Origin of the sequence: Bradyrhizobium tropiciagri (genome assembly GCF_001189845.1) — a bacterium.
GTDB lineage: Bacteria > Pseudomonadota > Alphaproteobacteria > Rhizobiales > Xanthobacteraceae > Bradyrhizobium > Bradyrhizobium tropiciagri.
The window spans coordinates 56,620-113,765 of the sequence record NZ_LFLZ01000020.1; the positions used below are offsets into that span (position 1 = coordinate 56,620).

Annotated in this window: 48 protein-coding genes and 6 pseudogenes (2 of these 54 only partly in view); 26 read left to right on the top strand and 28 right to left on the bottom strand. The window is 65.1% G+C overall.

The window, feature by feature from the left end; translation table 11 throughout:
• A protein-coding gene (locus tag AKN84_RS48380) for a molecular chaperone DnaJ (RefSeq protein WP_193399663.1) crosses the window boundary here: on the top strand, positions 1-747 show its 3' portion. 612 nt of this gene lie to the left of the window's left edge; only the last 747 of its 1,359 coding nucleotides appear in the window; its start codon lies beyond the left edge, outside the window; the stop codon is at positions 745-747.
• A gap of 15 nt (positions 748-762) precedes the next feature.
• On the opposite strand, the gene AKN84_RS17790 is transcribed toward AKN84_RS48380, so the two are convergent.
• The 5 genes from AKN84_RS17790 to AKN84_RS17810 all read right to left on the bottom strand — a co-directional run bounded on the left by AKN84_RS17790 (position 763) and on the right by AKN84_RS17810 (position 3,963).
• A complete protein-coding gene (locus tag AKN84_RS17790; RefSeq protein ID WP_050421971.1) occupies positions 763-1,494 on the bottom strand; it encodes an HAD family hydrolase in 732 nt (243 codons plus the stop codon).
• A complete protein-coding gene (gene hemF / locus AKN84_RS17795) occupies positions 1,485-2,381 on the bottom strand; it encodes an oxygen-dependent coproporphyrinogen oxidase (RefSeq protein WP_193399664.1) in 897 nt (298 codons plus the stop codon). The genes AKN84_RS17790 and hemF overlap by 10 nt, the downstream gene beginning before the upstream one ends.
• A 2-nt stretch (positions 2,382-2,383) precedes the next feature.
• On the bottom strand, positions 2,384-2,749 hold the full coding sequence (locus AKN84_RS17800; RefSeq protein ID WP_050421972.1) for a 6-pyruvoyl trahydropterin synthase family protein: 366 nt from the start codon (positions 2,747-2,749) through the stop codon (positions 2,384-2,386).
• Between the two features lie 85 nt (positions 2,750-2,834).
• Positions 2,835-3,467, bottom strand: a complete 633-nt coding sequence (queE, locus tag AKN84_RS17805; protein ID WP_050421973.1) for a 7-carboxy-7-deazaguanine synthase — start codon at positions 3,465-3,467, stop codon at positions 2,835-2,837.
• 10 nt (positions 3,468-3,477) lie between these two features.
• Positions 3,478-3,963 (bottom strand): tRNA (cytidine(34)-2'-O)-methyltransferase, encoded by a 486-nt coding sequence (locus tag AKN84_RS17810; protein WP_050421974.1) that lies wholly within the window; start codon positions 3,961-3,963, stop codon positions 3,478-3,480.
• Positions 3,964-4,241: 278 nt separating this feature from the next.
• On the opposite strand from AKN84_RS17810, the gene petA reads away from it, so the two are divergent.
• The 3 genes from petA (at position 4,242) to AKN84_RS17825 (ending at position 7,802) form a co-directional block, all read left to right on the top strand.
• Positions 4,242-4,772, top strand: coding sequence for a ubiquinol-cytochrome c reductase iron-sulfur subunit (gene petA / locus AKN84_RS17815; protein ID WP_050421975.1), 531 nt, complete (start codon positions 4,242-4,244; stop codon positions 4,770-4,772).
• A 72-nt stretch (positions 4,773-4,844) separates the two neighbouring features.
• Positions 4,845-6,917: a cytochrome c1 gene (locus tag AKN84_RS17820; RefSeq protein ID WP_050421976.1), complete on the top strand. Its 2,073-nt coding sequence runs from the start codon at positions 4,845-4,847 to the stop codon at positions 6,915-6,917.
• A gap of 210 nt (positions 6,918-7,127) precedes the next feature.
• Positions 7,128-7,802: a dienelactone hydrolase family protein gene (locus AKN84_RS17825; RefSeq protein WP_050422030.1), complete on the top strand. Its 675-nt coding sequence runs from the start codon at positions 7,128-7,130 to the stop codon at positions 7,800-7,802.
• 150 nt (positions 7,803-7,952) lie between these two features.
• On the opposite strand, the gene AKN84_RS17830 is transcribed toward AKN84_RS17825, so the two are convergent.
• A complete protein-coding gene (locus AKN84_RS17830; RefSeq protein WP_050422031.1) occupies positions 7,953-8,951 on the bottom strand; it encodes a VOC family protein in 999 nt (332 codons plus the stop codon).
• 341 nt (positions 8,952-9,292) lie between these two features.
• Between AKN84_RS17830 and AKN84_RS17835 the strand changes: the two genes are divergently transcribed.
• Positions 9,293-11,458, top strand: coding sequence for an anthranilate synthase component I (locus tag AKN84_RS17835; RefSeq protein WP_050421977.1), 2,166 nt, complete (start codon positions 9,293-9,295; stop codon positions 11,456-11,458).
• Positions 11,459-11,571: 113 nt separating this feature from the next.
• The gene (locus tag AKN84_RS17840; RefSeq protein ID WP_050421978.1) at positions 11,572-12,111 is read left to right on the top strand and encodes an adenine phosphoribosyltransferase; all 540 of its coding nucleotides are present in this window, start codon (positions 11,572-11,574) and stop codon (positions 12,109-12,111) included.
• Between the two features lie 157 nt (positions 12,112-12,268).
• Here AKN84_RS17840 and AKN84_RS17845 read toward each other — a convergent pair.
• The 9 genes and pseudogenes from AKN84_RS17845 to AKN84_RS17885 form a co-directional block, all read right to left on the bottom strand.
• A pseudogene (locus AKN84_RS17845) lies at positions 12,269-12,936 on the bottom strand (P-loop NTPase family protein).
• A 108-nt stretch (positions 12,937-13,044) separates the two neighbouring features.
• A pseudogene (locus tag AKN84_RS17850) lies at positions 13,045-13,787 on the bottom strand (P-loop NTPase family protein).
• Positions 13,788-14,011: 224 nt separating this feature from the next.
• Entirely contained in the window at positions 14,012-15,265 is a 1,254-nt protein-coding gene (locus AKN84_RS17855; RefSeq protein WP_050421979.1) for a M48 family metallopeptidase, read from the bottom strand.
• 147 nt (positions 15,266-15,412) lie between these two features.
• Positions 15,413-15,973 carry a LemA family protein gene (locus AKN84_RS17860; protein WP_050421980.1) on the bottom strand — a complete coding sequence of 187 codons (561 nt, stop codon included), beginning with the start codon at positions 15,971-15,973 and terminating at the stop codon, positions 15,413-15,415.
• A gap of 135 nt (positions 15,974-16,108) precedes the next feature.
• Positions 16,109-16,651, bottom strand: a complete 543-nt coding sequence (locus AKN84_RS17865) for a hypothetical protein (protein WP_050421981.1) — start codon at positions 16,649-16,651, stop codon at positions 16,109-16,111.
• A gap of 93 nt (positions 16,652-16,744) precedes the next feature.
• Entirely contained in the window at positions 16,745-17,713 is a 969-nt protein-coding gene (locus tag AKN84_RS17870) for a small ribosomal subunit Rsm22 family protein (RefSeq protein ID WP_050421982.1), read from the bottom strand.
• A gap of 155 nt (positions 17,714-17,868) precedes the next feature.
• A pseudogene (smc, locus tag AKN84_RS17875) lies at positions 17,869-21,332 on the bottom strand (chromosome segregation protein SMC).
• Between the two features lie 344 nt (positions 21,333-21,676).
• Complete coding sequence (locus AKN84_RS17880; protein ID WP_050422032.1) at positions 21,677-22,333, bottom strand: DsbA family protein; 657 nt, start codon at positions 22,331-22,333, stop codon at positions 21,677-21,679.
• A 123-nt stretch (positions 22,334-22,456) separates the two neighbouring features.
• Positions 22,457-22,935, bottom strand: a pseudogene (locus tag AKN84_RS17885) (DUF721 domain-containing protein).
• Positions 22,936-23,076: 141 nt separating this feature from the next.
• Between AKN84_RS17885 and mutY the strand changes: the two are divergent.
• Both mutY and AKN84_RS17895 read left to right on the top strand, forming a co-directional pair.
• Positions 23,077-24,168, top strand: coding sequence for an A/G-specific adenine glycosylase (gene mutY, locus AKN84_RS17890; protein WP_050421983.1), 1,092 nt, complete (start codon positions 23,077-23,079; stop codon positions 24,166-24,168).
• A gap of 157 nt (positions 24,169-24,325) precedes the next feature.
• On the top strand, positions 24,326-24,745 hold the full coding sequence (locus AKN84_RS17895) for a PaaI family thioesterase (protein ID WP_050422033.1): 420 nt from the start codon (positions 24,326-24,328) through the stop codon (positions 24,743-24,745).
• 156 nt (positions 24,746-24,901) lie between these two features.
• Here AKN84_RS17895 and AKN84_RS17900 read toward each other — a convergent pair whose 3' ends face one another.
• Positions 24,902-26,167, bottom strand: coding sequence for a flavin-dependent oxidoreductase (locus tag AKN84_RS17900; RefSeq protein WP_050421984.1), 1,266 nt, complete (start codon positions 26,165-26,167; stop codon positions 24,902-24,904).
• Positions 26,168-26,340: 173 nt separating this feature from the next.
• Between AKN84_RS17900 and AKN84_RS17905 the strand changes: the two genes are divergently transcribed.
• Positions 26,341-26,961 carry a glutathione S-transferase family protein gene (locus AKN84_RS17905; protein ID WP_050421985.1) on the top strand — a complete coding sequence of 207 codons (621 nt, stop codon included), beginning with the start codon at positions 26,341-26,343 and terminating at the stop codon, positions 26,959-26,961.
• A gap of 168 nt (positions 26,962-27,129) precedes the next feature.
• On the opposite strand, the gene AKN84_RS17910 is transcribed toward AKN84_RS17905, so the two are convergent.
• Positions 27,130-28,044, bottom strand: coding sequence for a LysR family transcriptional regulator (locus AKN84_RS17910; protein WP_050421986.1), 915 nt, complete (start codon positions 28,042-28,044; stop codon positions 27,130-27,132).
• Between the two features lie 150 nt (positions 28,045-28,194).
• Between AKN84_RS17910 and AKN84_RS17915 the strand changes: the two genes are divergently transcribed.
• Both AKN84_RS17915 and AKN84_RS45625 read left to right on the top strand, forming a co-directional pair.
• Entirely contained in the window at positions 28,195-28,638 is a 444-nt protein-coding gene (locus AKN84_RS17915) for a nuclear transport factor 2 family protein (protein ID WP_050421987.1), read from the top strand.
• A gap of 28 nt (positions 28,639-28,666) precedes the next feature.
• On the top strand, positions 28,667-28,816 hold the full coding sequence (locus AKN84_RS45625; RefSeq protein ID WP_244485246.1) for a DUF1127 domain-containing protein: 150 nt from the start codon (positions 28,667-28,669) through the stop codon (positions 28,814-28,816).
• Positions 28,817-28,887: 71 nt separating this feature from the next.
• On the opposite strand, the gene AKN84_RS17920 is transcribed toward AKN84_RS45625, so the two are convergent.
• The 3 genes from AKN84_RS17920 to AKN84_RS17930 form a co-directional block, all read right to left on the bottom strand.
• Positions 28,888-29,574, bottom strand: coding sequence for a glutathione S-transferase family protein (locus tag AKN84_RS17920; RefSeq protein WP_050403955.1), 687 nt, complete (start codon positions 29,572-29,574; stop codon positions 28,888-28,890).
• 135 nt (positions 29,575-29,709) lie between these two features.
• Positions 29,710-30,036 (bottom strand): hypothetical protein, encoded by a 327-nt coding sequence (locus AKN84_RS17925; protein WP_050421988.1) that lies wholly within the window; start codon positions 30,034-30,036, stop codon positions 29,710-29,712.
• 276 nt (positions 30,037-30,312) lie between these two features.
• Positions 30,313-31,446, bottom strand: coding sequence for a site-specific DNA-methyltransferase (locus AKN84_RS17930; protein ID WP_050421989.1), 1,134 nt, complete (start codon positions 31,444-31,446; stop codon positions 30,313-30,315).
• Positions 31,447-31,827: 381 nt separating this feature from the next.
• On the opposite strand from AKN84_RS17930, the gene ypfJ reads away from it, so the two are divergent.
• Together ypfJ and moaB are read left to right on the top strand one after the other, a co-directional pair.
• Complete coding sequence (gene ypfJ, locus AKN84_RS17935) at positions 31,828-32,763, top strand: KPN_02809 family neutral zinc metallopeptidase (RefSeq protein ID WP_050421990.1); 936 nt, start codon at positions 31,828-31,830, stop codon at positions 32,761-32,763.
• Positions 32,764-32,934: 171 nt separating this feature from the next.
• Positions 32,935-33,498 (top strand): molybdenum cofactor biosynthesis protein B, encoded by a 564-nt coding sequence (moaB, locus tag AKN84_RS17940; RefSeq protein ID WP_050421991.1) that lies wholly within the window; start codon positions 32,935-32,937, stop codon positions 33,496-33,498.
• A 180-nt stretch (positions 33,499-33,678) separates the two neighbouring features.
• Here the strand turns inward: moaB and AKN84_RS47395 are convergent, their stop codons facing one another.
• From AKN84_RS47395 to AKN84_RS17950, 3 genes are read right to left on the bottom strand one after another with little or no spacing between them, the layout of a single operon-like run.
• Positions 33,679-33,828, bottom strand: a complete 150-nt coding sequence (locus tag AKN84_RS47395) for an RSP_7527 family protein (protein WP_157863317.1) — start codon at positions 33,826-33,828, stop codon at positions 33,679-33,681.
• Positions 33,825-34,766: a bifunctional helix-turn-helix transcriptional regulator/GNAT family N-acetyltransferase gene (locus AKN84_RS17945; protein ID WP_050421992.1), complete on the bottom strand. Its 942-nt coding sequence runs from the start codon at positions 34,764-34,766 to the stop codon at positions 33,825-33,827. Before AKN84_RS17945 ends, AKN84_RS47395 begins: the two co-directional genes overlap by 4 nt.
• Before the next feature lie 42 nt (positions 34,767-34,808).
• Entirely contained in the window at positions 34,809-35,378 is a 570-nt protein-coding gene (locus AKN84_RS17950) for a glycosyltransferase family protein (protein WP_050421993.1), read from the bottom strand.
• A gap of 164 nt (positions 35,379-35,542) precedes the next feature.
• Between AKN84_RS17950 and AKN84_RS17955 the strand changes: the two genes are divergently transcribed.
• From AKN84_RS17955 to AKN84_RS17970, 4 genes are all read left to right on the top strand, one after another.
• A complete protein-coding gene (locus AKN84_RS17955) occupies positions 35,543-36,709 on the top strand; it encodes a PA0069 family radical SAM protein (protein ID WP_050421994.1) in 1,167 nt (388 codons plus the stop codon).
• A gap of 107 nt (positions 36,710-36,816) precedes the next feature.
• The gene (locus AKN84_RS17960; RefSeq protein WP_050421995.1) at positions 36,817-37,263 is read left to right on the top strand and encodes a VOC family protein; all 447 of its coding nucleotides are present in this window, start codon (positions 36,817-36,819) and stop codon (positions 37,261-37,263) included.
• 78 nt (positions 37,264-37,341) lie between these two features.
• Positions 37,342-38,109, top strand: coding sequence for a ribonuclease HII (gene rnhB / locus AKN84_RS17965; protein ID WP_050421996.1), 768 nt, complete (start codon positions 37,342-37,344; stop codon positions 38,107-38,109).
• A gap of 300 nt (positions 38,110-38,409) precedes the next feature.
• On the top strand, positions 38,410-39,915 hold the full coding sequence (locus AKN84_RS17970; protein WP_050422034.1) for a glycosyltransferase family 39 protein: 1,506 nt from the start codon (positions 38,410-38,412) through the stop codon (positions 39,913-39,915).
• Between the two features lie 105 nt (positions 39,916-40,020).
• Here AKN84_RS17970 and AKN84_RS17975 read toward each other — a convergent pair whose 3' ends face one another.
• Positions 40,021-40,839 carry a uracil-DNA glycosylase gene (locus AKN84_RS17975; protein ID WP_050422035.1) on the bottom strand — a complete coding sequence of 273 codons (819 nt, stop codon included), beginning with the start codon at positions 40,837-40,839 and terminating at the stop codon, positions 40,021-40,023.
• A 195-nt stretch (positions 40,840-41,034) separates the two neighbouring features.
• On the opposite strand from AKN84_RS17975, the gene AKN84_RS17980 reads away from it, so the two are divergent.
• The 6 genes and pseudogenes from AKN84_RS17980 to AKN84_RS18005 all read left to right on the top strand — a co-directional run bounded on the left by AKN84_RS17980 (position 41,035) and on the right by AKN84_RS18005 (position 50,132).
• A complete protein-coding gene (locus tag AKN84_RS17980) occupies positions 41,035-42,693 on the top strand; it encodes an electron transfer flavoprotein-ubiquinone oxidoreductase (protein ID WP_050421997.1) in 1,659 nt (552 codons plus the stop codon).
• 411 nt (positions 42,694-43,104) lie between these two features.
• Positions 43,105-44,891 (top strand): annotated as a pseudogene (locus AKN84_RS17985) (tetratricopeptide repeat protein).
• Between the two features lie 490 nt (positions 44,892-45,381).
• The gene (locus tag AKN84_RS17990; RefSeq protein ID WP_050421998.1) at positions 45,382-46,269 is read left to right on the top strand and encodes a 4-(cytidine 5'-diphospho)-2-C-methyl-D-erythritol kinase; all 888 of its coding nucleotides are present in this window, start codon (positions 45,382-45,384) and stop codon (positions 46,267-46,269) included.
• A 565-nt stretch (positions 46,270-46,834) separates the two neighbouring features.
• Complete coding sequence (locus AKN84_RS17995; RefSeq protein ID WP_050421999.1) at positions 46,835-47,761, top strand: SMP-30/gluconolactonase/LRE family protein; 927 nt, start codon at positions 46,835-46,837, stop codon at positions 47,759-47,761.
• A gap of 106 nt (positions 47,762-47,867) precedes the next feature.
• Positions 47,868-48,461 carry a GNAT family N-acetyltransferase gene (locus AKN84_RS18000; protein WP_050422000.1) on the top strand — a complete coding sequence of 198 codons (594 nt, stop codon included), beginning with the start codon at positions 47,868-47,870 and terminating at the stop codon, positions 48,459-48,461.
• Positions 48,462-48,489: 28 nt separating this feature from the next.
• Positions 48,490-50,132: pseudogene (locus tag AKN84_RS18005) on the top strand (GMC family oxidoreductase).
• Positions 50,133-50,409: 277 nt separating this feature from the next.
• Here AKN84_RS18005 and AKN84_RS18010 read toward each other — a convergent pair.
• The 4 genes from AKN84_RS18010 to AKN84_RS18025 form a co-directional block, all read right to left on the bottom strand.
• Positions 50,410-51,912, bottom strand: a complete 1,503-nt coding sequence (locus tag AKN84_RS18010; RefSeq protein ID WP_050422001.1) for a flavin-containing monooxygenase — start codon at positions 51,910-51,912, stop codon at positions 50,410-50,412.
• A 90-nt stretch (positions 51,913-52,002) separates the two neighbouring features.
• Complete coding sequence (locus AKN84_RS18015; RefSeq protein ID WP_050422002.1) at positions 52,003-52,845, bottom strand: AAA family ATPase; 843 nt, start codon at positions 52,843-52,845, stop codon at positions 52,003-52,005.
• 105 nt (positions 52,846-52,950) lie between these two features.
• Complete coding sequence (locus AKN84_RS18020) at positions 52,951-53,196, bottom strand: GlsB/YeaQ/YmgE family stress response membrane protein (RefSeq protein WP_050422003.1); 246 nt, start codon at positions 53,194-53,196, stop codon at positions 52,951-52,953.
• Positions 53,197-53,310: 114 nt separating this feature from the next.
• Positions 53,311-55,209 carry a diguanylate cyclase gene (locus AKN84_RS18025; RefSeq protein ID WP_244485240.1) on the bottom strand — a complete coding sequence of 633 codons (1,899 nt, stop codon included), beginning with the start codon at positions 55,207-55,209 and terminating at the stop codon, positions 53,311-53,313.
• A 182-nt stretch (positions 55,210-55,391) separates the two neighbouring features.
• On the opposite strand from AKN84_RS18025, the gene AKN84_RS18030 reads away from it, so the two are divergent.
• The 3 genes in view from AKN84_RS18030 to sseA are tightly spaced (at most 59 nt apart) and all read left to right on the top strand, a layout consistent with a single transcriptional unit that may run on beyond the window.
• Positions 55,392-56,567, top strand: coding sequence for a vWA domain-containing protein (locus AKN84_RS18030; RefSeq protein ID WP_050422005.1), 1,176 nt, complete (start codon positions 55,392-55,394; stop codon positions 56,565-56,567).
• Positions 56,568-56,626: 59 nt separating this feature from the next.
• Positions 56,627-57,040: a rhodanese-like domain-containing protein gene (locus AKN84_RS18035; RefSeq protein WP_050422006.1), complete on the top strand. Its 414-nt coding sequence runs from the start codon at positions 56,627-56,629 to the stop codon at positions 57,038-57,040.
• 30 nt (positions 57,041-57,070) lie between these two features.
• On the top strand, positions 57,071-57,146 hold the 5' portion of the coding sequence (gene sseA / locus AKN84_RS18040; protein WP_050422007.1) for a 3-mercaptopyruvate sulfurtransferase. It continues 782 nt past the right edge of the window; 76 of the gene's 858 nt are visible here — the first part of the coding sequence; it begins with the start codon at positions 57,071-57,073; its stop codon lies off the right edge, out of view.

Sequence of the window (57,146 nt, forward strand, 5' to 3'; positions counted from 1 at the left end):
GCTACCGAGGCCGCCGCCGAGCTGGATGACATGAAGGCGATCACCGAAGCATTGTTCGGTGTCAAGACCGGTGACGATGTGAAGTCCTCCGACGACCTGATGCAGCGCATTCAGGAGTCCCTGAAAAATCACGCTCGGCTGCACGACGAATCGGCTTCCCGAGAAGAAGAGCGCCAGGCTAGGCGAAAGAAGTCCCCCAGACAACTCGCGGCCGAGGCTCGCGTTCAGACAGAGCAGGCGGAACTCAGCCGATCGATCCGTGAAGTGTATCACAAGCTGGTAGTCGCCTTGCATCCGGATCGCGAGCGCGAGCCGCGCGAGCGCGAACGCAAGACCGAACTGATGCAGCGAGCCAACGCAGCCTACAAGCAGAAGGACCTGCTACAGTTGCTGGAGCTGCAACTTGAGCTTGAGCACATCGATCAGCATGACATCAATGGCCTCAGCGAGGAGCGTCTCAAGCGCTACAACACCATTCTAAGGGAGCAGCTTGGCGAGCTGAAAGCAGAAATCAATGACGTTGAGCTCGCATTCAGAATTCGTTTCGATATCGATCCATTCGGGGAGATCACACCCGCCGGTGTGATGCGCCGCCTCGATGGCGACGTTGGAGAATGCCGCCGGCACATCCGCGAAATCGAGAGAGATCTTCGCGTACTCGACGACCCCAATACTCTTAGGATGTGGCTCAAAAATATCAAGCGCGCTCGGGCACGTTCGCGCTTCGATCGCGATGAGTGGTTTTGACGAAGTCGGTCGCGTTCAGCCCGGAACAAGTTCGGTCAGCGAGCGGATGATGCGGTTGGGCTTGATCGTCGATCCCACCGGCAGCCCGACACCGTGCACATCCATCCAGATCGCGTAGATGCCGAGCCGCTGCGGCGCCACGACTTCCCATTCCAGATTGTCGCCGATCATCCAGGTGTCGGCCGCGGTGACGCCGAGTGCCTGCATCGCATGCAGATAGGCGCGCTCCTCGGGCTTGCCGAAACCGTGCTCGCCCTCGATCTGGATGTGATCGAAGCGATGGCCGAGCGCGAAGCGCTCGACCTTGGCGCGCTGCATGTCGGCGGCGCCGTTGGTGACCAGCGCGAGCTTGATGCCGAGCGCCTTGAACGCATCGATCGCTTCATGCGCACCGGGGAAGACGAACATCTCTTCCTCACGATAGGCGGTGAAGCGATCGGCGATGCGGTCCGCGAGATCGTCGGGCAGCGCGCGGTGGCCGGCTGCCGCAAGCTGAGCGAAGCCGCCCTTCACGGTCAGCCGGCGCGCTTCGCCGAGCTTGATCCGCCAGATCGGCTCGGCCTTCGACCAGAATTGCCGTGCATAGGCCAGCAGCGCGGTCGCGACCTCGTCCGGGGGTAGGGGCGCCAGCTCCGCGGCGAATTCGGCGGTGATCGTGTTCCAGGCGATCTCTGGACGTCCATAGGCCGACAGGATGGTGTCATCCATGTCGATCAGCATCGCACGCGGCAGCTTGGTCACGGCCATTTCACCTCCGGCGGCAGCGACGACAGGATCGAATCCACATTGCCGCCGGTCTTCAGGCCGAAGATGGTGCCGCGATCGTAGAGCAGGTTGAACTCGACATAGCGCCCGCGACGGATCAGCTGCTCGTCGCGATCCTCCGCGCTCCAGTCGGCCGCGAAATTGCGCCGCACCAGCTCGGGATAGATGTTCAGGAAGCTGCGCCCGACGTCCTGGGTGAAGGCGAGATCGGCCTCCCAGTCGCCGCTGTCATGCCAGTCATAGAAGATGCCGCCGACGCCGCGGGCCTCCTTGCGGTGCGGCAGATAGAAATAGTCGTCGCACCATTTCCTGTACTTGTCGTAGTCGGCGACGCCATTCGGTCCGGTGCAGGCCGCTTTCATTGCGGCATGGAAGGCGACCGTATCGGGGTCTTCCTGGGTCCGCCGCCGGTTCAGCACCGGCGTCAGATCCGCGCCGCCGCCGAACCACGCCTTGGTGGTGACGACGAAGCGGGTGTTCATGTGCACGGCGGGCACGTTCGGATTGCGCAAATGCGCGATCAACGAAATGCCCGAGGCCCAGAACCTGGGATCATCGGCGGCGCCGGGAATCTGCGCGCGGAATTCGGGCGCGAACTCGCCATGCACGGTCGAGCAGTGCACGCCGACCTTCTCGAACAGCCGGCCCTTCATGATCGACATCACGCCGCCGCCGCCGGGCTTGCCGGTGTGGTCGGTGCGGTCCCAGGGGGTGCGCACGAACCGGCCGGCATTGCCGGGATAGAGCGTTGGGGAGGCGTCGTCCTCGAGCTGCTCGAAGGCTGCGCAGATGTCGTTGCGCAGCGCCTCGAACCAGCTGCGCGCACGCGCCTTGCGGTCCTCGATGATGGCGGGGTCTGTTGGCAGCATGACTAACCTTGCGGGCCGAAGTAAGTGCAGCTCTCGTTGCAGCTGTCGCGGTGGACGCTGACGCGGGTCAGCTTGCCGGCGTGCTGCAACCGCTCCCAGATGAAGCGCGAGAGATTCTCCAGCGTCGGCACGCCGATCGCCTCGATCCTGTTGAGGAACTTGTGGTCGAGCGTCTTCTGCACCTCGGCCATCGCGCGTTCGAGCAGGCCGAGATCGACCACCATCCCGGTCTTCGGGTCGGGCGTGCCGCGGACGGTCACCTCGGCTCGAAACGAGTGGCCGTGGATCTCCTCGCTGGCGGCACCAAAGGTCGTTCCGGACAGCGCATGCGCAGCCTCGAACCGAAACGCTTTCGTCAATTCCCACATCTCTCTCAACAATCCAGTTCTTGTTTCGCTTGGTCGCGTTTTCTTGACGCGAACCGGTATCCACTTCGCTTGAAAACGCTCCAGTTCATCTAATGCCGAGCGTCTTGTGCGTCTGCACGCTGAGGCGCCATTGCGGGTGCTTCAGGCAATATGCGATCGCCCGCTCGGTATTCTCGATCACGTCGGGGCCGTCCATCGGCTGCAGCGAGAAGCGCTCGAAGGCGAGTCCGGCAAAGTCCTCCGGTGCATTCTCCGGCTGCGGATAGACCAGCTTGAGCTCGTGCCCGCTACGTACCACGAGCTCGGAGGCGGCCTTGGGGCTGACGCAGATCCAGTCGAGCCCGTCGGGCGGGGCGATGGTGCCGTTGGTCTCGATCGCGATCGCAAAGCCGTGGCCGTGCAGGGCCTCGATCAATGCGGTGTCGACCTGCAGCAGCGGCTCGCCGCCGGTCAGCACCACATAGCGGTCGGCCTCGCCCCCGATCCATTGCGCGGCGATGGTGCCGGCGAGCTCGGCGGCGTCGGCATAGCGGCCGCCGAGCGTGCCGTCGGTGCCGACGAAATCGGTGTCGCAGAACCGGCAGACGGCGCCGGCGCGGTCCTGCTCACGGCCGCTCCAGAGGTTGCAGCCGGCAAAGCGGCAGAACACGGAGGCCCGGCCCGCATGGGCGCCTTCGCCCTGCAGGGTAAGAAAGATCTCCTTTACCGCGTAGCTCACCAAAAATCCCTTAAGTTGCCGGACCGGCAATTCCTGAACCCGCAAGTCCTGAACCCGTCTGCCGCAGCGCTTCACCGACCGCCATGGCCGCCGTGACGGCGACATTGAGTGAGCGCATGGTCGGCCTGATCGGAATCACCAGCCGGGCATCCGCGGCGGCCACCACCGCGTCGGTCACCCCTGCCGTTTCGCGCCCGAACAGCAGGACGTCGGAGGCCGTATACGCGAAATCAAGGTAGGATTTCGCGGCCCTGGTCGTGAACAGGACCAGCCGGCAGGAGGCCTCGGCCCGCCATTCCTCGAATTTCGACCATGAGTCGTGACGCTTCAACCGCACATGGTCGAGATAGTCCATACCCGCCCGGCGGAAATTCCGATCCGAGGTGTCGAATCCCGCCGGTTCGATGATATGGGCTGACACGTCCAGGCAGGCGCAGAGGCGCAGAATCGTCCCTGTATTCTGGGGAATGTCGGGCTGGAACAGCGCGATCTGCATGGTGCTGGCGACCTGTGAAATCCGGATGAAATTGTCTCAATAAAACATCGCTTGGCGCGGATTTCGTGCATTGCACGTGTGCGAGCCGATAGCGGGCTTGCGCTCGTCCGGCAAGGGTGCCAATAGAACGATTCTGGACTGCTGTTCCGCCATTTGGGGTGGGGAATAGCGGTTTTCTGCCGCCGCGGGGGCCGCGGGCGCCGGCAGCCTTTCTTGGGGCGCATGCCAGCGCCTCTGGGGCGGTTCCACCGGCTGCAGAAAAGAAAGGGCTAGGAATCGTGACGACAGCGTCTTCGGCGGACCATCCGACACGCCGTGATTTTCTCTTTGTTGCAACCGGAGCTGCCGCCGCGGTCGGCGCAGCCGCCACCGTCTGGCCGCTGGTTGCCCAGATGAACCCGGATGCCGCGACGATTGCGGCCGGCGCGCCGATCCAGGTCGATCTGACGCCGATCGCCGAGGGCCAGGACATCAAGGTCTTCTGGCGCGGCAAGCCGATCTACATCAGCCATCGCACCAAGAAGCAGATCGAGGAGGCCCAGAAGGTGCCGCTCTCGAGCCTGCCCGATCCGCAGCCCGACTCGGCCCGCGTCAAGTCCGGCCACGACCAGTGGCTGGTCGTGATCGGCATCTGCACCCATCTCGGCTGTATCCCGATCGCCCATGAGGGCAATTACGACGGCTTCTTCTGCCCCTGCCACGGCTCGCAGTACGACTCCTCCGGTCGTATCCGCCAGGGGCCGGCGCCCGCCAACCTGGCAGTGCCGCCCTACGCCTTCCTTTCCGACACCAAAATCCAGATCGGCTAAGTCCCGGCCCCTCCGGGACTTCGGCTTCCCCTTGGACCCATCGCGTCGTTTTTCTTCTTCAGGATCGCATCAATGAGCGGACCATCTGATTTCCAACCGAGCAACCCCGCCTTGAAGTGGATCGAACGGCGCCTTCCGATCTTCGGCCTGATCCACTCCTCCTTCGTGGCCTATCCGACGCCGCGCAACCTGAACTACTGGTGGACCTTCGGCGCCATCCTTTCGATGATGCTGGGTCTGCAGATCCTGACCGGCGTGATCCTGGCGATGCACTACACGCCGCACGCCGACCTCGCCTTCAAGTCGGTCGAGCTGATCGTCCGCGACGTCAACTACGGCTGGCTGCTGCGCAATATGCACGCCGCCGGCGCGTCGATGTTCTTCTTCGCGGTCTACATCCACATGTTCCGCGGTCTCTATTACGGGTCGTACAAGGAGCCGCGCGAGGTGCTGTGGATCCTCGGCGTCATCATCTACCTCCTGATGATGGCGACCGGCTTCATGGGCTACGTGCTGCCGTGGGGCCAGATGAGCTTCTGGGGCGCCACCGTCATCACCAATCTGTTCTCGGCCGTGCCGTATTTCGGCGAGAGCATCGTGACCCTGCTGTGGGGCGGCTATTCGGTCGGCAACCCGACGCTGAACCGCTTCTTCTCGCTGCACTACCTGCTGCCGTTCGTGATCGCGGGCGTGGTCGTGCTGCACATCTGGGCGCTGCACGTCGCGGGTCAGAACAACCCGGCCGGCGTCGAAGCCAAGACCGAGAAGGACACCGTGCCGTTCACGCCCTATGCGACCATCAAGGACGCGTTCGGTGTGTCGTGCTTCCTGATCTTCTTCGCCTGGTTCATCTTCTACATGCCGAACTATCTCGGCGATGCCGACAACTACATCCCGGCGAACCCCGGCGTGACCCCGGCGCATATCGTGCCTGAATGGTATTACCTGCCGTTCTACGCGATCCTGCGTTCGATCCCGAACAAGCTCGCCGGCGTTGTGGCGATGTTCTCGGCGATCATCATCCTGTGCTTCCTGCCCTGGCTCGACAGCGCACGGACCCGTTCGTCGAAGTATCGTCCGCTGGCCAAGCAGTTCTTCTGGATCTTCGTGGTGGTCTGCATCGGGCTCGGCTACCTCGGCTCGCAGCCGCCGGAAGGCATCTATGTGATCGCCGGCCGCATCCTGACGGTGTGCTACTTCGCCTACTTCCTGATCGTGCTGCCGCTGCTCGCGCGCATCGAGACGCCGCGCCCGGTGCCGAACTCGATCGCCGACGACGTGCTGGCGAAGAGCAAGGGCAGGGCCGCAACCGCAGCCTCGGTCGTGCTGGCGCTGGTGCTGGCTGGCGGCCTGTTCGCCGGCAGCATCCAGAACGCCAAGGCCGAAGAGGGTGGCGACACCCCGCCCGCGCTGAGCTGGTCGTTTTCCGGCCCTTTCGGCAAGTATGACCGCGGCTCGCTGCAGCGTGGCCTGAAGGTCTACAAGGAAGTCTGCTCGGCCTGCCACAGCCTGAACTACGTCGCGTTCCGCAACCTCGCCGATCCCGGCGGCCCCGGCTATTCCGAGGCGCAGGCGGCGGCGTTCGCGTCCGAGTACAAGATCAAGGACGGTCCGAACGACCAGGGCGAGATGTTCGAGCGCCCGGGCCGCACGGCAGACTACTTCCCGGCTCCGTTCCCGAACGAGCAGGCCGCGGCCGCGGCCAACGGCGGCAAGGCGCCCCCGGACCTGTCATTGATGGCCAAGGCACGGTCCTACAAGCGCGGCTTCCCGCAGTTCGTGTTCGACTTCTTCACCCAGTACCAGGAGCAGGGACCGGATTACGTCGACGCCATCCTGCAGGGCTTTGAAGACAAGCCGCCGGCAGGTGTCACCGTCCCGGAGGGCACCTACTACAACAAGTTCTTCCCCGGCCACGCCATCAAGATGCCGAAGCCGCTGTCCGACGGTCAGGTGACCTTCGACGATGGCGCGCCCGCGACCGTCAAGCAGTACGCGCATGACGTCACCACCTTTCTGATGTGGGCCGCCGAGCCGCACATGGAAGCGCGCAAGCGGATCGGTATGCAGGTGTTTGTGTTCCTGATCATCTTTGCGTTCTTGATGTACTTCACCAAGCGCAAGGTCTGGGCCGACGCCCACTGATCTCGGCTATCGCGAATTTGAAAAAGCCCCCTTCGGGGGCTTTTTTGTTTGGCTCACGTCATTGCGAGCGTAGCGAAGCAATCCACGTATCCGCTTGCGGGGATCTGGATTGCTTCGCTGCGCTCGCAATGACGGCGAATGGATTTGCGTCCGTCACCGAGTACGGACAAGATGCCGGCCAATCAGCCGGCAAACATTGCGGAGGAACTCATGGGTACCAGCATCAGCTTCAAGCGTCCGGACGGCAAGGAAGCCTCGGGCTATCTCGCCAACGCCGCCCGCGGCAACGCGCCTGGCGTCGTCGTGATCCAGGAATGGTGGGGCCTGCAGGACCAGATCAAGGGCATGTGCGACCGCTTCGCGCGGGCCGGTTTCGATGCGCTGGCGCCCGATCTCTACAAGGGCAAGGTAGTGCCGTATCACGACACCGACGCGGCCGGCAAAGAGATGAACTCGCTCGACTTCATGGACGCCACCACCCAGACCGTGCGCGGCGCCGCACAATATCTCGCCAAGAACGGCGCCAAGGTCGGCCTGACCGGCTTCTGCCTCGGCGGCGCGGTGACCATCATCGGCGCCACCAAGATCCCGGAGCTGACGGCCGGTGTGGTGTTCTACGGCATCCCGCCGGAGCAGGCGGCGAAGCCGGCGGACGTTCGGATTCCGCTGCAGGGCCATTTTGCGACCAAGGACGACTGGTGCACGCCGGCGTTGGTCGATGGCTTCGAGAAGGCGATGAAGGCCGCCGGCAAATCGCTGGAGCTGTACCGCTATGACGCCGACCACGGTTTCGGCAACGAGCAGCGCCTGTCGGTGCACGACCGCCAATGCGCGGAACTGGCCTGGGACCGGGCGACGGAGTTCTTCAAGAAGCATCTGGGGTAAGCGCGGCCCCAAGCGAGCTGGCGTCCCTGCTTTCGAAAGCAGGGACCCATACGCCGCGGCCCGCGGGAATGGGCACGTTGGCAGTCATCTCGCAAGACAACTACACCCTGTGGTTATGGGTCCCGGCCTTCGCCGGGACGACGGCGAGTTTTAACTCTCCGCCTTCACCCCGTCCCACCACGGGCACGTCCCCGACATCAGCTTGAAATTGCCTTCCATCACCTGCACCGGCGCGCGCTTGCCTTCCGAGGCGGCGCGCATCCGCATCTCGCGGGCGACGGCGCGGTCCTCGGCCGATAGCCAGACGCGCTCGTGGCCCCACAGGCTCGGGCCGTCATGCATCTCGAACGGCGTCCAGTTCGCAGGATCGATCTCGCGGCCGCCCCAGCCGCACTCGACCATGAAAGCCGACGGCGATTTGGCGTAGAATGACGTCATCAGATCGTTGGTGTGGCGGCCGAGCGTGACGTTGACGCGGTCTTCCTGCTGCGCGACGTCATAGGCCTGACCGACATCGTCGAGCGAGAACAACTCCACCATCAGATGGTGCATGCCGTTGCTGCCGGTCTCGATCAGCGCCAGCGAATGGTGGCGCGCATTGATGTGGAAGAAATACGCGCGGAACGGTTTCTCGATGTAGTCGCTGAGCCCGAAGCCGAGCACGTCGACATAGAAGCTCATCACGGGTGCGATGTGCTCGACCGTCAGCACCGCATGGCCGAGCCCGAGCGCGCCGGTACGGAAGCCCGAAATCGAGCGGCCGGGCCTGAACGGCGTGTCGTCGATCTCGGCGCCATGAAACGCCTCGAGACGGTTGCCGGCCGGATCCCGGAACGAGATCAGCCCGCGCACCCGCCGCGCGTCGGCGAGGGCTTGCGGCTCCGATGTCACGGCAACGCCGGCGCGCTCCAGCCGCGCCGCCAGCGCGTCGAGCGCTGCGGCGTCCGCCACCTCCCAGCCGAAGAACCTGGTGCCTTCGCCCTGCGCGCGGTCGATCACGATGCGTTGCTTGCGGTCGTCCATGCGGAACGCGAGCAGCGAGTTGCCGCGCTCGATCGCCTGCAGCCCGACCAGGCCAGTGCCGAATTGCCGCCAGTCGTCGAGCGCGTCGGAGCCGAAGCCGGCATATCCGAGACCCAAAATCGCCATTTGCGCCTCCGCCATCTGTCTGTTTTTTGGGCGGCTGACCGGCCGCCATTTCCACAAATCCTACGCGGAATCCCGTCCCTTCAAACCCCGAAAATGCCGCCTGGAGGGGCGTCCAGGATTGGGGCAGGGGTGTCGGGCCATCTCTTGACACGGCCCGCGCCGGGTGGTGTGTAACGCCCATGAGCACCGTTGCCAGTCCATCGCGTCGTTGGTGGCCCACCTTCTCATAGGTGGCCGGTGCGTTTTCATTTCCCAAAACGTCGAAGGTCGCCATCGCAGTGCGACGGTCCCTTCGTTTGTCCTGTGTGGCGCTCTCTTCCCAAGTCTCGTAAGAGGATCACATGAACAGGACAGTCTTCTCCCTGCCGGCCAAGAGCGAGTATCTGACCAATGGCGGCCTTGCGGTCGTGCGGGTGGTCGAGCAGTTCACCGGCGGCGCCAACCGCCTCGACGATCTGATCGCGCTGCTCGACCGTCGCCGCGGCGTGGTGCTGTCCTCGGGCACGACGGTGCCGGGCCGCTACGAGAGCTTTGACCTCGGCTTTGCCGATCCGCCGCTGGTGCTGGAGACCTCGGGCACCGATTTCTCGTTGCAGGCGCTGAACCCGCGCGGCGAGGTGCTGATCGCCTTCCTCGGCGACGTGCTGCGCGAGCCCTGCGTCGTGATCTCGGAGCGGAGCACCACAAAGCTCGCCGGCCATATCATCCGCGGCGAAGCGCCGGTCGAGGAAGACCAGCGCACCCGCCGCGCCAGCGTGATGTCGCTGGTGCGCGATATGGTGGCGGCGTTCACCTCCAATGCCGATCCGCTGCTCGGCCTGTTCGGCGCCTTCGCCTACGACCTCGTGTTCCAGATCGAGGACCTCGTGCAGAAGCGCGCCCGCGAGGCCGACCAGCGCGACATCGTGCTCTACGTGCCGGACCGGCTGCTGGCCTATGACCGCGCCACCGGCCGTGGCGTGGTGCTGAATTACGAGTTTACGTGGAAGGGCAAATCGACCGCCGGCCAGTCGCATGAGACCGCGCCGAGCCTCTATGCCAAGACCGACCGGCAGGGCTTTGCCGATCACGCGCCGGGCGAATACCAGGCGACGGTCGAAGTGGCGCGCGCGGCGTTCGCCCGTGGCGACCTGTTCGAGGCGGTGCCGGGGCAGCTGTTCGCCGAGCCCTGCGAACGCTCGCCGGCGGAAGTGTTCCAGCGGCTCTGCCGCATCAATCCGTCGCCCTATGGCGCGCTGATGAATCTCGGCGACGGCGAATTCCTGGTCTCGGCCTCACCTGAGATGTTCGTGCGCTCCGACGGCCGCCGGGTCGAGACCTGCCCGATCTCCGGCACCATTGCACGCGGCTCGGATTCGATCGGCGATGCCGAGCAGATCCGCAAGCTGCTGAACTCGGAGAAGGACGAGTTCGAGCTCAACATGTGCACCGACGTCGACCGCAACGACAAGGCGCGCGTCTGCGTGCCCGGCACCATCAAGGTGCTGGCGCGGCGGCAGATCGAGACCTACTCGAAGCTGTTCCACACCGTCGATCATGTCGAGGGCATGCTGCGGCCGGGCTTCGATTCGCTCGACGCCTTCCTGACCCACGCCTGGGCGGTCACCGTGACCGGTGCGCCGAAGCTGTGGGCGATGCAGTTCGTCGAGGATCACGAGCGGTCGCCGCGGCGCTGGTACGCCGGCGCGATCGGCTGCGTGAACTTCGATGGCAGCATCAACACCGGCCTCACCATCCGCACCATCCGGATGAAGGACGGTCTTGCCGAGGTGCGCGTCGGTGCGACCTGCCTGTTCGACTCCGATCCCGCCGCCGAGGACCGCGAGTGCCAGGTCAAGGCGGCGGCGCTGTTCCAGGCACTGCGCGGCGATCCGCCGAAGCCGCTGTCGGATTTCGCGCCTGATGCCACCGGCTCCGGCAAGAACGTGCTGCTGATCGATCATGACGACAGCTTCGTGCACATGCTGGCGGATTACTTCCGCCAGGTCGGCGCCAACGTCACCGTGGTCAGGCACGTCCATGCCCAGGACATGCTCAAGAAGAGGGGCTGGGACCTCCTGGTGTTGTCGCCCGGGCCGGGCCGCCCGGAGGATTTCGGCATCGCGAAAACCATCGACACCGCGCTCGAGAAGAAGCTGCCGATCTTCGGCGTCTGTCTCGGCGTGCAGGCGATCGGCGAATATTTCGGCGGGCAGCTCGGCCAGCTCGGCCAGCCCGCGCATGGCCGTCCGTCGCGCGTCCAGGTGCGCGGCGGCAGGCTGATGCACAATCTGCCCAATGAGATCGTGATCGGCCGCTATCACTCGCTCTTTGTCGAGCGCGACAGCGTGCCCGAGGTGCTGGCGGTGACCGCGACCACCGAAGACGGCGTCGCGATGGTGATCGAGCACAAGACCCTGCCGGTCGGCGGCGTGCAATTCCATCCGGAATCGCTGATGTCGCTCGGCAACGAGGTCGGCCTGCGCATTGTCGAGAATGCTTTCCGGCTGAATCCGGGAGTGAATTGATTTGGACCGTCATTGCGAGCGCAGCGAAGCAATCCATGCCTCAATCCGGGGAGAGATGGATTGCTTCGTCGCTTGCGCTCCTCGCAATGAGACGCGGAGAAAGCGAGACAGCAATGACCTTCGACCACGACATCAAGGCGACCGTTCGCACCATCCCGGACTACCCGAAGAAGGGCATCCTGTTTCGCGACATCACGACGTTGCTGGCGGATGCTCGGGCCTTCCGCCGGGCTGTCGATGAGCTGGTGCATCCCTGGGCCGGGGCGAAGGTCGACAAGGTCGCCGGCATCGAGGCCCGCGGCTTCATCCTCGGCGGCGCGGTGGCGCATCAGCTCTCGGCAGGGTTCGTGCCGATCCGCAAGAAGGGGAAGCTGCCGCACACCACGGTGCGGATCGCCTACTCGCTGGAATACGGCATCGACGAGATGGAGATGCATGCCGATGCCGTGCAGCCCGGCGAGCGCGTGATCCTGGTCGACGATCTGATCGCGACCGGCGGCACCGCGGAGGGCGCGGTGAGGCTGCTGCGCCAGATCGGCGCCAATGTGGTCGCCGCCTGCTTCATCATCGACCTCCCCGATCTTGGCGGCGCGGCCAAATTGCGCGCGATGGATGTCCCGGTGCGCACGCTGATGGCGTTCGAGGGGCATTAGCTCTCCTCTCGCACGCGTCGTCCCTGCTTTCGCATGCGAAAGCAGGGACCCATAACCACCGCTCCGTACTTGGCGAAGACTGCGGCCACAGCCTTTCTTACAACTTGCATTTGTGGTTAGCGATCCCGGCTCGCGCTTCGCTTGGCCGGGACGACGGCTAACCCCGCTGCAGCAGCATGCTGAGCTCGAGATCGCGGAACGTGGTGTAATTCCGCCGGATCCATTGATGCAGTTCGGTCGATGAATCCCTCTCCTGGCGCAGATAGCCGGTGAAGGAGAAGGTCAGCCGGTCGATATAAGTCTTCAGGAACACCGGCAGCGCGCGGAAGCGCAGCACCCGGCTCGCGGTCATGACCGGCGGCAGCTCGCCGCGCACCACGAATTCATTGTCGATGACGATGAGCGCGTTCGGCGGGATCAGGCCTTGCAGCGTCTGGTAGCCGCGCACCGAGGCGCGGTCGGTATCGGCGACATACAGGATCACGGGCGAGACGCGGCGGCGCAGCGCCTCCTTCATCAGCCCGATCTCGTCGCACATTTTGAAGAATTCGTCGAAGGCGTGGTAGCCGAGGTCGATTACCTTGCGATGCCGTCATTGACGATGACCCGGTCCATCAGCTGCATCTTGCCGTAGGTGTCGATCACGTCGGCGGTTTCCGTGATCCGCGGCAGATAGTCGAGCAGCGACGGCTCCTTCAGGTTGATGTCGTAGCAGACCACGTCGCCGTTCTTGAGCAGCAGGAATTCCGCAAGCAACCGCGCGATCAGCGTCTTGCCGACCTGCGGGCGGGGCGAGCAGATGATGTAGACGGGCGTGGATGACATCGCCCGCTATATCAGGCCAAATTTTCGCCTAATCCAGCCCCATCGCCGCCCCGAGCGCGACTTTTTTCGTTGCCCCGGGGCGCGGCTTTCTCGCCGCCTTGGCAGTGACTATTTTTCGCCCTTGGCCGACTTGGCGCCGACCAGGTCGGTCAGCTTGATCCGGTCGAACTCGCTCCAGACATTGGCCAGCCAGTGCCGGACATAGCCGCGCAGCACGAAGGAATAGTTCGCGGCGTCGTCGTTGATCTGCTTGTTGGCGACGAATTTCAGGAACGGAACCGAGGACACCTCGACCTGCTCATAGGCCATTTCGTTGAGCTTGGGGATCGTGAGGTCGGTCGCGTCCTTGATGCGGTGGAAGTAGGAATTGTAGGTCGCCTGGTCCCACTGGAAGAACTGGGTGTCGTTGATGAAGTTCTTCACCAGGAAATATTTCGCACCGCCCATGAAGCCGGCGGTCTCGGCGATCTCGTCCAGCGAGGCGATCGAGGGGCCGAGGATATGGAACACGGCGAAGGTGATCTGGCCGGAGCGCGCCGCGTCGAGGAAGCCGATGTCGCGCAGCGAGGCCAGCGCGGGCGACAACAGGCCGGCGCGGACGTCGATCACGGTGACCGCGGGGCCCGAGTTCAGTGTATCGAAGATCTTCATCTGGTCCGCGGTCGTCGTCATGTCGACGATCTCGGTGATGTCGGGATGGAAGCGCTTCAGCGTGCCGCGCGGCGATTCGGTGTCGACGCCCGGGTCTGCACATTGTTGGCACTGAAATAGTCCAGGAGCGTCCGCGAGACGGTGGTCTTGCCGACCCCGCCCTTGTCAGCGCCCACCACGATCACAACCGGCTTTGCCATGGAAGTCCCTTAAAGCGCGCTCCCGACCGCGATGGCGATCGGCAAGTCCCCACACTGCTTTGGGCGCGAACATGGCAGAAACGAGGGAGAATTCAATTCCTTAAGGCGCCCATGACCGGTTTGGTGGGGAATTCCTTAATGGACTGAGTAGGCTAGGGCATGATCCGGAAAATGACGCAGCGGTTTTCCGGGAAAATCGTGCCCAAATCAAAGCGCCGGCGCGATCAGCGGTGCCGGCCCCAAGGGCCTTGTAGGGGACCTTGGAGAGGACCTAGCGGCCCCAAAGGTCCCTGTGCGGGGCTGGTGCCCGGCAGCGGCGGCGGGTTGTTCGGCTGCGCGGGCGGTGTGTCGCCCCACGGGCCATGGGTGATCGGCGGAGACTGATCGCCCGCCGCGGATGGCTGGTCCTGAGTCTGGCTCGTGTCCGAGGTCTCATCCGGCAGCGCCAGCGGTCCGGGATCGTGACCGCCGGCATATTTCACCAGCGCATCGACCCGGGACTTCACCGAGGGGTGGGTCGCGAACAGGTCGGCAAAGCCCTCGCGCGGATTGTCGACGCAGAGTTCCATCACCGCCGAGGTCGCGTCCGGCAACTCGCCGCGGTTCTCGATCTTGCGCAGCGCCGAGATCATCGCATCGGGGTTCTTGGTCAATTCGACCGATCCGGCGTCGGCGAGAAATTCGCGCGAGCGCGACAGCGCGAGCTTGACCACCTGCGACAGCAGCCAGGCCAGCATGATCAGTGCGACCGCGATGATGATGACGACGATCGCGCCGCCGCCCGAGCCCTTGCTGTCGCGATCGGAGGACGATCTCGACGATGAGGAGGATGACGAAGACGACCAGCCGCCTCCGCCGCCGCTCGAGTTCCACGACAGGTTTGTGAACAGGCGGAAGAACAGCTCGCCGAAGAAGCCGACCACGCCGGCGATGATCACCGCGATCACCATCAGCTGCACGTCGCCGTTCTTGATATGGGTGAGCTCGTGGCCGAGCACGGCCTCGATCTCCTGGTCGTTCAGCGCACGCAATAGGCCGGTGGTGACCGTGATGGCGTATTGGCGCGGGTTGAGGCCAGTCGCGAACGCGTTCAGCGCGGGACTGTCCATCACCTTCAGCTTCGGCATCGGGATGCCGCGCGAGATGCAGAGGTTTTCCAGCAGATTATACAGCCGCGGCTGCTGCTGCCGCGTCACGCTCTCGCCGCCGGTGACGGCGTCGATCATCTTCTGGTGGAAGAAGTAGGCGATCACGATCCAGGCCACCGCCGCGATCGTCGCCCATGGCAGGGCGGACACCAGATCGCGCGAGGCCCGCGTCAGGTAATAGTCGACGGTGCGGCCACTATCGATCATCACCTCCGCGACCAGCGCGCCGGCATAGACCAGCACGTAGATCAGCAGGAACAGACCGCCGAGCAGCAGCATCGAACGAAACTTGTTCGATGCGATATGCGTGTAGAGACCATAGGCGGCCATGGAGCGCTCCCGCTTCTCACCGTCATTCCGGGGCGCGCTGAAAGCGCGAACCCGGGATCTCGAGGTGAGTGAGTGCGATGGGATTCCGGGTTCGATGCGTTGCATCGCCCCGGAATGACCGAAGGGGCGTCATCTCGAAGGAAGTCGTCAGAACTTCACGCTCGGTGCCGCCTCGACCTCCGTGCGGCTGGCGCCGAGGTCGAAGAAATCCTTGCGGGTGAAACCGAACATGCCGGCGAACAGCGCGGCCGGCATCTGCTGGATGCCGGTGTTGTATTCCTGGACCGCGTTGTTGAAGAAGCGGCGGCTGGCGGCGATCTTGTTCTCGAGATCGGAGAGCTCGGAGGCGAGCTGCTGGAAATTGGCGTTGGCCTTGAGGTCCGGGTAGGCCTCCGACAGCGCGATCAGCCGGCCGAGCGCGCCGGAGAGCTGGTTCTCCGCCGCCGAGACCTGCGCCGGACCCTGCGCCGACATCGCCGAGTTGCGCGCCTTGATGACGTCGTCGAGCGTGCCGCGCTCATGTGCGGCATAGCCCTTCACGGTCTCGACCAGGTTCGGGATCAGGTCGTGGCGCTGCTTGAGCTGCACGTCGATGTCGGCAAAGGCCTGGCTGACCCGCTGGCCGAGCGCGACGAGGCGGTTGTAGGCGCCGAATGCAAACAGCACGAGAAGGACGACGACGCCGATAACGATCCAGCTGGTCGACATGACAGGGCAACTCCTGATGGACGAGACGGCGGCACCGTAGCCCAAGATCGGGGCGCAGGGCAGCCCGCCGCGAGAAGGTGGGCACGCGTTGGTCGGCCGATCCCCCGGATAGGTTCAACTGGAGGCTGGCCAACGCTAGGCCGCGGGCGCCTGGCGGACGCCACTTTGCAGGGGGATTCCAGTCGCCCCAGATAATTCCGAGGCGAGCCAACTGGCTTCGTCGAGCGACCACGACTGCACCGGAATCCTGTGCCTGCCGCCCCGCTTGAAGTCGACAATCACGTCCGTGCGAGACCAGTCCCACTGAGCCACCGTATCCGTATACGTCATGATTCCGACTTCACTGCATTCGTCGAACGAGCAGTGTTCTATGACTTCGGTCCGCAGCACGACCCTCGTCCATCGTAGAACGAACGACCTGACGATCGTCATTTTCCGGTCATCCGGATCGATCCGGACGGCCCATTGCCGGACGATGCCGAGAGCGACGATGCAGCCGAGCAAGACGAGTATTGCAAATGTCCGGGTTTGACTTGCGGAAGGATCGATCGTCTTCCCAATGATGATCGCGAGGGCGGAAACGGCGGCGGCGATAGTCCATAGCCCCCATCGTATGCCAATGCCGTCCGACACGAACACGATTGTCTTGGATGATCCGCTGGGCTCGTGCTGAGCCATGATGGCTACGTTCCGTTCAACCGGCTAATGGCGCGTCGGCAGGTTCCACAACTTGGCATTGCGGCAGGAGATGCTCAAGGATAAACGTGAATTTCAGTCGGTCGCGTCGCCCCAGCGCCATTTGCGGGCGCGTCCATAATCGGCCTTGGCGCGCCGCGGCACTTTTGTGACAACAACGCCATCTCTCGTGCAGAGTTTGGCCGCAATTTCCACCTTGCTGACCACTGGCTGTGCCAGCACGCGGGACCGTCGTGCTGCCAGTGGCGCCCGTGTAAGCGCGACATAGGCGAAGCGCTCGTCCTCGAACGGGGCGTCGGCGCCCTTGACCTGCTTGTGGGCGCGCGAGCGTTGCAGGCGCTGCGAGAAATGGCACCAGTCGGGCGCGACCAGCGGGCAGGCGCCGTCATGCGGGCAGGGCGCGGTGACATGCGCGCCGGCGGCGATCAATCGTGCGCGGAGTGCGATGATCCGTGCGTAGCCAGCGGGCGTGCCGGGTTCGACGACCAGCAGGGTATCGCTGGTTTTCTCCCACATGACATCGGTGAGCGCGTCGCGCTCGGCGTCATTGAGCTCGTTGATGACGTAGCTCGCGATCACGAGGTCAGCGGCCTCGGCATGCGCCGCATAGGTGCGGGCCTGGCCGAGCTCGTAGGTGATGCGGCGCAGGCGGTCACTCCGGCGCGTGAGGTCGAGCGCCAGCGTGCGCAGGGCCTCATTGGCATCGAGCAGAGTGAACTCCTGCAACGACGAGAAGGCTTCCGCGGCCGCCCAGCTCGCCGTCCCGGGCCCGGCGCCGACATCGAGCAGGCTGGTGGGCGCGAAGTCCGGCCTGATTTCGGAGAGTGCATTGAGGCTCGCCACCACGGCGGCATAGGTCGCGGGCATCCGCGCCAGCGCGTAGGCCAGCGCATCAGTCTCGGTCTTGATAGTCGAGGAGCCGCCGCCTTCGCGATAGGTCTGCGAAATCACCGCCGCTCGGCCGGCGGCGTCGTTGCGCGACAGTCCTTCGAGCCGGACGTTGAGGGCGGCTTTGAGTTCAGCAGGCAGGTCGGGTGAGGTCATACGACGTACCATCCCCTCGTCATTGCGAGCGGAGCGAAGCAATCCATAGCGCCGCTTGCTGAAGCATGGATTGCTTCGTCGCTTCCGCGCAAAATTGCTTCGCAATTTTGTCGCCGAGCTCCTCGCAATGACGACGTTTGGTCGCGAGCGTAGCCCTACGCCACGTTCTGGTCGAGAATATCGACCGCGCCCTGCAGGTCGACCGACACCAGCTGCGACACGCCGCGCTCGGCCATGGTGACGCCGAACAGCCGGTTCATCCGCGCCATCGTGATCGGATTGTGCGTGATGATGATGAAGCGCGTGTCGGTCGAGCCGGTCATTTCGTGGAGGAGGCTGCAGAACCGTTCGACGTTGTGGTCGTCGAGCGGCGCGTCGACTTCGTCCAGCACGCAGATCGGCGACGGGTTGGTGAGGAACACCGCGAAGATCAGCGAGAGCGCGGTCAGCGCCTGCTCGCCGCCCGACAGCAGCGACAGCGTCTGCGGCTTCTTGCCGGGCGGCTTGGCGATGATCTCGAGACCGGCTTCGAGCGGATCGTCGCTCTCGATCAGGTGCAGCGCGGCTTCGCCGCCGCCGAACAGCTCGGTGAACAGCCGCTTGAAGTGGTTGTTGACGGTCTCGAACGAGGTCAGCAGACGCTCGCGGGCTTCGCGGTTGAGGCTCTGGATGCCCTGGCGCAGCCGCTTGATCGCCTCGACGAGGTCGTCGCGTTCGGTGGTCAGCGCGGTGTGCTGGGTCTCGACTTCCTTGAGTTCTTCCTCGGCGCGGAGGTTGACGGCGCCCAGCCGCTCGCGGTCGCGGCGGAGCTTCTCGAGCTCTTCTTCGACCTGGCCGACCGGCGGCAGCTCCGCGCCGGGCTCGATCTCGGCCATGCCGACGACTGCGCTCGGCTCGACCTCGAGCATGTCGTGGATCTCGCGCTCGATGTCGGCGAGGCGGCGGCGGGTGCCTTCCATGCGCTCTTCGGCGCGCGCGGTGGCTTCGCGGGATGAGGACAGCGCTTCGAGCGTGGCCTTGGCGACGCGGTCGGTTTCCGCCATCGCGGATTCGGCAGTCGCGAGTGCGTCGGCGGCGATGCGGCGATCGCCTTCGGCGTGCTCGATCTCCGTGATCAGCGCGCTGCGCTTCTCGGCGAACACTTCCGGCGCGTTGGCAAGCTCCTCGCGCTCGATCGACACCTCGGCGATACGCGCCTCGATGGTCCCGACCTGCGAGGCGGCGCTGGTCTTGCGGTTCTGCCATTCATTGCGTTCGGCAAGGATTGCCTGCACGCGGCGATCGGCGAGCTCGGCCTCGCGGGCGAGCGCCTGCGCCTCGGCGCGGACCTGCGCCGCGGCACGGCGCTGGTTGTCGATCTCGGCGCGAACCGCGGCGAGTTGGGCCTCGGTCTCGATACCCGGGGGCAGCTCGGCGAGCGCCGCAGCGGCGCTCTCATGCGCGGCCTCGGCCTCGGCGCGGTCGGCGGCGACGCGGCTGTGCGCCTCGGTCAGCGCCGATTTGCGCGCGGCGTGACGGTTGATCTCGCGCTCGGTCGCGGCATGGCGTTCGCGCGCGGCATCGGTCTCGCGGCGGGCGGCGCGCACGGCTTCACGCGAGGCGCCCTCGGCGGCGGACGCCGAGCGCAGTTCTTCTTCAGCCGTCTCCAGCGCCTGGCGCTTGGCGGCGGCATCGATCCGGGCCTGTTCCAGCTCGTGCTCGATGTCGACCAGGCGGGCGCGTTCGGCGAGGCGGCGGGCCGCGCCGGTCGGGGCATGCGCGTCGGCAACAAAGCCGTCCCAGCGCCAGACGTCGCCTTCGAGCGACACCAGCCGCTGGCCGGTCTTCAGCTGCGACACCAGCGCCGCGCCGCGCTCCTTCGCGACGACGCCGATCTGGGCGAGACGGCGCGCCAGTTCCGGCGGCGCCTGGACGTGATCGGCCAGCCGCTCGACACCGTCAGGCAGCGAGGGATCGCCCGAGGCTTCGCCGACATTGGTCCAGCGCATCGGCGCCGAGGAATCCACAGGCGCATCGAGGTCGTCGCCGAGGACCGCGCCGATCGCCTTTTCATAGCCCTTGGCGACCGTGATGCCGTCGATGATCGGCGGCCACAGGTTCTTGGTCTCGCTGGTGACCAGCTTGGAGATGGTGCGGGCTTCGGTCTCGAGCCGCTGCACGCGCTTCTCGGCCTCAACGAGCGGATTGCGGGAGCTTCCAGCGTCTGCCGCGCGGCAGCGTGATGCGCCTCGCTCTCCTGCACCGCGGCCTCGGATTCGGCGAGCGTCTGCTGCGCCATCTCCATTGCGGCGGCGAGCGCGTCGATGTCGCCGAGATTGCCGGTTTCCTGCGCGAGCTTGGTTTCCTCGGCCTGGACGTTGGCGATCTCCTGATCCAGTCGCGCCAACCGGTCGCGATGGGTGCGCACGCCGGCTTCGAGCTGGTTGCGCTTGGCGGTGAGGTCGGCGAGCTGCGTGGTCAGCTCGGAGAACTGCCGCTCGGTCGCGGCCAGGATCTCTTCGGCCTCCGAGACGCGCTCGTCGACGCCGGAGCGCTTCTCGACGCGCGACTTGATCTCTTCCTTCAGCTCGGCGTCTTCGGTGTCGAGCCGCTGCAACGCGATGTCGGCATCCGAGGTTTGCTGCTGCTCGCGCGCGATGTCCTGAGCGAACTGGGCGAGGCGGCGATCGAGCTCGCCGACGCGCTCCTTGGCGCGCTGCTCCTCGCGGTCGAGCATCTCGCGCGCATTGGTCAGGCGCTGCAGGCCGGCGGCGGCTCGCGCCTCGGCGTCGCGCAGCGCCGGCAGTTCGGTGGCGCGGATCGCCTGGATGCGCGCGGCCTCCGCCTGATGCTGGGTGCGCTCGGCCATCTCGCGCACGGCGAGATCGTGGGTGCGCGCGGCGTCGTTGACGTCGGCGTTGGCCTCGATCCAGCGCAGGTGGAACAGCATGGCCTCGGACTTGCGCACCTTGGCCGCGACCTCACGGTAGCGAATCGCCTGGCGGGCCTGCTTCTTCAGGCCTTCCATCTGGCCTGTGAGCTGGCCGATCACGTCCTCGACGCGGGTGAGGTTGGTTTCGGCCGCCTTGAGCCGCAGTTCCGCCTCGTGACGGCGGGCATGCAGACCGGCGACGCCGGCGGCGTCTTCCAGCACGCGGCGGCGCTGCTCGGGCTTGGCCTGAATGATCTCGCCGATCTTGCCCTGGTGAACCAGCGCCGGCGAACGCGCGCCGGTGGCGGCGTCGGCGAACAGGATCTGCACGTCGCGGGCACGCACGTCGCGGCCGTTGATGCGATACACCGAGCCGGCCTCGCGCTCGATGCGGCGGGAGATTTCGAGCAGCTGGCTGTCATTCACCGCGGCCGGCGCCGAGCGATCGGAATTGTCGATCGTCATCACAACTTCGGCGTGGTTGCGCGCCGGACGGTTGCCGGAACCGGCGAAGATCACCGCATCCATGTCGGCGGCGCGCAGCGACTTGTGCGAGGTCTCGCCCATCGCCCAGCGCAGCGCTTCGACGAGATTGGATTTGCCGCAGCCGTTCGGTCCGACGACGCCGGTCAGGCCCGGCTCGATCATGAAATCGGTGGGTTCAACGAACGACTTGAAACCGTGCAGGCGGAGGCGCGTGAGCTTCATGTACACAAATCTCGTTTGGCCGGGCGCGAATCTCCCTGCCGTGACAATACCATGGATGGCAATGTCGGTGTCTGGGGTGAATAGCTGCGTGCAGCTCTCATGAGCGGCGACAATGGCGATGCCTGCGCGTCAGGGCAACCGCTCGACCCAGCTTTTCCCAAGGGATTTACAAGGGATTTGCAGGGGTTTGTGGCCCTTGCATGTCCGCGGAGATTCGCATCGGGCGAATCAGGTTTTCAACAACGAAATAATGCGATCGCCGCATATGGTGATCGCAAGTCATCCACAATTATCGTGCCCGACTCAAAATCGGGCACGACGATGTCAGGCTCGAAGGTTTGCGATCAGCTCTTCAGCAGCGGATCGATGTGCTTGCTGAATTCCTCGAACGAGGTCTCGCCCTTCAGCATCTCGCCGTTGATGAAGAAGGTCGGCGTCGAGTTCACCTTCAGCACGTCGTTGGCGTATTTCTGGTCGGCGGCGATCTTGTCGAGCAGCGTCTGATCCTTCAGGCAGTCCTCGACCTGCTGCTGGCTGAGGCCGGCCTGCTTGCCGATCCGGGTCAGCGTCTCGGTGGTGTTCTTCGTCACCCAGTCGTTCTGCTGGCGGAACAGCAGGTCGATCACGGCGAAGAACTTCGGCGCATCGTCCTTGGCGATGCAGCGCGCCAGCATCGAGCCGGCGGCGGCCTTGATGTCGAGGGGGAATTCGCGGAACACGTAACGGACCTTGCCGCTGTCGATGTAGGTCGACTTGATCTTCGGGAACACGGTCTCGTTGAAATTGGCGCAGTGCGGGCAGGTCATCGAGGCGTATTCGACGATGGTCACCTTGGCGTCCTGCGGGCCGAGGCCCATGTCCGGCAGCGACTGCGGCTTGGCGACCTCGGCGGCGGTTTGCGCGAATGCGTCCGTGATCAGGCGCAGCGGCGACAGGCCGGCGAGGGCGGCAAGGCCGGTCAGCGAGAGAGCGGTGGTGAAAGCGCGGCGCGTGATGATCAAGGTCAGCTCCCGGATTGGCGCATTCACGCCACAATGAAGGGGGTCCCGAAAAAGAAGCCTTCGCTAGCTTGAAACGGCCATTGTGGCAATGCCGGGGTCTCGCGGCCGGCCTGCGGAAAAGCGTCAATTTCGCTTGATCGAGGCACCCAGCCGGGCCAGCGCCGCGCGCAGATCGTCGTCCTCCACAGCCGCCAGATTTGCAGCCTCCCGGGCCACGATTTTGGCGTCGGGCGGGCGCGGCCGCGCCGGGCGGCTGCGGCGCGAGAGGGGCGCCTGGCGGATCGTCAGGCGGCCGACCGCATGCCAGCCGAAGAAGCGGTTGACCCGTTCCAGGATCACGTCGGAGGAGTGCTGTATCTCGAGTGCCATCGGCCCCTCGACCCGCAGCACCAGCGTCGCCGGCTCCTGGGGCTGGCCCTCGACCGGCCGTGGCCACTGCATCTTCAACGGCTCGCAAAAGGTGGCGATCCGCTCGCCCGCGATCTCGGTCCAGCGCGTCACCAGTTCGCGCGCGCAAAGCCCTGCTTGGCGTAGGCGTCGGTGAAGACGTCGCTGAGCAGGATCGACAGGGGCTTTGCGCTGATCGGGCCGGGTTTGGACATGGGAGGGTTATAGCAGCGGTGGCGATGTGGCCGAAACAATGTTCATCATTGTGGCGGCGTTTCCGCGGCCAGCGAAGAAAGACGTGGATGCCCAGGTCAAGTCCGGGCATGACGTGGCCAGATGTGCCTTAAGATAGGTCCATGAGTTCGCGCGCGGCCGCCAAAACCAGATCGACCGACCAGAAGGCCGACCGCCCGGCGCGGCTGCTCGCCTGGTATGATCGGCATCGCCGGACGCTGCCGTGGCGTGCGGTGGCGGGGGAGCTGGCGGATTCGTACCGCGTATGGCTGTCCGAGATCATGCTGCAGCAGACCACGGTGCGGGCGGTCGGACCTTACTTCGAGAAATTCGTGGCGCGCTGGCCCGACGTCACCGCGCTCGGCCGCGCCTCGCTCGACGACGTCCTGAGGATGTGGGCCGGGCTCGGCTATTATTCGCGGGCGCGCAATCTGCACGCCTGCGCGGTTGCGGTGACGGGCGATCATGGCGGGGTCTTTCCGGACACCGAGGAGGGCCTGCGCGCGCTGCCCGGGATCGGGCCCTACACGGCGGCGGCGATCGCCGCGATCGCGTTCGACCGCCGCACCATGCCTGTGGACGGCAATATCGAGCGCGTGGTCACCCGGCTCTACGCCATCGAGGAGGCGTTGCCGCAGGCCAAGCCGCAGATCAAGGAGATGGCCGCGACGTTGCTCGGCCCGGCTCGCGCCGGCGACAGTGCGCAGGCGCTGATGGATCTCGGCGCCACCATCTGCACGCCGAAGAAGCCGGCCTGCGCATTGTGTCCGCTGAATGACGATTGCGCAGGCCGCATCCGGGGCGACCAGGAAACCTTCCCGCGCAAGGCGCCGAAGAAGAGCGGCACGTTGCGCCGCGGCGCCGCCTTCGTGGTGACGCGCGGCGGCGATCTCCTGGTGCGCTCGCGCCCGGAAAAAGGCCTGCTCGGCGGCATGACCGAGGTGCCGGGATCGCAATGGCAGGCCGGGCTGGAAGATGCTGCCGCACTTGCGCAGGCGCCGGAACTCAAGGGTGTCGAGCGCTGGCACCGCAAGGCCGGCGTCGTCACCCATGTGTTCACGCATTTCCCGCTCGAGCTCGTCGTTTACACCGCGAGCGTTGCGTCGCGGACCCGCGCGCCGGAGGGCATGCGCTGGGTGCCGGTGGCGACGCTGGACGGCGAGGCGTTTCCGAACGTGATGCGCAAGGTTGTCGCGCACGGGCTCGATCTCTGACGCCGGCCCATTTTTTTGAGCATGATCTCCGCGCTAACGCGTTCCGCGTTTGTCGCGAGGGAAAACCAGTTGCCACTTTTCCGGATCATGCTCTGACCTGCTGACACCATGCTGGCAGCAGTGCTCGGTTACGACCTCCGGGACAATGGAGGCCATCATGATCGCAACCGCGCTCGACCACATCCCGAGACCGCCTTGCGCCAACCTGCTCGGCTGGCAGCTCGTCGATGCACGCCCGCAGGAGGGCTGGATCAGGATCGTCTTCGACGGCAAGCCGGAGTTTTGCAATCCGGCCGGTTTCGTCCAAGGCGGCATGCTGTCATCGATGCTCGACGACACGATGGGGCCGGCGGTGTTCGTGATGACCGAGGGCAGGCTCTACACCACGACGATCACGATGACCGTGAATTTCCTCGCGCCCGCCAAGCCCGGGCCGATCACCGGCGAGGCGACGGTGACGCAGCTCGGCAAGACCATTGCCTTCGTCGAGGGCCGGCTGACCTCGGCTGAAGGCACGCTGCTCGCGACGGCGAGTAGCAGCATCCGCCTGGTGGAAGCTGCACGGGCGCTGCGGTAAGGCGCTTGCGCTCCAGCTAATTCCGTCACCCTGAGGAGCGCGCATCTCGCGCGCGTCTCGAAGGGTCGACGGCCCCGCTGGTGGCCGTGCATCCTTCGAGGCTCGCTCCGCTCGCACCTCAGGATGACGGGGATAGATTTCGCAACATAAGCAAAGCTAACCTGGCCGCCGCACGATCGGCGGCTTGGCGTTCAGCCCCTCGACCTGGAAGCCGGCGACGCGCTTGTAATTGGCGGCGATGTCTTCCAGCTCCTGCTGCGACAGCACGTCGGTGACGACCTTGAAGCCATCAGGCGCGCGCTCCTCGACGAGCTGCATCACCTGTTCGGGGCCGTTGCGGCGGTTCAGCATCACGAGATCGGTGGTCGCGGGCCGCCGCTCGGCCTCATAGGCCGCGAGTGCGGCCTGCGTCGCGCCATGCGCCAGGATTTCGCGCGTCAGCGTGCGCGCATCCAGAATCGCCTGCGAGGCGCCGTTGGAGCCGATCGGGTACATCGGGTGCGCGGCATCGCCCATCAGCGTGACGCGGCCGAAGGTCCATTGCGGGATCGGGTCGCGATCGACCAGCGGATATTCATAGGCATGCGGACAGTTCCGGATCAGGCCCGGCACGTCCAGCCAGTCGAAATTCCAGCTCTCGAACCACGGCAGGAACTCGTCGAGTTTTGCGGTGCGGTTGTAGTCCTCGCGGCGCCACTGATAGGTCGGAGGCATGTGACGCTCGGCGACCCAGTTGATGTCGAACTTGCCGTCGGCGCCGGCTTCCTTCGAGATCGGGTAGCAGACGAATTTCAACGTCTCGTGGCCGGCCATGATCATGGTGCGGCCGGTCAGGAAGGCGTTGCCGCGGGTGATGCCGCGCCACAGGATGCGGCCGTTCCAGATCGGCGGCCCTTCCTGCGGATAGAGCTTCTCGCGCACCGCCGAATGGATGCCGTCGGCGGCGATCAGCACCGCGCCGTCATGGCTGCCCGCCGGCTTGCCGGTAGCGCGGTCGATGAAGTCGGCGCGGACGCCGTCCGCCGTCTCGGTCCAGCCGGTGAGGTGATGGCTGGTCAGGATGTTCGCAGCTCCCAGCCGTGCGGTCGCGGCATCGAGCAGCAGCTGTTGCAGGCGGCCGCGATGGATCGAGAATTGCGGCCATTTGTAACCGGCCTCGAGCCCGCGCGGCTCGCTCCAGATCGGCTTGCCGTGCTTGGAGAAATAGGCGAGCTCGCGGGTGCGGACCGCCGATGCGTCGAGCACGTCATGCAGGCCGAGTTCGATCAATTCGCGCACCGCATGCGGCAGCACGTTGATGCCGACGCCGAGCGGCTTTAGCTCGGGCACGCTCTCGAACACGCGGCAGGGCACCCCGATCTGATGCAGGCTGAGCGCCAGCGTCAGCCCGCCAATTCCGCCACCTGCAATGAGTACAGTCATGAAAAGCCCTCTCGATTGCCACGGTCATCGCACAGCGGCGGCGCCGCGGGCAAGGTCCGCGGCGGCGCGCGGGGTGGACGGCAAGGGATGCTGCCGCTAACGTCCGCCGCATCCCATAAAAAGGTAAGGGCCGGGTTCGCCACGAACCGACAAGGCCCGCAGAGGACAACGACATGCTCAAGCTCTATACCGCCCCCGGCACCTGTGCGCTCGCCTCCCACATCGCGCTGGCCGAAGCCGGCGCGCCCTATACGATCGAGCGGCTCGACTTCAAGGTCAACCAGCAGAACAGCCCGGAATATCTCAAGATCAACCCCAAGGGCCGCGTGCCCACGCTGGTGACCGATCGCGGCGTGCTGACCGAGACCCCGGCGATGCTGGCCTACATCGCGCAGACCTATCCGCAGGCGAAGCTCGCGCCGCTCGACGACGCCTTCGCGTTCGCCAGGCTGCAGTCCTTCAATTCCTATCTTTGCTCGACGGTGCATGTCTGCCACGCCCACAAGATGCGTGGCGCGCGCTGGGCGACGCAGGAGACGTCGTTCGCCGACATGAAGACGATGATCCCGAAGACCATGGGCGCCTGCTTCAACCTGATCGAGCGCGACATGCTCACGGGTCCCTGGGTGATGGGCGACAGCTACACGGTGGGCGACGCCTATCTCTATACACTGACGCTCTGGCTCGACGGCGACGGCGTCGACATCGCGACCTTGCCCAAGGTGAAGGCGCATCGCGCTGCGATGGAGCAGCGGCCGGCGGTGCAGAAGGTGCTGGCGGAGCAGAGGGGGTAGGTAACAAACTCGCTGTCGTCCCGGCCAAGCGAAGCGCGAGCCGGGACCCATAACCACAAATCTCGCCTGTGGCGCGACGCTGGGGCCACAGGCCTTCATCCCCAATTCACAGCTGTGGTTATGGGTCCCGGCTTTCGCCGGGACGACGTCGGGGATGGACCTTGGGCCTCACACCTTCCCCGTCTCCAGCTCGCGTCCGGTCTCCAGCATCAGCTTGCGCAGCCAGATCGAGCCCGGATCCATCTGCGCCCGCGTTGGGTAGAACATGTGCTGCTCGTCGATCCCGGGATCGAGCGGCGGTGTCACCGTCACCAGCGACAACTGCTTCGACAGCGCCGAGATCAGCCGGCGCGGCACGAAGGCGACGAGGTCGGTGCGCGCGGTGACGTGCAGCGCCTCGATATAGCCCGGCACCACCAGCGCGATCCGCCGCTCGATGCCCTTGCCGCGCAGCCAGGTGTCGATCAAATCCTCGTTGTGGCCGCGGATGATCACGCCGACATGCCGCGCGGCGAGGAACGCCTCGCGCTTCCTCAGCTTCGCGCCGACCGGGTGGCCGCGCCGCACCGCGAGCGCATCGATGTCGGTGTAGAGCCGCTGGCGGTGAAAGCCCTTGAAGGAGTCGCCGATCGAGATCACGAGATCGATGGTGCGGGCGAAATCGGGGGTGAAGATCGGCGAGCTCCGCCACGGCACCACGTCGATCGTGACGTTCGGCGCCAGCCGCGTGACCTTCTCCATCAGCGGCGGCATCAACAGCTCGACCGCGAGGTCGGGCATCATCAGGCGGAAATGCCGCTCGCTGCGCGCGGCGTCGAACTCGTCGGAGATGAACAGCGTGCGCACCTGGTCGAGCGCCTGCGCCAGCGGCGAGCGCAGCGCCTGCGCTCGCGGCGTCAGCTCCATCCGCGCGCCGTTGCGCACCAAGAGCGGATCGCCGATCAGGTCGCGCAGCCGCTGCAGCGCGTGGCTGGTCGCCGGCTGCGACAGGCTGAGCCGCATCGCGGCGCGGCTGACACTGGCGTCGCGCAGCAGGGCGTCGAGCGCGACCAGCAGGTTGAGGTCAAGCGAATTCAAATTCATCAAGTGAATATATATCATATCGCCTATCGATTGGAAGAATGCGCGTCGGCGCCGCATGGTCAGGAGGCAAGGCGTTCTCACGCGTAGCGAACCGCGGTTCGCGCGCAGGAGCGCCTGAGATCACAGCCAACCGACGCAAGGAGACGCGCCATGAGCGCAACCGACAACAAGAAACTGGTGCAGGAGATATTTGTGATCGCGGGCAGTCCCGATCCCGCGGTGCGCGAGAAATCGCTGTTCATGACTGTCCTTGCCGACGACGCGGTCTGGACCGTGACCGGGCAGTATTCCTGGTCGCGCACCTTCACCGGCAAGCAATCGATCATGACCGATCTGCACGGCCATGTCCGCTCCAGGCTGGTCGAGCGCGGCCGCACCGTCGCGCATCGCATCATCGCCGATGGCGACATCGTCGTGGTCGAGGCCAAGGGCAACAACCTCACCAAGGAAGGCCAGCGTTACGACAACGACTACTGCCTGGTGTTCCGCTTCGACGGCGGCCGGATCAAGGAGGTGCGGGAATATTGCGACTCGGTCCTGACCGAGAAAGCCCTCGGTCCGTTTCCGGCTGCCGGGGTTCGGGCGGCGGGTTGAACCACGGACTGCCGCAGTCCTGGCAGCGCTGGCCTGGTTCCGGCAGTGGCGCGAGAACCGGCGCTCATGGCGGCAGCTCGCCACCATGAGCGAACGCGAGCTGCAGGATATCGGCGTCTGCCGCGCCGACATCTCTCATGGTCGGCACGACCGGGGCAGGCCGTACTGGCCGCCGTAATATGCGATGCGACAATGCGCAGGGTGGGCAACGCGTCAGCGCGCCCACCCTGCGCAGCGTCCGGGGATGGCTTATGCCACCTTGTTCTTGAGGTGGCCGAACATGATGTCGCGGGCCGCGTCGTCCATCTCGGCCTTGAAGGTGTGCTTGTCCTTCAGCGCGATCGCGCGCGCCGCCGCCGGCCGCGCCGAGATCTCGTCGACCAGCCGCTTCACGTTCGGATATTTGGCATAGCCTTCCTCGCCGAGGATGAACGGCGCCATCCGCGCCCAGCCCCAGAATGCCATGTCGACGATGGTGTAGCTGTCGCCGACCATGTAGCGCTGTTTCGCCAGGTGATCGTCGAGGATCTTGTAGTGGCGGTGCGCCTCGTACTGATAGCGATTGTTGGCGTAGTCGAGGTCCTTCGGCGCGAAATGCTTGAAGTGCACGGCCTGGCCGGAATACGGGCCGAGGCCGGTCGCGATGAACATCAGCCAGGACAGCGTCGCGGCGCGGTTAGCCGGGGTGTTGGCGGGCAGGAACTTGCCGTGCTCCTCGGCGAGGTAAAGCAGGATGGCGTTGCTGTCGAACACCAGCACGCCGTCATCGTCGATCGCCGGCACCTTGCCGTTCGGATTGACCTTCAGGAAATCAGGCGCGAACTGCTCGCCCTTGCGGGTGTCGACCGGGATCGCCTCGAACGGCAGGCCGGATTCTTCCAGGAACAGTGCGACCTTGTTCGGGTTCGGCGCGCCATTGAAATAGAATTTGATCATGAAGTGACTCCCTTGGTTGTTGCGACCGGCGAGACGGGACGCGGCGGGGAAGGCCGCAGACGGGTCCCTCTTGCGCAAATTTCGCCGCAACGCGCAAGCGACGAGTTTGTGAATCAGGGTCGCGTGCCGCGCCGGTCAGCCGGCCCAGAAGAAGCCCAGGATACCCGCGGCGACCAGCGCAATTCCCGCGAGGTCCAGCAGGGCGGCGGAGCGGGTCGCGGCATGCAGGTGTGAAAGCTGCGTCGCGCGCTCGGAGCCGCGGGCAAAGCCGTGCACGATGATCTCTTCGTTGAATTCGCCATGCGCCTCGAGGGCGAGCGTCAGCCCGACGCAGACCAGCAGGATGCCGAAGATGATCAGGCCGAAGAATCCGAGCAGGCCGATCAGCAGCATCGGAAACATGCCGAGCAGGAAGATCGGCAGCAGCGGCACCAGCAGCAAGGTCTCGGATTGTCTTCGCATCGGGGCGACCAATCGAAACGGCAAATGACGGAGGTCAGTGTAAGCCCGCCGCCGTGGCGCAACAAGGCGGCCGCGTTCAAGACGGCGTCATTTCCCTCCTCATTCCGGGTTCTCGCTTCGCGAGCCCCGGAATGACGGAGGAGGATAAAGTCGGCCCAGGTCTCAGAACCGTAGGATGGGTGGAGCGAAGCGATACCCATCGATCACACGGCGAGAAAGTGATGGGTTTCGCTTCGCTCTACCCATCCTACGCTACTGCGATGGTGGAACGCCTGCTCAGCCCACCGCCATCTCGGAGCGGATCTCGGCGCGCAGCTCGTCGATCAGGCGCAGGCCGGTCTTGGTCTCGACATGCCAGAACGTCCAGCCGTTGCAGGCGCCGGAGCCCTGCGCGACCGCGCCGATGCGGTGGATCGAGCCGACCTTGTCGCCGAGCATGATGGCGCCGTCGGCGCGCACCAGGGCGCCATGGCGCTTCTTGGCGTCGACCAGCTTTGCGCCGGGCACGATCATGCCGCGTTCGATCAGTTCGGAGAACGCCACGCGCGGCGCCTCGCGCGCGGTCATGAACGGCGCCAGCGTTGCTTCCGGCAGCGGTTCGATCGCGGCGATGCGGGCTTCGGCGGCAGCGGCATAGGTCCGGTCGCGCTCGAAGCCGATATAGTTGCGGCCGAGGCGCTTGGCGACGGCGCCGGTGGTTCCGGTGCCGTTGAACGGATCGATCACGAGATCGCCGGGCTTCGACGACGACAGCAGCACGCGGGCGAGCAGTTGCTCGGGCTTCTGCGTCGGATGAACCTTCTTGCCGTCGTCGCCCTTGAGGCGCTCCTCGCCGGTGCACAGCGGGATCAGCCAGTCGGAGCGCGCCTGCACATCCTCGTTGGACGCCTTCAGCGCTTCATAGTTGAAGGTGTAGCCCTTGGCCTTCTCGTCGCGCGCGGCCCAGATCATGGTCTCGTGCGCGTTGGTGAAGCGGCGGCCGCGGAAGTTCGGCATCGGATTGGACTTGCGCCACACGATGTCGTTCAGGAGCCAGAAGCCGAGGTCCTGCATGATCGCGCCGACGCGGAAGATATTGTGATAGGAGCCGATCACCCATAGCGTTGCCGACGGCTTCATCACGCGGCGGCAGGCGAGCAGCCAGGCCCGGGTGAAATCGTCATAGGCAGCGAACGATGAGAACTTGTCCCAGTCGTCGTCGACGGCATCGACATGCGATTCGTCGGGGCGCTTGAGATCGCCCTTGAGCTGCAGATTGTAGGGAGGATCGGCGAAGACCAGGTCGACCGAGCCGGCCTGAAGCTTCGACAATTCGGCCACGCAATCGCCAATGACGATGTGGCTCGACGGGGCACTCTCAAATTTAGTGCGGGGCGCCCTTGCAGACGCCCCGCGACGCGACACTACCATGACTCAAGAACTCTGACTCAGGCGACGCTGTCGGCGACGCGGGACTAAACAACCGACTGGCGTCACATTGACCCGGCAAAGTAAAAATCGACTTAATTGGAAATGTTCATGCAAAAGATTGCAGCATCTTTCGAACGACCTGGCGCATTGTCGTTGGCGTTGTGCTGCAACATCAGCGCGTTCTGCAAAAAATTTTGCGGATCATCAAACCGGCACGATTCGGCCGGTAAATCGGCCGGCGTTTGCAGTGTTCGCGGCGCAAAGGATGCGCGTGCAACGGGCTAGGCAATTTTTGCCGGGCAGGATATTGATTAACAGAATGGAAATTTTAGGTTGGTGTGTCCCGCAATGGGTCGCCGACGGGAATGAAGGGAAACCGCCATGCGTTATGATGATTTCCGCCGCAGCGACGACATCGAAGACCGTCGCGACGACAGCGGAGGCGGCGGCGGTGGTGGCGGCTTCGGGATTCCGATGGGCGGCGGTGGCGGGCTCGGCATCGGCACGGTCATCGTGCTCGGCCTGCTCGGCTACGCCTTCGGCATCGACCCGCGCATTCTGATCGGCGGCGCCGAGATTCTCACCGGCGGCGGCCAGGCGCCGAGCTACCAGACCGATCGGCAGTCGTCGGGCGGGCAGGCCAAGCGCGGCGCGCCGACCGACGAGATGGGCAGCATGATCGCCGGCATCCTCGGTGAGATCGACGATCGCTGGAGCGAGATCTTCCAGGCCAGCGGTCAGTCCTACACCGGTCCGAAGATCGTGCTGTTCCGCAACGCCACCAATGGCGGCCGCTGCGGCATGGCGCAGTCGGCGATGGGACCGTTCTACTGCCCGCCGGACAAGACCATCTTCCTCGACACCGGGTTCTTCCGCGAGGTCGAGACGCGCTTCCGCGGCTGCTCGGGCAACGCCTGCAAGTTCACCGCGGCCTACATCATCGCGCATGAGGCCGGCCATCACATCCAGAATCTGCTCGGCATCATCCCGCGCGTGAACCGGCTGCAGCAGCAGGCCGGCAGCAAGGCCGAGGCCAACGCGCTGCAGGTCAAGGTCGAGCTGCAGGCCGATTGTCTCTCCGGCGTCTGGGTCAATCGCGAAGAGAAGAAGCGGCCCGGCTTCCTCGAGGCCGGCGACATCGACGCCGCGCTGACCACCGCGAACGCGATCGGCGACGACACGCTGCAACGGCAGGCGACGGGCCGGGTGGTGCCGGATTCCTTCACCCACGGTTCCGCCGCGCAGCGCAAGCAATGGTTCATGACCGGCTATCAGCAGGGCACCGTGCAGGCCTGCAACACGTTCGGTGGCGGTTAGATCTAGCCGCGCGCCGGTAGCGTCATCCCCGGATGAGCGCTAATGCGCTCACTCGGGAGGTGCTCGCCTCTTGGCGAGCCTCGAAGGATGACGGAGCCCGCGGCCCATCCTTCGAGGCTCGCTTCGCGAGCACCTCAGGATGACGCCGGTGGGTGGGAGAAAGGTGTAATCGTGTCATCCATCGACGAGACCAAGCAATTCGTCCCGCTCAACATCGCGGTGCTGACGATTTCCGACACCCGCACGCTGGCGGATGACAAGTCGGGCACCACGCTGGCCGATCGCCTTACCGCGGCCGGCCACAAGCTCGCGGCGCGCGAGATCGTCACCGACGACGTCGAGGCGATCCGTGCGGTGATGCGGCGCTGGATCGCGGACCCCGGCGTCGATGCCGTCATCACCACCGGCGGCACCGGCTTTACCGGCCGCGACGTGACGCCGGAGGCGGTCGAGCCGCTGTTCGAGAAACGGATGGACGGCTTCTCGATCGCCTTCCATATGCTGAGCCATGCCAAAATCGGCGCGTCGACGATCCAGAGCCGCGCCACCGCCGGCGTTGCCGGCGCGACCTTCATCTTCTGCCTGCCCGGTTCACCCGGCGCCTGCCGCGACGGCTGGGACGGCATTTTGGCCGCGCAGCTCGACTACCGCACGCGCCCCTGCAATTTCGTCGAGATCATGCCGCGGCTCGACGAGCACCTGCGCCGCCCGAAGGCGAAGGGGTCGAGCGCGTAGGCTCCTATCCCTCGTCATTCCGGGGCGTGCGAAGCACGAAACCGGAATCTCGAGCCTGGTCCCCGTAGCCCGGATGAAGCGAAGCGAAATCCGGGGCAGTTTTCCCGCGGCGGTAGCGTTCCCGTATTGCGCTGCGCTCCATCCGGGCTACGGAGCCAAAATTCCGCGATCGGGAAGCTATCAACCGCTGATCAGCCTGACCAAGCCGCGCCACAACGCCCGAACCGCGTCGCGATACGCCTCGGCGCGCAGCGCATGCGCCCTGCGGGTATAGAATGTGATCAGCTCAGCCGTCACGCGCCGCCCGGATTCGCGGCGCTGCGGCTTCACAACTCCAGCTCCCAGGTCTCGCCGACCAGATCGGCGCCGAAGCTGTGGTGCTTCTCTTCCTTGACGCGCTGAAAGCCGGCGCGGGCGTAGATGCCGCGCGCGGCGACCAGGATGCTCTGGGTCCACAGCGTCATCTTCTTGTAGCCCTTCTCGCGCGCAGTGCGGATGCACTGCTCGACCAGGGCGCGGCCAACGCCGAGCCCGCGCGCCTTCTCCTCGACCAGCAACAGCCGCAGCTTGGCGATCCCGTCGCCGCCATTGACCAGGAAGATCGAGCCGACCGGCTCGCCGTCGACCTCCGCGATCCAGCAATGCTCGCGGACGGGATCGAACGATCGCAGAAACTGCGCGCAGATCTCTGCGACCAGCGCCTCGTAGCTGATGTCCCAGCCGTATTCCGCGGCATAGGCTTGTCCCTGTCGCGAGACGACCCAGCCCATGTCGCCGACGCGGTGGCTGCGCAGCAGGAAGCCGGTGGGTTTTTGCATGGTTGGCTCCAACGCTTGTTCGATTGTGCTCATCGCATGCACCACCGCGGCGCGGTGGTTGCTGTCGATCTGCATCAGCAGGGCCGCGACCTCGTCGCGCGAGCGGGTGTCGAGGTCTGCGGCCGTGGCGCGGCCCTTGGCGGTCAGCGCCACCTCGTTGACGCGCTTGTCGGCCTTCGACGGTTTGCGTGTCACGATCTGGCGGCGCTGCAGCGCTGCCAGCGTGCGGCTGACGAAGCCGGCATCGAGGTCGAGGTCGCGCACCAGGTCGGTGGCGATGCAGTGATCGCGATGCGCCAGCTCGTAGATGATCCGCGCTTCCTGCAGCGTGAACGGGGAGTGCAGCAGCTTCGGCTCGATGATGCCGAGCTTGCGGGTATAGAACCGGCTGAAGCCGCGGACTGCGGCGACCTGGCTCTCTAGGGCTGTGTCATAGGAATTTGATTTCATCAAATATATTATTTGACGGAATCAAATAATATGCAAGAGCCTTTACGCGACCATGATCCGGCTGCGCAGCATGGTGCGGGAGGAGCGGCCGAGCCGGCGCAGCAGCCGGGCCTCGGAGCGGCGGGCGTCCGGCCGGTAGCCGCCGATCCGATCGTAATGCTCGCGCGCGATCAGCAGGCCCTGTTCGGCGGAGGGCCCGGCGATCATCCGGGCGACGAATTTGAGGCCGTCGCGCAGGCCGGGGTCGGAGTAGGGCGCGCGGGCGTAGCGGAAGATGCCGGCGCGATCCTTGCCGCTCGCCGCCACCATCTGGATGAACTGGGTGGTCTCCTCGATCCAGCCGGCATCGAGCACCGCGCCAGGATGCAGGAACATCAGCCAGGGCGAGCGCGCCTGCCGTGCGCCGGCCGCCAGCGCCGCGGCGCGCGTGCCCTCGAAACGCAGGAAGCGGCAGCCGGCGACGTCGGCAACGCGCTCCATGATGTCGGTGTTGGTGCGGTCGACCAGCAGCACTTCGCGGATCACGCCGGCGGCCGCGCCCGGCACCAGCGCGGCCAAGGTTGCGACCGCGGTGCGCTCGATCCCGTCGGTTGGAATGATCACGCTCAGCATGATTTGAGGCTTCGGTGGCTCAAACGGTTCTGGAAACTCCGGCCGTGTTATCACCTTGTCATATTCAAAGCAGCCTGTTCGCTTGCAGAATTTTGTAGCAAGGTTCTGTGGAATTTCTTCGCCCGTGTTCTTGATTTGTTCTCGCGCTGTGTTAGCTTCAAAGCATGAGCCGAGCATCCTCTCATGCCCTCAAGCACCCGCCGGTAACGGCGCCCTCCGATAACCCGGCGGGTGCACCCACCCCTTTTCCCGAGCTTGCGGTCGCGATCGAGCGCGAGCGGCGGCGCGGCCGCGGTGCGCAGTCCAACGCCAGCGGCCGCTATGAGGCCGAGGCGCGGGTCGCCTTCGACGACGGCTGGCAGAGCCTCGAAGACCTGCCGCCTTTTTCCACCAGCGTGGCGCTCGACACCTCGCGCAAGGTGATCACCCGCAACGACTCGCCCGACATCGGCTTCGACCGCTCGATCAATCCCTATCGCGGCTGCGAGCACGGCTGCGTCTATTGCTTCGCGCGGCCGACCCACGCCTACCTCGGCCTGTCGCCGGGGCTCGATTTCGAGTCAAAACTGTTCGCCAAGCCGGACGCGCCGGCGCTGCTCGAGAAGGAGCTGGCGGCGCCCGACTATGAGGCGCGGATGATCGCGATCGGCACCAACACCGATCCCTATCAGCCGATCGAGCGCGAGCGGAAAATCATGCGCGGCATTCTCGAGGTGCTGGAGCGCGCCGGCCATCCGGTCGGCATCGTCACCAAGTCGGCGCTGGTGACCCGCGACATCGACATCCTGGCGCGGATGGCCAAGCGCAATCTCGCCAAGGTCGCGCTCTCGGTGACGACGCTCGATCCGAAGCTCGCCCGCACCATGGAGCCGCGCGCCTCGACCCCGCCGAAGCGGCTCGAGGCGATCAAGCGGCTCGCGGACGCCGGAATCCCGACCACTGTGATGGTCGCGCCCGTGATCCCGGCGTTGAACGATTCGGAGATCGAGCGCATCCTCGATGCCGCCGCCTATGCCGGCGCCAGGGAGGCGAGCTACGTGCTGCTGCGGCTGCCGCTCGAGGTCCGCGATCTCTTTCGTGAATGGCTGATGGCGAACTATCCGGACCGCTACCGCCACGTCTTCACGCTGATCCGCGACATGCGCGGCGGCCGCGACTACGACTCGCAATGGGGCACGCGGATGAAGGGCACCGGCCCGATGGCCTGGATGATCGGCCGCCGCTTCGAGATCGCCTGCGAAAAGCTCGGCCTCAACAAGCGGCGCACCAAGCTGACCACCGATCACTTCGCCAAGCCGAAGCGCAGCGGGCAGCAGCTCAGTCTGTTCTAGCGCCATAGGCGTCATTGCGAGGAGCGAAGCGACGAAGCGATCCACGCTTCGGCATATGCGGTACGATGGATTGCTTCGCTTCGCTCGCAATGACGGGAAAGGTAAATATGAGTAACATCCCGACCGCACGCTTCACCGTCCTCACGCTCGGCGTCAGCAACATGCGCGCCAGCATCGCCTTCTACGAATCCCTCGGCTTCACCAGAAAGATGCGTGCGACCGGCGAGGAAGTGGCCTTCTTCGAAACCGGCGCCACCGTGCTCGGGCTGTTCCCGTGGCATCTGCTCGCCGACGACGCCGGGCTGCCCGATCAGCCGCGGCCATCAGCATTCCGCGGCGTCTCGATCGCCTGGAACTGCAACGACGATGCCGAGGTCGATCGGGTGATGGCGTTCGCGCTGTCGAAAGGCGCCAAACTGCTGAAGCCCGCGCAGCCGACCAGCTATGGCGGCTATTGCGGATATTTCGGCGATCCCGACGGTCACGCCTGGGAAGTGGTGCGCGCGCCTGGTTTCGAGGTTCTCGCGAGCGGGCGGGTGTCGATTCCCGACTAGCGCGAGCCGGATTGAATAACAGGGAAGGGCGCCCGGTTCCCGGTTGCGCCGCCGAGCCGGCTTGATCACCATCCCCGCATGATTCGGGATAAGTCCAAAGCTGCGTCAAAGACCACGTCGAAAAAGGCGCCAGCCAAGCCGGCCAAGCGCGTCATCGCCGTGACCCGGCCGAGCTTCCGGCGCGAGCGTGTGCTGATCAAGCGCGGCGTCTGGCCGGTCGCCGGTTGTGACGAGGCCGGCCGCGGCCCGCTGGCCGGTCCCGTGGTCGCCGCCGCAGTCGTGCTCGATCCGGCTCGCGTTCCAAAAGGCCTCGACGATTCGAAGCGGTTGACCGCCGAGCGCCGCGAGGAACTGTTCGAGGAGATCTGCGCCACGGCTGCGTTCTCGGTCGCGGTGGCCTCGCCGGCGCGAATCGATCGCGACAATATCCTGCGCGCCTCGCTGTGGGCGCTGGCGCGTGCGGTGCATGCGCTGCCGGAGATGCCGAAGCACGTCTTCGTCGACGGCCGCGACAAGCTTGCCACGCCCTGCGACTGCGATGCCGTGATCGGCGGCGACGGTATCGTGGCCTCGATCGCTGCGGCCTCGATCATCGCCAAGGTGACGCGCGACCGCCTGATGTGCGCGCTGGCGCTGGATTGCCCCGGATACGGTTTCGAGCAGCACAAGGGCTACGGCGTGCCCGAGCACCTCGAGGCGCTGGACCGGCTCGGCCCGAGCAGCCATCACCGCAGCTTCTTTGCCCCCGTCGTCGCCGCGCGGCTGAAGCATTTCCCGCTTCCCGCCGAGCCCGACCTGTTCACGGTGGACGCCGAAAGCGGCACCGCGGCGTCGGAAGCGGCGTAGCGCGACGGCGCCCGCCCAGGCAACGGCGCCAACCCGCACAACGGTGTCATCGCCCGGCTCGACCGGGGCGATCCAGTATTCCAGAGGCGGTCGTTTTCGATCGAGAGGCCGCGGCGTACTGGATCACCCGCTTTCGCTTTCGCGGATGATGACGAGGCGAGCGGGTGGTGACAGGCGGAGATTGACTTAGCGGTGCAGGCACGGCCTACGCCGGTTGCCTCCATCGCCTTCGCCGTTTATCAAAACCCTCGGGATCAGATGGCGCCGCTGACGAGGTGGCTGGGGCATTTCAGGCGTTTCATGCGGTTTACCTCCCTGGTTGTCGAACTGATCCGTGCCCGGCCGCGCCTCGTGGTGTGGGTCGTGCTGCTGGTGCAGGCCGCGATCTGGCTGGTCCTGCCGCTGATCTTCTACGGCAGCCCGCCCGGCAACCTCGCCACCATCCTCGCCTTCGGCCGCGAATATCAGGTCGGCACCGACATGGGGCCGCCGCTGGCGTTCTGGCTCGCCGACATCGCCTTCCGCGCCGCCGGCAATCACGTGTTCGGCGTCTATCTGCTGGCGCAGGCCTGCGAGATCACAACCTTCATCGCCTTCTACCATCTGGCGCGCGCCATCGTCGGCGGCCCGCAGGGCGTGCTGGCGGTGCTGCTGTCGATGACGGTCGTGGTGTTCTCCTCGCCGAGCGTCGAGTTCGGCCCGCTGATCCTGGCGCGTCCGCTCTGGGCGCTCTTGCTGCTGCATTCCTGGCAATTGATCGGGCAGAACCGGCGCAGCGCCTGGTTCGCCTGGTCGATCGATTGCGGCCTGCTGCTGCTGACGACGCCGGCGGCGATCGGCATGATCCTGCTGGTCACAGGCTTTGCGGTCGCAACCGAGCGCGGGCGGCGCACGCTGCGCGCGGTCGATCCGCTCTATGCGCTGCTGGTCATCATCGTGCTGGCGCTGCCCTATCTGATTTGGCTCATCCGCGCCGACGTGCTGGCGCCGCCGGCACTGCCCGCGCTCGCCGATCTCAAGGCGCGGGCGCTGCGCTGGGGTGTCGTGCTCGGCGGGCTGATCGTGGCGACCGCTGCGATCGTGGTGCTGGCGATCCTCAATTCGCGCTGGTTTGCCCGCGACGGCGAGGATGCCCCGATCATCTACCGTCCGCCGGTCAGTCCGCTGGCGCAGCAATTCGTCTATTTCTTCGCGTTCGCGCCCGCGATCGTGAGCAGCTTCATCTCCGGCCTGTTCGATCTGGATCGCGCCTTCGGCGGCGCCGGCGTCGCGCTGTTGATGTCGGGGCTGGCGGTCGTGGTCGCGACCGGCGATCTGATTCATCTTAGGCGGCAGCGGCTGTTGCGCTCGGTGTGGGCCTTCGCGGTCGCTGCGCCTGCTGCCGCGGCGCTGGCGGCGGCGGTGTTCCTGCCCTGGACCAGCACCAAGGAGGTGCCGACCTCGCTGCCGGCAGCCGCGATGGGGCGCTTCTTCGACGACAGTTATGAGCGCCGCACCAACCAGCGCCTGCGCGCCGTCGCTGGCGATCCGGAGCTCGCCAGCCTGATCGCGATGAATGGGCGCCGCCCGCATCTGTTGCTCGATGCCGCGCCGCAGCGGACGCCCTGGCTGTCGGTCGCGAAGTTCAACGAGACCGGCGGCGTCGTGGTCTGGCGCGCGCAGGATACCGCCGGCACGCCGCCGCCCGAACTCGCGCAACGTTTCCCCGGCCTCGTGCCCGAAGTGCCACGCTCGTTCGACCGGCTGGTCAATGGCCGGCAGCCGGTGCTGCGGATCGGCTGGGCGATCGTGCGGCCGAAGGGGTAGTGAACGCGGATCTGTAGGATGGGTAGAGCGAAGCGAAACCCATCGACTCGGACCGCGGCGCGAAGGATGGGTTTCGCTGCGCTCTACCCATCCTACGAAGCAACGCTAAGCCGTCGCCGGCTGCAGCACCTTCGCGATCGCGCGCAGATCCTGCCACGACAACCGCTTGTACGACGGCGAGCGCAGCAGATAGGCCGGATGGAAGGTGGCGACGGCGCGGATCGTGCGGGTGCCGGTGTCGTAATCGATCCATTTGCCGCGGGTGCGCATGATGCCCTCGCGCGTGCCGAGCAGCGCCTGCGTCGAGGGATTGCCGAGCGTTACCAGCACGTCGGGATTGACCAGCTCGATGTGGCGCTGGATGAAGGGCAGGCACACCTGCGTCTCCTGCGGCGTCGGCGTGCGGTTGCCCGGCGGCCGCCACGGGATCACGTTGGCGATATAGGCTTTGCTACGGTCGAGCCCGATCGCCGCGATCATGCGGTCGAGCAGCTTGCCGGAGCGGCCGACGAACGGCAGGCCCTCGATGTCCTCGTCGCGGCCCGGCGCCTCGCCGACGAACATCACGCGCGCCGCGGGATTGCCATCGGCGAACACCAGCCTGGTCGCGGTGTGCTTCAGCGCGCAGCCGTCGAACGTCTCCATCAGGGTGCGTAACGCTTCAAGCGTCGGCGCGGTGCGCGCGGCCTCGCGCGCGGAGGCGATCGCGGCGTCCGGCGCGACGGTGATTTCGCTGCGCGGAACTGATGGCATCGGCGCGGGGCGCAGCGGATTGAGCGCCACCGGCCGCGGCGCGGCAGGGGCGGGAACTGGCTCGGGCTCTTCCAGCCGGTTGACCGGCTCGTCGCCAAGCGCGCAATCGACCCCGGCCTCGAGGTAAAAGGCCAGCAATTGCTGCAGTGTAGGGGTGGGCTCGGGCGGCAGGGCCATCATCGGCGCAATCTAGAGCATCAACGGGAAAAGTGGAGGCCGGTTTTCGGAAAAGATTATGCTCCTGTGGCGTCGCGGCCGCGCGAAACCTCGCAAAGCGCAATTCCATGGTTGTCCTTCCGCTAAAAATCGGAAACAACGACTTTTGAAAAGCTTAGAAGCGTTCTCAATGGGCTGAGATCAAAGATCATGAGTGCTGAAGACCTTCCTCCGCGCGAGTCTATGGAATTCGACGTCGTCATCGTCGGCGCCGGCCCGTCGGGCCTGTCGGCCGCGATCCGGCTGAAGCAGCTCAATCCGGAGCTCTCGGTCGTCGTGGTGGAGAAGGGCTCCGAAGTCGGTGCGCACATCCTGTCGGGTGCGGTGATCGATCCGGCCGGCCTCGACAAGCTCGTGCCCGATTGGCGCGAGGATGCCGACTGTCCGCTGAAGACCCAGGTCACCAGCGACCGCTTCTACTGGGCGACGTCGCAAGGCTGGTTCCGCATCCCGAACTTCATCATGCCGCCGCTGATGCACAATCATCACAACTACATCGGCTCGCTCGGCAATGTCTGCCGCTGGCTGGCGCCGAAGGCGGAAGCGCTCGGCGTCGAGATCTATCCGGGGTTCGCTGCCGCTGAGGTGCTCTATGACGACAAGGGCGCGGTGCGCGGCATCGCGACCGGCGACATGGGCATCGCCAAGGACGGCAGCCACAAGGATTCCTATACCCGCGGCATGGAGCTGCTCGGCAAGTACACCCTGTTCGCCGAAGGCGCGCGCGGCTCGCTGTCCAAGCAGCTGATCGCGAAGTTCAAGCTCGACGCCAACTCCGAGCCGCCGAAGTTCGGCATCGGCCTCAAGGAAGTCTGGCAGATCGATCCGGCGAAGCACCAGAAGGGCCGGGTGCAGCACACGCTCGGCTGGCCGCTGAACGACAAGACCGGCGGCGGCTCGTTCCTCTATCACTACGACGACAACCGCGTCGCGGTCGGCTTCGTCGTGCACCTGAACTACGCCGATCCGTATCTGTCGCCGTTCGACGAATTCCAGCGGATGAAGACGCATCCCGATATCCGCGAGCTGTTCGAAGGCGGCAAGCGGCTCGCCTATGGCGCGCGCGCCATCACCGAGGGCGGCTACCAGTCGGTGCCGCGGCTCTCCTTCCCGGGCGGCGCGCTGATCGGCTGCGCCGCGGGCTTCGTCAACGTGCCGCGCATCAAGGGCGTCCACAACGCGATGGGCTCCGGCTTGCTCGCCGCCGAGCATCTCGCCGCCGCGCTCGGCGCCGGCCGCGCCAATGACGAACTCGTCGAGTATGAAAATGCCTGGCGTTCGTCGGCGATCGGCAAGGACCTGTTCAAGGTCCGCAACGCCAAGCCGCTGCTGTCGAAGTTCGGCAATTTGCTCGGAATGGCGCTGTCCGGCTTCGACATGTGGTGCAACACGCTCGGCTTCTCGCTGTTCGGCACCCAGTCGCACGCCAAGCCCGACCGCAAGACGCTTGATCCCGCCAAGCAGCACCAGCCGATCGCCTACCCGAAGCCGGACGGCAAGATCTCGTTCGACAAGCTGTCGTCGGTATTCCTGTCCAACACCAACCATGAGGAGGACCAGCCGGTCCATCTCAAGGTCGCCGATATGAACCTGCAGAAGACGTCGGAGCATGACGTGTTCGCAGGTCCCTCCAACCGCTATTGCCCGGCCGGCGTCTACGAGTGGGTCGAGGAATCGGCAGGACCGCGTTTCCAGATCAACGCCCAGAACTGCGTCCACTGCAAAACCTGCGACGTGAAGGACCCCAACGGCAACATCACCTGGGTTCCTCCGGAGGGTGGCGGCGGTCCGAACTACGAGGCGATGTAAGCCGACCACATTTGCGTGAGGCCGAGCGCAGCCCGCCGCAACCTCCGCTTGGCCTCTGCCTTGCGGAAGCGGCCGGATTGCGCTGTCGGATACGTCCGAACACTCGGAACAAGGTGCCGTGGCGTCAGGATCCGGCGCTTTTTGCGTCTGCGCGCGAATATGCCCGGCCCGGTCACGATACCGCCATAGTGGGAGCGTCTTGCGGGGGCTGGCTGGATCGGCGGATCTAAAGGCCTAATCTGCCAATTGATTCGTCACGGGTTGCCTTTGGGCGATCCTTGCGGATAACCGCCAAAAGCGGCATTGTCGCTCGCCGTGATGCCGCCGCTTGGGTTCGCATTTTGAGACTGATCGCAAGATCTTGGCCGTAAAATCCATCTTGGCGTAAATCCCTGGAGCAAGGCGACCGTGATGCTGTCCACCCGTTTCAACCGCCTGACGATTGCCCTTCTCGCTGCCGCGGCGCTCGCCGTGCCTGCGCAGCTGGCGGCGCAAACGCCGGAACATCCGACCGACAATGCCGCGCAGTTCCCGTCCAAGACCGACCTAAAATCGCTGACCACGGCGGGCAGCTATCTCGCCGCCCGCCACGCCAGCGTCGAGCGCGATGCGACCTCGGCCGCGGCGTTCTACCGCTCCGCGCTGCGCACCGACCCGAAGAATTCCGAGCTGCTCGACCGCGCCTTCATCTCCTCGCTCGCCGACGGCGACATCGACGAGGCGGTCAAGCTCGCCGACCGCATCCTGACCCAGGACAAGGCCAACCGCGTCGCCCGCCTCGTCGTCGGCGTGCGCGACCTCAAGCTGAAGAAATATGCCGCCGCGCAGTCCAACATCAACCAGTCGGTGCGCGGCCCGATCACCGACCTGGTGGCGACCCTGCTGTCGGCCTGGGCGGCCTATGGCGCCGGCGACAGCAAGGGCGCGGTCGCCTCGATCGACAAGCTGACCGGCCCCGAATGGTATCCGATCTTCAAGGACCTGCATGCCGCCATGATCTACGAGCTCTCCGGCAAGGAGAAGGATGCCGGCGCCCGCTTCGAGAAGGTCTACAAGCTCGATGATTCGATGCTGCGCACGGTCGACGAATATGCGCGCTGGACCTCGCGCAACAAGGACGCCGCCGCCGCGACCGCGATGTACGAGGCGTTCGACAAGAAGCTGCCGCGTCATCCGCTGGTGCTGGAAGGCATCAAGGAGACCAAGGCCGGCAAGAAGCTGCCGCCGCTGGTCGACGGCCCGCAGGCCGGCGCTGCCGAAGCGCTGTACGGCATCGGCGCCACGCTGACCCGCCGCGGCGGCGAGGACCTCGCGCTGGTCTACCTGCAGCTCGCGCTCTATCTGCAGCCCAACCATCCGCTGGCGCTGCTGTCGCTCGCCGATCTCTATGAATCGGTGAAGAAGCCGCAGATGGCGATCAAGGTCTATGAGCGGATGCCGGCGTCCTCGCCGCTGAAGCGCAACGCGCAGATCCAGCTCGCGACCAATCTCGATGCCGCCGACCGTAGCGACGAGGCGATCAAGATCCTCAAGGAAGTCACCGCGGATCAGCCGAAGGACATCGAGGCGATCCTGGCGCTCGGCAATATCGAGCGCGGCCGCAAGAAGTTCGCCGACTGCGCCACCACCTATTCGCAGGCGATCGACGCGCTGCCGGCCGCAGCGGCGACAAGAATGCCTGGGTCACCTATTACTATCGCGGCATCTGCGAGGAGCGCTCCAAGCAGTGGAACAAGGCCGAGGCCGACATGCGCAAGGCGCTCGAGCTGCAGCCCGAGCAGCCGCATGTGCTGAACTATCTCGGCTATTCCTGGATCGACCAGGGCATCAACCTCGACGAAGGCATGAAGATGATCAAGCGTGCCGTCGATCAGCGCCCTGATGACGGCTACATCGTCGATTCCCTCGGTTGGGCCTATTACCGGATCGGCAATTACGAGGAGGCGGTGAAGAACCTCGAGCGCGCGATCGACCTTAAGCCGGAAGATCCGACCATCAACGACCATCTCGGCGATGCCTATTGGCGCGTCGGCCGCACGCTGGAAGCCAAGTTCCAGTGGGCGCATGCCCGCGACCTCAAGCCCGAGCCGGAAGAGCTGCCGAAGATCCAGGCCAAGATCGACAACGGCCTGCCGGACGACACCTCGAACGCCGCCGCCGCCGACAAGAAGAAGGACGACGACGGCAAGGGTGGTTAGACGGCAGTTGTCAGCCCCGCGCTGAGGCCTCTTCCTTTCCCTCTCCCGCTTGCGGGGGAGGGCCAGGGTGGGGGTATCGCCGTGTAGAGATTCTTTCCGTGGAGACAGCCCCCACCCGGATCGCATCGTTCGATGCGATCCGACCTCCCCCGCAAGCGTAGGGCTATCGCATATGGAAATTCCCGAGTCTCTTCCGATACTTGGATTGGTCTTGCGCTGATGTGCCCCATGCAAGTGTTGGAATCGGATGGAGAACAAATCGGAATCGAACCGCGAATGGCGAGCATGCTCGTTCGAACTGTCCGTCGCAGAACCATCGATTCCACGCGGGTTTCTTTCATATGCGATAGCCCTACCCGCAAGCGGGAGAGGTGAAGCCAGGCTGATACAGCCCCGAAAACCCGGAATTTCCGTCTAAACAAAGGGATAGGATCGTACGGCGATTTACGCTAATCGCATCAGGCTGTTTGTTTTTTAGGGGTTTATCGCCGTGCCGGCGCTGATTGAAGAAGGGCGTGCCAAGGTCAACCTGACGCTTAGGGTTGTCGGACGGCGCGTCGATGGGTTTCATGATCTCGAGAGCGTCGTCGCGTTTGCCGATTGCGCCGATCGTCTCATGCTCGAGCCGGGACCCGAGCTGTCGCTGACGATGGCGGGACCGCTGGCCGACGCCTGCGGCGATACGTCCGAGAATCTGGTGCTCAAGGCGGCGCGGCTGCTCGGCGAGCGCGTCGTGGACCTCGAGGTCGGCCACTTCACCCTGGAGAAGGTGCTGCCGGTTGCGGCGGGCATCGGCGGCGGCTCGGCGGATGCCGCGGCCGCGCTGCGGCTGTTGGCGCGGCTCAACGAACTCTCGCTCGACGATAGCAGGATCATGGAGGTCGCCCTGCAGACCGGCGCCGACGTGCCGGTGTGCGTCGCCTCGCGCGCCTGCGACATGACCGGCGTCGGCGAGGGCCTGTTGCCGCTCGACCTGCCGAAGATGCCGGCCGTGCTGGTCAATCCGCGCGTGCCGGTCGCGACCAAGGACGTCTTCAATGCGCTCGGCCTGCGCCATGGCGAACTCCTGATCGGCGCCACCGACGTCGTGATGCAGGCGCCGGCCTGGCCGGAGGCCGGCCGCGCGGTCGACGATTGGATCGCGGCACTTTCGCGCGGCACCAATGATCTCGAAGCCCCCGCGGCGCGCATCGAGCCCGTCATCAGCGACGTCTTGTCCGCGCTGCGCGCGACCGGCGGCGTTCGCTTGGTACGCATGTCGGGCTCCGGTGCGACCTGCTTTGCCGTGTTCGGAACCGACGCCGACGCCGAGGCCGCAGGCGAACAGCTCCGCGCCGAGCATCCCGGCTGGTGGGTGCATGCGGGCTCGCTGAGCTAGCGCGCGCTCCTCTTCGTCATTCCGGGGCTCGCGAAGTGAGAACCCGGAATCCATTACCCCGCACGCGATGTGGCTCAATGGATTCCGGGCTCGTGCTTCGCATGCCCCGGAATGACGGCTTGGAGGGCGGGAGCAAAGCTCGGGCAGTTCATGCCGCGAGAATACGATGTTGTATCGTGAGTGCTGTTTCGAACGGCGTGACATCTCTCCCGTCATCCCCGCGCAAAGGCTTCGCCTTTGTCGCTGGAGGTGCGAGCAGAGCGAGCCTCGAAGGATGCACGGCCCGGCTGGTGGCCGTCGATCCTTCGAGACGCCGCTTCGCGGCTCCTCAGGATGACGGATTTGACAAAGTCGCCGGGACGACACCTGTGGATGTGGCGCGACATCGCGTCTTCGCCGGGACGACATCCACTCTGCCGCACCATCCCACTCCAACGCCGGGCAGCCCTGCACCCCCGGTTGCTTGGCAAGCCAAACCCCGTTTGCCATAACAGGATGAAACAACAACGTTGCGCGTGCGGGGCCATTCGGAGACCGCCGGCAGCCAAAGAGCCGGGAGGATGCCATGGCCAATATCCGAGTTCTCGCCACCGATCTGGAGTTTCCCGAAGGTCCCGTCGTGATGCCCGACGGTTCGGTCGTGCTGGTCGAGATCCGCGGCCAGCGGCTGACCCGGGTCTATCCCGACGGGCGCAAGGAGATCGTCGCCAAGGTGCCGGGCGGCCCGAACGGTGCCGCGCTCGGTCCCGACGGCAAGATCTACATCTGCAACAATGGCGGCTTCTCCTGGATCCCGACCAAGAACATGATCATGCCGGGACCGCAGCCGGAGGATTATCTCGGCGGCTCGATCCAGCGCGTCGATCTGCAATCCGGCAAGGTCGAGACCGTGGTGACAAAGTGCGGCGAGCACGAGCTGCGCGGGCCGAACGACCTGGTGTTCGACAAGCAAGGCGGCCTGTGGTTCTCCGATCTCGGCAAGCGCCGCGCCCGCGACATGGATGTCGGCGCGTTCTATTACTTGAAGCCCGGCATGAACGAGATCGTCGAGGCCGTGCACGGCATCCTGCCGGCCAACGGCATCGGCCTGTCGCCGGACGAGAAGACCGTCTACATCGCGGAGACGCCGACCGCGCGGCTGTGGGCCTATGAGGTCTCCGAGCCCGGCACCATCAAGCCGCGCGACGTAATCTATCGCGGCGAGCGCGGCAAGCCGATCGCTGGCCTCGGCGGCTACCAGATGTTCGACTCGCTCGCGGTCGAAGCATCAGGCAATGTCTGCGTCGCGACGCTGATCTCAGGCTGCATCTCGGTGATCGCGCCCGATGGCACGGTGGTCGAGCAGGTGCCGACCGGCGACCGCGTCACCACCAACATCGCTTTCGGCGGCCCCGATCTGAAGACCGCCTACATCACGCTGTCCGGCAAGGGCGAGCTGATCGCGATGGACTGGTCGCGGCCCGGATTGCCGCTGAATTTTTTGAACAAGTGACGTAAGAGCGTCATTGCGAGCGAAGCGAAGCAATCCATGTAGCCACGACGCGGAGAGATGGATTGCTTCGTCGCTTCGCTCCTCGCAATGACGGAAAGGACACAAAATGCCCTGGCTTGAACCGGTCACCCTTCGCGGCGCGCATGCGCGGCTCGAACCGCTGTCGCATGATCACCTCGCTGGACTGACCGAGGCGGTGAAGGACGGTGAGCTGTCAAAGCTCTGGTACACCGCAATTCCGCAAGCAGAGAACATGGCCAAGGAGATCGACCGCAGGCTTGGCTTGCAGAAGGCCGGATCGATGCTGCCGTTCACGGTGTTCGATGCCGATGGCCGGATCTCGGGCATGTCCACCTACATGAATGTCGACACGCCGAACCGCCGCGTCGAGATCGGCTCGACCTGGTACGCCAAGCGCGTGCAGCGCAGCGCGGTCAACACGCAGTGCAAACTGCTGCTGCTGCAACATGCCTTCGAGAAGCTCGATTGCATCGCGGTCGAGTTCCGCACGCATTTCTTCAATCACCAGAGCCGGCGTGGCATCGAGCGTTTGGGTGCCAAGCAGGACGGCATCTTGCGCAGCCACCAGATCGCGCCCAACGGCACGTTGCGCGACACCGTGGTTTACAGCATCATCGCCAGCGAATGGTCGACGGTGAAGGCGCATCTCAACTATCAACTCAACGAAAAACCGCGCTGACACTCTGGTCGGCGCCAGAAACGAGACGATGGAAACGTTCGATTATGTGATCATCGGCGCGGGCTCCGCCGGGAGCGTGCTGACCAACCGGTTGAGTGAAGATGCGGGCACGCGGGTGTGCGTGCTCGAGGCGGGGCCGAGCGACTGGCATCCCTACATCCATCTGCCGGCCGGCTTCATCAAGACCTTTCACATGAAGAGCGTGAACTGGGCTTACCAGCAGGAGCCTGGTCCCTATACCGGCGGCCGCAGCATCTACGCGCCGCGCGGCAAGACGCTCGGCGCTCGTCCTCGATCAACGGCCACATCTACAATCGCGGCCAGCGCCAGGATTTCGACACCTGGGCGCAGCTCGGCAATCGCGGCTGGGGCTATCCCGACGTGCTGCCGTATTTCCGGCGCATGGAGAAGAGGATCGGCGAGGGCGACGACACTTATCGTGGTCGCGACGGCAACCTCACCGTCACCACGATGGACTGGCAGGATCCGCTCTGTGAGGCCTTCATGGCGGGCGCGGTCAGCCTCGGCATTCCGCGCAACCCTGATTACAACGGCCAGATCCAGGAGGGCGTGTCGTATTGCCAGCGCACCATCCTGAACGGACGCCGGGTCAGCGCCGCGACCGCGTTCCTGCATCCGGCGCGCCGCCGTCCGAATGTCGATGTGCGCACGCATGCGCATGTCACCGGGATCATCTTCGAGGGCAAGCGCGCGGTCGGCGTGCGCTATAACCGCGGCGGCAAGCACGGCGATCCGCTGGAGATCCGCGCCACCAAGGAAGTCATTCTCTCCGGCGGCGCCTACAACTCGCCGCAGCTGTTGCAGCTCTCCGGCGTCGGCTCGCCCGACCTGTTGCAGTCGCACGGCATCGAGGTGCGCCACGCGCTGCCGGGTGTCGGCGAAGGCCTGCAGGATCACTACGCGCCGCGTTCGGTGGCGCGGGTCAAGAACATCCGGACCATCAACGAAATGCGCCGCGGCCTCAGCCTGTGGGGCGAGGCGATCAAATGGGCGACGACGCGGCGCGGGCTGCTGTCGCTGTCGCCGACCATGGTCTACTGCTTCTGGCATTCCGGCGAGACCACCGAGAGCTCCGATTTGCAGCTCACCTTTACGCCGGCGAGTTACAAGGAAGGCGTGCAGGGCCAGCTCGAGGACGAGCCCGGCATGACGGTGGCCTCATGGCAGCAGCGGCCGGAGAGTCGTGGCTATGTCAGGATCCGCTCGGCCGATCCGTTCGCGCCGCCGATCATCCAGACCAACTATCTCGCCGAGGAGATCGACCGCCGCGTTGTCGTCGCCGGCATGAAGCTGGCGCGCCGGCTGCTCGCCTCCGAGCCGCTCAAGCCGTATTTCGCCTACGAGGACTTTCCCGGTCCGAAGGTCACGAGTGACGAGGAACTGCTTGCGGCCGCGACCCAGCGCGGCACCACCACCTTCCATCCCGGCTGCACATGCCGGATGGGACCGGCCGACGCGCCCTGGGCCGTGGTCGACGACCAGCTTCGGGTCCACGGCATGGAAGGCCTGCGCGTGATCGACGCCTCGATCATGCCGCGGATGATCTCGGCCAATCTCAACGCCTCGACCCTGATGATCGCCGACAAGGCCTCCGACATGATCCGCGGCAAGACGCCCGAGGCGGCGGCCAAGCTGCCGGAATATGCGTGAGGGGGCTCCGTCATTGCGAGGAGCGAAGCGACGAAGCAATCCATAGTTCCGCATGTGCGGGTCGATGGATTGCTTCGCTTCGCTCGCAATGACGGCAGATGTGCGCCAATGCTTCTCGGTCGGCACGCTGTATCTCGCACCGTCACCCTGAGGAGCGCGAAGCGCGTCTCGAAGGGTCGACGGCCCGGCTGGTGGCCGTGCATCCTTCGAGGCTCGCTACGCGAGCGCCTCAGGATGACGGGATCCACATTCAGATGACGGGAAAGAAGAAGGCAGCTCAGCCGTAGACGAACGCCTTGTCTTCGAGATCGATCGCGGGGAATTCGTCCTTCTCGGCCCAGTAGTCCTGGTTGTGCTGCCACTCCGGCTTGTCGCCGCGCTTCGGCAACAGGTGCATGCCGCGCATCATGTAGCCGGGGTTGAAGTTCTCCGGATCGATCCACGGCAGCAGCGGCATGTTGTGGTCTTCGGGGCGCAGCGCCGGCGTCACCTTGCTCACGCCGGTTGCCTTCATGTGCTTGAGCATGCGGCAGACGAAGTCGCCGACCAGGTCGACGCGCAGGGTCCAGCTGGCGCGGAAATAGCCGAACACCCAGACGAGGTTCGGCACGCCGGTGAACATCATGCCGCGATAGGTCACGGTGTCCTTGAAGTCGAGCGGCTTGCCGTCGATCTCGAAGTCGATGCCGCCATTGGCCGAGAGGTGGAAACCGGTCGCGGTGATGATGATGTCGGCCTCGAGCTCCTTGCCGGACTTGAGCAGGATGCCCTTCTCGGTGAAGCGCTCGATCTCGTCGGTGACGACCGAGGCCTTGCCGCCCTTGATGGCGTGGAACAGGTCGGCATCCGGAATGAAGGCGATGCGCTGCCGCCACGGCCGGTAGCGCGGCGTGAAGTGTGTGGCGATGTCGTAGTCCTTGCCGAGAACGGCCTCGACCGCCGCCAGCAGGTCCTTCTTGGCGCCCTCCGGCTCGGCGAAGGTGCGCTTGGTGAAGGCGTCCTGCTCGAACAGGATCTTGCGCCTGACGATCTCGTGGATCCAGGCCTCGTCGACCTGCAGCCTGCGCAGCTCCTCGGCGATCTCGATCGCGTTGCGGCCGGTGCGGAAGTAGGTCGGCGACCGCTGCAGCATGGTGACATGGCCGGCGTCCTTGGCCATTGCCGGGATCAGGGTCGCGGCGGTGGCGCCGGAGCCGATCACGATGACGCGCTTGCCCATGTAGTCGAGGTCGTCAGGCCAGGTCTGCGGATGCACGACCGTGCCCTTGAACTTCGCCATGTCGGTCCATTCGGGCGTGTAGCCCGCGTCGTGGCGGTAATAGCCCTGGCACATCCAGAAGAAGTTGGTGGTGAAGCGCAGCCGCTCGCCGGTGTCGATGCGCGTCGCTTCGATGGTCCACAGATTGGTCTCGTTCGACCATTTCGCCGCGGTGATGGTGTGGCGATAGCGGATGTGGCGGTTGAGGTCGTTCTCCTCGATCACCTCGCCCATGTATTTCAGGATCTCGGCTGCGCTCGCGATCGGCGCGCTGGTCCACGGCTTGAAGCGATAGCCGAACGTGTGCAGGTCGCTGTCGGAGCGGATGCCGGGATAGCGATGGGTCGACCAGGTGCCGCCGAAGGTCTTCTGCGTCTCCAGCACCACGAAGCTGGTGCCCGGGCATTGCGTGGTGAGGTGGTAGGCGGCGCCGACGCCGGAGATGCCGGCGCCTGCGATCAGGACGTCGAAATGCTCTGTGGTGACCGGCTCGGCGGCGCGGATCTGGGTCTGGGCGTTCATCTTCCCTGGTCTTCTTGTTTGTTGGTTTGTTTGTTGAACGATGGAAGCAAAACGCCGGAGCCATCGCCCCGGCGCCTGCCGATATCGAAACTAGACTTCGCGGCGGCTGAGGAACGCCAGCCGCTCGAACAGATGCACGTCCTGCTCGTTCTTGAGCAGCGCGCCGTGCAGCGGCGGGATCAGCTTGCGCGGATCGCGCTCGCGCAGCATCTCGGGCGTGATGTCCTCGTTGAGCAGCAGCTTGAGCCAGTCGAGCAGCTCGGAGGTCGAGGGCTTCTTCTTCAGGCCCGGCACCTCGCGGACCTCGAAGAAGATCCGCAGCGCCTCTTCTACCAGGCGCTTCTTGATGCCGGGGAAGTGCACGTCGACGATCTGGCTCATCGTGTCGGCGTCGGGGAACTTGATGTAGTGGAAGAAGCAGCGGCGCAGGAATGCGTCCGGCAGTTCCTTCTCGTTGTTCGACGTGATCATCACGATCGGGCGCAGCTTCGCCTTGATGGTCTCGCCGGTCTCGTAGACGTGGAACTCCATGCGGTCGAGTTCGAGCAGCAGGTCGTTGGGGAATTCGATGTCGGCCTTGTCGATCTCGTCGATCAGGAGCACCGGGCGCTTCTCGTTGGTGAAGGCCTCCCACAACTTGCCGCGCTTGATGTAGTTCTTGATGTCGGACACGCGCGCGTCGCCAAGCTGGCTGTCGCGCAGCCGCGACACCGCGTCGTATTCGTAAAGGCCCTGCTGCGCCTTGGTGGTCGACTTGATGTGCCAGGTCAAAAGCGGCGCGTCGATCGCCTTGGCGACTTCCTCGGCCAGCACGGTCTTGCCGGTGCCGGGCTCGCCCTTCACCAGCAGCGGGCGCTCGAGCACGATGGCGGCATTGACGGCGACCTTGAGGTCATCGGTGGCGACGTAGTCCTTGGTACCGGTGAATTTCATCTATCTCTTTGCCTTGCTTCGTTCGTTGGCCGCATGGGTCTCAACTTGGGCCTCAACATGAAACGACCGCTCTCGCAGCGGCCGTGGGAACTGCAAATTGTTCGATCAGACTCGCCTGATCAGCGACAGGATCACCAGCACGACCACGGCACCGATCGTCGCGTTGACGATGTCGCGGACCGTGCCGCTGCCGAGGCTGACGCCGAGCTGCGGCAACAGCCAGCCCGCCACCAGCGCGCCGATGATGCCGACCACGATGTTGCCGATCAGCCCGAAGCCCGCGCCGCGGACGATCAGCCCAGCGAGCCAGCCGGCAATCGCACCGATCACCAGTGCCGCAATGATGCCCATTCAAACGTCCTGCCCAATGTCTTGTCAGGCGCAATTGTAATTGAAAAAGCCGGGCGGTCTAGGGCGGATTCCGCAGCGCAGCGGTACCCTGCACGGCAGCTGGCGCATAGTATGTCAGGCGTACTGTTTCCGCCCTGCGGAATGACTGTCACCCGTGAGCGACGAGGCCAGCACCGTGCAGTCGCGTCCCCTGCGTTTCGCCTCGTAGAGCGCGAGGTCGGCCTGACCGAGCAGTTCGGTCTCGTTCGCGGTCGCAGCCGATCGGCTGGCGATGCCGAGGCTGATCGAGACCACGCCGCGGCGCGCGGCCGGATTGGCGATCGCCAGCGATCGCACCGTGAGGCGCATCGCTTCGGCGACCTTCAGCGCATCCTCTTCGCCGACGCCGGGCAGGATGATCGCGAATTCCTCGCCACCGTAGCGCGCCGCCATGGCGGTGGTGTTGGTGGTGGCATCGGCGATCACGCGCGCCACCCGTCTCAGGCATTCGTCGCCGGCCTGATGGCCCTGGGTGTCGTTGAAGCCCTTGAAGTGATCGATATCGAGCATGATCAGGGAGATCAGCTCGCGGTCGCGGAACTCGCGCGGCAGCGCGTTGTCGAAGCTGCGGCGGTTGGCGAGCGCGGTCAGGCCGTCGGTGGTCGCAAGCTCGGACAGGCGGACGTTCAGCGCGTTGAGCTCGTCCTCCATCTTGCGGCGCTCGGTCACGTCGCGCAGCACGCCGACGACCTCGATGGCGTGATGGTCTTCCGCAATCCCGGCAAGCTTGAAGTTGATCTCGACCCAGACCTCGGTCCCGTCGGCGCGGAAGGTCTTGAATTCGACGGTCTTGGTGGTGGTCCAATTGGTCAGTTCCGATGTCGCCTTGGCGACGTCGGCGAGGTGATCGGGATGCACGAAGTCGAAACAGGATTTGCCGATCAGATCGTCCGGCTTGCGGCCGAGGATGGTCTCGACCGACTGCGACACGAACAGGAAGCGGCCGTTGCGGTCGAGCAGGATCACGACGTCGGCGATGTTGTCGGCGAGCAGCCGGTAGCGCGCCTCGCGCTCCCTGAGCATCCGCGCGACCTTGGCCCGCTTTGCAAACTCCTTGCCCAGCAGGATGGCGAACAGGATGACGCTTCCTATCAGGATCACGGCAACGAACAGGTCGTTGCGCAGATCCTCATGCCATGCGGCGAGCACCTGCGCTTCCGGCAAGGCGACGGTGACCACGATCGGATATTGCGACGCGCGCTCGAAGCCGAGAAACTTGACGCGTCCATCGAACGGCGACGTAGTCCTCGTATAGCCCGTCCGGTCCTGCTGGATCTGCGCCTTGAAGGCCGCGGAAACCTCTTTGCTCCACTTGCCCGTCGGCCAGTGCGCCAGAACCACGCCGTCGAGGCGGAGCAGGGTAATTCCGGCATGCGGGCCGAATTCGAAGGCCTGGTAGAAATTGTCGAAGAAGCTGCTTTCGATGGTCGCGAACAGCACGCCGCCGAAGCTGCCATCTTCCCTGGTGACGCGCCGCGACAGCACGATGGTCGGATGCCCAGTCAGGCGGGACTGCAACGGCTCGCTGATATGCAGCGTCGCGTCCGGCGAGTCGCGATGGCTGATGAAATAGCCGCGATCGGCGTTGTTGTGGGCCGGCAGTTCCGCGGCCGAGGAGTAGATCCGGTTGCCGTCGGGGTCGATGACGCCGATCTCCCCGATCTGCGGCAGCGCATCCGCGGTCTTGCGCAAGGCCGCGTTGAAGCGGTCGACGCGCGGCTTCTGGTATTTCAGCAGGTCGACCATCGCGTTCATGGCCACATCGATCGCCTGGACCGAATGCGAGGCGTGTTCCGCCAGCGAATGGGTGAGGTTGCGGATGTCGCGTTCGCCCTGCGACAGGGCCGTGGTGCGCGCCTCGACCGCCTTCCAGATCAGAAGACCCAGCACGAATATGCTCATCGCCGTCACCACGGCGGCGACGATCGCCGTCGGCGAGAACAGTTTCGGCAGCTTGGCGGTGCTGTTGGGCAAGTCGATCGGGTCCACTGGCGTCGTGCCGCCTCCAGTGATCAACGTTCCATCTTAACGTCACGTTTCGCCGCCGGGAGCCGAAGCTGGCCGGGGTGGTTAAGTGAAAGTGAATGGCTGATCCACCGGAACGGGCGGGGCAGGGGCCCTTGACGGCACCGGCAGGGCGGGCGATTTAAGTAACCATGTTCCTGCAGTTCTTCACATCGCTGCGCGACGCCCAGGTCCCCGTGACGCTACGGGAATATCTGACCTTGATGGAAGCGCTTGACGCCGATCTCGCCGAACAGTCGGTCGAGAACTTCTACTATTTGTCGCGCGCCGCCCTGGTGAAGGACGAGCGCAATCTCGACAAGTTCGACCGCGTGTTCGGCACCGTGTTCAAGGGGCTCGAGAGTCTGCTCGACGCCATGGGCAAGGCGGAGATCCCCGAGGAGTGGCTGAAGAAGCTCGCCGAGAAATATCTCACCGAGGAAGAGAAGAAGCAGATCGAGGCCATGGGCTGGGACAAGCTCATGGAGACCTTGAAGAAGCGGCTCGAGGAACAGAAGGGCCGCCACCAGGGCGGCAGCAAGTGGGTCGGCACCGCCGGCACCTCGCCGTTCGGCGCCCACGGCTATAATCCCGAGGGCGTGCGGATCGGGCAGGAGAAGAACCGCAACAACCGCGCCGTGAAGGTGTGGGACAAGCGCGAGTTCAAGGACCTCGACGGCAATGTCGAGCTCGGCATCCGCAACATCAAGGTCGCGCTGCGGCGGCTGCGCAAGTTCGCGCGCACCGGCGCGCCCGACGAGCTCGACCTCGACACCACGATCAAGGAGACCGCCAACCACGGCTATCTCGACGTGCACATGCGCCCCGAGCGGCGCAATGCGGTCAAGGTGCTGGTGTTCTTCGATATCGGCGGCTCGATGGATTCGCATATCGAGCAGGTCGAGGAGCTGTTCTCGGCTGCCAAGAGCGAATTCAAGCACATGGAATATTTCTACTTCCACAACTGCCTCTACGAAGGCGTCTGGAAGCAGAACAAGCGGCGCTTCACCGATCGCACGCCGACCTGGGACGTGCTGCACAAATACCCGCACGACTACAAGGTGGTGTTCGTCGGCGACGCCTCGATGAGCCCTTACGAGATCATGGTGCCCGGCGGCTCGGTCGAGCACGTCAACGAAGAGGCCGGTTCGGTCTGGCTCGACCGCATCACCCGCACCTATCCGCACGCGGTGTGGCTCAATCCGGTGGCGCAGAAGCACTGGGACTATTCGGAATCGACCACCATCATCCGCCGCCTGTTCTCCGAGCGCATGTATCCGATCACGATCGAGGGTCTGGAGAACGCGATGCGGGAGCTGGTGCGCTAAAGCGCTACATGCGTCGCGCGCCGACAGGCGTGCCAACAACAACATCCAGGGAGAGCCCCATGCCCCAGAACATCCACCGCGGCATCAAGGTGATGATCGACGAGGCCAATGCCGAGATCGAGACCATCAGCGCGGCCGATGCGATCACGATGATCGGCAAGAACGACGTCGTCATCGTCGACATCCGCGATCCCCGCGAGATCGAGCGCGACGGCAAGATCCCCGGCGCGTTCTCCTGCACCCGCGGCATGCTGGAGTTCTGGATCGATCCGAACAGCCCCTACGCCAAGCCGATCTTCCAGGAAGACAAGAAGTTCATCTTCCACTGCGCCGGCGGCCTGCGCTCGGCACTCGCCGCCAAGACTGCGAAGGACATGGGCCTGAAGCCGGTCGCCCATATGGGCGGCGGCTTTGCCGCCTGGCGCGAGGCCGGAGGTCCGATCGAGGCGTGGGAGCCGAAGAAGAAGGGCTGAAAGGCCTCACGCCCGCAAGGACATCAGATCATGACCGCCACCGACGATCCGCTCGTTTCGACCGAATGGCTGGCCGCGCATCTCGGCGATGCCAACGTCAAGGTGC

What these genes read in the sequence shown, in the direction of transcription:
- AKN84_RS17865 (WP_050421981.1), bottom strand. Translation starts at nt 16,651, where the DNA reads ATGGCTCAGCACGAGCCCAGCGGATCATCCAAGACAATCGTGTTCGTG.
- AKN84_RS17925 (WP_050421988.1), bottom strand. Translation starts at nt 30,036, where the DNA reads ATGCGAAGACAATCCGAGACCTTGCTGCTGGTGCCGCTGCTGCCGATC.
- AKN84_RS17855 (WP_050421979.1), bottom strand. Translation starts at nt 15,265, where the DNA reads ATGGCCGCCTATGGTCTCTACACGCATATCGCATCGAACAAGTTTCGT.
- AKN84_RS18010 (WP_050422001.1), bottom strand. Translation starts at nt 51,912, where the DNA reads ATGAACGCCCAGACCCAGATCCGCGCCGCCGAGCCGGTCACCACAGAG.
- AKN84_RS17800 (WP_050421972.1), bottom strand. Translation starts at nt 2,749, where the DNA reads ATGTGGGAATTGACGAAAGCGTTTCGGTTCGAGGCTGCGCATGCGCTG.
- AKN84_RS17905 (WP_050421985.1), top strand. Translation starts at nt 26,341, where the DNA reads ATGCTCAAGCTCTATACCGCCCCCGGCACCTGTGCGCTCGCCTCCCAC.
- rnhB (WP_050421996.1), top strand. Translation starts at nt 37,342, where the DNA reads ATGATTCGGGATAAGTCCAAAGCTGCGTCAAAGACCACGTCGAAAAAG.
- AKN84_RS17840 (WP_050421978.1), top strand. Translation starts at nt 11,572, where the DNA reads ATGACCTTCGACCACGACATCAAGGCGACCGTTCGCACCATCCCGGAC.
- AKN84_RS17835 (WP_050421977.1), top strand. Translation starts at nt 9,293, where the DNA reads ATGAACAGGACAGTCTTCTCCCTGCCGGCCAAGAGCGAGTATCTGACC.
- AKN84_RS18000 (WP_050422000.1), top strand. Translation starts at nt 47,868, where the DNA reads ATGCCCTGGCTTGAACCGGTCACCCTTCGCGGCGCGCATGCGCGGCTC.
- ypfJ (WP_050421990.1), top strand. Translation starts at nt 31,828, where the DNA reads ATGCGTTATGATGATTTCCGCCGCAGCGACGACATCGAAGACCGTCGC.
- AKN84_RS17900 (WP_050421984.1), bottom strand. Translation starts at nt 26,167, where the DNA reads ATGACTGTACTCATTGCAGGTGGCGGAATTGGCGGGCTGACGCTGGCG.
- AKN84_RS17825 (WP_050422030.1), top strand. Translation starts at nt 7,128, where the DNA reads ATGGGTACCAGCATCAGCTTCAAGCGTCCGGACGGCAAGGAAGCCTCG.
- AKN84_RS17830 (WP_050422031.1), bottom strand. Translation starts at nt 8,951, where the DNA reads ATGGCGATTTTGGGTCTCGGATATGCCGGCTTCGGCTCCGACGCGCTC.
- AKN84_RS17945 (WP_050421992.1), bottom strand. Translation starts at nt 34,766, where the DNA reads ATGAAATCAAATTCCTATGACACAGCCCTAGAGAGCCAGGTCGCCGCA.
- AKN84_RS17915 (WP_050421987.1), top strand. Translation starts at nt 28,195, where the DNA reads ATGAGCGCAACCGACAACAAGAAACTGGTGCAGGAGATATTTGTGATC.
- mutY (WP_050421983.1), top strand. Translation starts at nt 23,077, where the DNA reads ATGAGTTCGCGCGCGGCCGCCAAAACCAGATCGACCGACCAGAAGGCC.
- AKN84_RS17820 (WP_050421976.1), top strand. Translation starts at nt 4,845, where the DNA reads ATGAGCGGACCATCTGATTTCCAACCGAGCAACCCCGCCTTGAAGTGG.
- AKN84_RS17960 (WP_050421995.1), top strand. Translation starts at nt 36,817, where the DNA reads ATGAGTAACATCCCGACCGCACGCTTCACCGTCCTCACGCTCGGCGTC.
- AKN84_RS17950 (WP_050421993.1), bottom strand. Translation starts at nt 35,378, where the DNA reads ATGCTGAGCGTGATCATTCCAACCGACGGGATCGAGCGCACCGCGGTC.
- AKN84_RS17920 (WP_050403955.1), bottom strand. Translation starts at nt 29,574, where the DNA reads ATGATCAAATTCTATTTCAATGGCGCGCCGAACCCGAACAAGGTCGCA.
- AKN84_RS18015 (WP_050422002.1), bottom strand. Translation starts at nt 52,845, where the DNA reads ATGAAATTCACCGGTACCAAGGACTACGTCGCCACCGATGACCTCAAG.
- AKN84_RS17860 (WP_050421980.1), bottom strand. Translation starts at nt 15,973, where the DNA reads ATGTCGACCAGCTGGATCGTTATCGGCGTCGTCGTCCTTCTCGTGCTG.
- AKN84_RS18030 (WP_050422005.1), top strand. Translation starts at nt 55,392, where the DNA reads ATGTTCCTGCAGTTCTTCACATCGCTGCGCGACGCCCAGGTCCCCGTG.
- AKN84_RS17810 (WP_050421974.1), bottom strand. Translation starts at nt 3,963, where the DNA reads ATGCAGATCGCGCTGTTCCAGCCCGACATTCCCCAGAATACAGGGACG.
- AKN84_RS17995 (WP_050421999.1), top strand. Translation starts at nt 46,835, where the DNA reads ATGGCCAATATCCGAGTTCTCGCCACCGATCTGGAGTTTCCCGAAGGT.
- AKN84_RS17910 (WP_050421986.1), bottom strand. Translation starts at nt 28,044, where the DNA reads ATGAATTTGAATTCGCTTGACCTCAACCTGCTGGTCGCGCTCGACGCC.
- AKN84_RS17870 (WP_050421982.1), bottom strand. Translation starts at nt 17,713, where the DNA reads ATGACCTCACCCGACCTGCCTGCTGAACTCAAAGCCGCCCTCAACGTC.
- AKN84_RS17895 (WP_050422033.1), top strand. Translation starts at nt 24,326, where the DNA reads ATGATCGCAACCGCGCTCGACCACATCCCGAGACCGCCTTGCGCCAAC.
- AKN84_RS17930 (WP_050421989.1), bottom strand. Translation starts at nt 31,446, where the DNA reads ATGGTAGTGTCGCGTCGCGGGGCGTCTGCAAGGGCGCCCCGCACTAAA.
- hemF (WP_193399664.1), bottom strand. Translation starts at nt 2,381, where the DNA reads ATGCTGCCAACAGACCCCGCCATCATCGAGGACCGCAAGGCGCGTGCG.
- AKN84_RS17980 (WP_050421997.1), top strand. Translation starts at nt 41,035, where the DNA reads ATGAGTGCTGAAGACCTTCCTCCGCGCGAGTCTATGGAATTCGACGTC.
- AKN84_RS17970 (WP_050422034.1), top strand. Translation starts at nt 38,410, where the DNA reads ATGCGGTTTACCTCCCTGGTTGTCGAACTGATCCGTGCCCGGCCGCGC.
- AKN84_RS17955 (WP_050421994.1), top strand. Translation starts at nt 35,543, where the DNA reads ATGAGCCGAGCATCCTCTCATGCCCTCAAGCACCCGCCGGTAACGGCG.
- AKN84_RS18020 (WP_050422003.1), bottom strand. Translation starts at nt 53,196, where the DNA reads ATGGGCATCATTGCGGCACTGGTGATCGGTGCGATTGCCGGCTGGCTC.
- AKN84_RS17790 (WP_050421971.1), bottom strand. Translation starts at nt 1,494, where the DNA reads ATGGCCGTGACCAAGCTGCCGCGTGCGATGCTGATCGACATGGATGAC.
- AKN84_RS18035 (WP_050422006.1), top strand. Translation starts at nt 56,627, where the DNA reads ATGCCCCAGAACATCCACCGCGGCATCAAGGTGATGATCGACGAGGCC.